The organism is Streptomyces sp. NBC_00289 (assembly GCF_041435115.1).
Taxonomy (GTDB): Bacteria; Actinomycetota; Actinomycetes; order Streptomycetales; family Streptomycetaceae; genus Streptomyces.
The window spans coordinates 6262556-6316587 of record NZ_CP108046.1 but is presented as its reverse complement, the minus strand read 5'-3'; the positions used below and the strand labels follow the sequence as shown (position 1 = coordinate 6316587).

Genomic DNA, 54032 nt, shown 5'->3' with positions numbered 1-54032 from the left:
TCCAACACCCACAGCACAAATCTCCGGGACGACTTGGACCGCGTGATCGCGGGACTCGATCGCGTCCTCGAAGGCCAGGCCGAGCACAGCCGGGACATTCGCGGGCTCCGCGCTGACCTGTCCCATGAGCGCATCGAGCGCCTGGCGGTGTCCGAGCGTCTCGACTCGCACATCTCCTCTGTCTCTGCCGCCTAAATCTCCCCGCTTCCCCCGAGGCCCTGTCCCCACGGACGGGGCTTTTTGCATGTCCCGAAGGAGGACGCCCCTTTGAGCAAGCAGGCTCAGAAGATCGTCGGTATCGCCCGTGCCGAGAAGGGCTACCACGAAGGCCGCTCGGGCGGTCACTGGAACAACGACCAGAAGTACAGCGACCAGACGCCGGGCCTTGAGTGGTCCGACCGGATGGCGTGGTGTGCCGTCTTCGTCTCGTGGTGCGCGATGAAGGCTGGGCTCGCCGCCCTGTACCCGCGTACCGCTTCCTGTGCGTACGGCGTCGACTGGTTCAAGGACCGGAAGCAGTTCGGCTTCACGCCGAGGGTCGGCGCTCAGGTGTTCTTCGGCAAGAACGGCGGCTCGCACACCGGCCTGGTAGTGGCCTTCGACGACGAGTGGATCACCACCGTGGAAGGCAATAGCAACGCCACCGGCTCGGCCGAGGGCGACGGGGTGTACGAGCAGAGGCACCGCCGTAAGGACGCCTGGGTCTACGGCTACGGCTACCCGGCCTTCAAGGCGGACGCCCCGAAGCCTCCCGCGCACGTCCCGGCGAAGCCCGCCCCGAACCGGATCGTCCCTCTCGCTGCCGGCGTACATCCGGGCGCCCACCACAAGCAGGTCAAGGAGCTTCAGCAGCTCCTCGTCAAGGCGGGCTACGGCCCGATCCCTGGCGCCCCGTCCGACTTCTACGGCCCCGAGACGCAGCGGGCCGTAGCTCGATTCCACGACCGCAACCCCAAGTACCGCGCTGTCCTCCATGACCCGCGGATAGGACCGAAGGGCTTCGCTGCCCTTCAGAAGCAGGCAGGCCGCCGATGAAGAACAAGCTGACCGGGCCTCTGGCCCTGATCGTCTCGTCCCTCCCCGTCCGCTACCGCTCGCGCGTGGGGGCCGTCCTGGCGGCCCTCGGCGTCCTGGTGAGCGTCCTCGCTGTCACCTACGCCGACCGGCCCGAGGTGGCTCTCATCGTCCAGATCGTGACCGCCCTCGGCCTCGTCGAGGGTTCTGACTCTGAGGACTCGCCCTGATCCTCGGGTAAGTCCGACGCCCCTCCTCACTCCCTTGTCTCGGGGGTGGGGAGGGGCGTTTTTGTCGCCTTCAGGACTCGGACGAGCCTGCCTTCATCTTCTCGATCTGTTCCATGGTCATCACGGGGGTGCGGCTCGCCCGGCGCCTGGGGACAGTTCCCGAGGCAACCTTCTTTGCTGTCGCCGCCTTCTTGACCGGCTTCGCCTTCGAGCTGGGCGAGTCGTCGGCCTCGGCCTCTTCCAGGGGCCCGAACAGCTTCTCAACCGGGGCCACATCGACGGCGCACAGGTCCCGCGTCTTCGCCGTCCCGTTCTCCGGGGTGAGGGTGTATCGGATCGCGGGCCTGTCCCGCCGTTCGCACACATCACATACGCGCACGGTGATCGTTACGTCCATTCCTCCGCGTCTTTCCTCGTCTGGCGGGACTCTCTGTACACATTGTCCCGCCAGACAGGGTGCGGATCAAAGTTGACTGGTCAGTCAGGCGTTCTGGAGACGCGCGAGGTAGCGGCTTCCGGTCCGCCGGTCGCGGCCCATGAGCTTCGCGAGGGCGGGGCCGGTCACCTGCTCGCCCTTGGCGGTCAGAGCCTCGGCCGCCTTGCGGATCTCCTCGTCGCTGGGGGTGGGGCGGCCGGGACGGCGGCGAGAGCGGGCCTTCGCCACCTCGTCGACCGGCGGCTCGGTGCCGTCGAGGGTCGGCTGAACGGGCTCGCCGTCCTGGTCCTGGTCCTGGTCCTCGTCGACCTCGAGTTCCGCCGGCACCTTGATGGGGGCGGGGCGGGCAGCACGGATGACCATGTGCGCGACGTGTCCGGCGACGAAGGCGGGGACAGCGGAGACGGCGGCGACCAGCTCCTTCGAGGAGGTCATGTAACCGGCGGCGATCCAGTGCGCGACGACCTGTCCCGTCAGGGTCATGGCCAGGGCGCCTATCGCGCCGACGATGGCGCTTCCCCGGCCCTTCTCGCCCTTCTCGCGGGACTCGACGAACCAGACGGCGACGACCGCGTAAACGGACATGCAGACCGGCATACCGGCGGCCACGATCTCGCTCCATCCGGCGAGGCGGGCGAGCTGGTACTCGCCAGGGGCACCCATGGCCAGGGCGACGGACAGGACCACAGCGCCGATGGCGTAGGCGTACCAGGGCAGGCGGGCGTGCGTGGGCATAGCTGTGCCTTTCAGGAGTGGTGAGGAAGGAAGTGCGAGGGGGCTGTCAGGCGCGCAGGGCGGCGCGGACGGCGAGGTACTCGGCGCTGGGGCCGATGACGGGCTCGGTGATCTCGCCCGTGGTGCAGTCGATCTCGAAGGCGGTCGTCATCCCGAGGGCGCACTCGGTGCAGATGCCGGAGTCCTGGCCAGCGGGCAGGAGGTTGCCGCAGCGGTCGGCGCACTCGGCGTACTGCTTCCACTGGCGCTTGCGCTCGGGGCGCTTGCGGTCGAGGCGGTCAGCGATGACGGAGGCGGCCGAGTACATCTTCTGCGGGAGGCCCTGCGTCACGGCGTCGGTGATCTCGGCGATGGTGGCGCCACGGTCGAGCCAGTCAGCGACGGCCGGGGTCAGCTTGGCGACCTGCCGGTCAGACAGGCGGAGGCGGGAGTCGACCGCAGCGAGGCGGCGCAGGATGCGGGCTGCCTCGGCGGCCTGCTTGTCGTCCTGGTTCTTCTCGCTGGAGCCCTCCCTCTCCCTGGCCACGGGCTCGGCCGCCTGGTCCTCGACGGGCTCAGCCGCAGGGGGGAAGGGGGGGTTCTTTTCCCCGTCCTTAGAGAGATCCTTTTCCCCGTAAGGGGACGTGCCCGTGTTCCGGGTGGCCGCAGGAGCGGTGACCGGACGGGTGGGAACCGGAGCAGAAGCAGTTGCCGGCGTCTCGTACACGTCCACGGTCGAGACGATCTGGTTCGACTCCTCGTCGCGGCCGGTCTTCGTCACCCAGTACCCGAGGTCGCGCAGCTCCTTGACGGCCTTGGCCACCGCGGATCGGCCCTGCGGGTAGTTGTCGGAGAGGGTGCGAACGTTCTCCTTGACCCCGTTGGGCAGGGAGAGGACGAGGGCGAGGATGCCGCGCGCCGTGTGGGACATGCGCGGGTCCTGTATCGCGCGGTTCGCGATGATCACGAAGTCGCGGTCATGCCTGGGGTTACGATGAATCTGCATGGGAGGGTCACATCTCCTGTGCCAACCCGGTCGGAGATTGCCGTCTCGCGGCCGGGAACCAGACCCCCGGAGATTGCCGTCTACCGGGGGTCACCTTTACCTGTGTGTTGCTGCGACAGCTTCGCTGTCTGGCGTCAGCTTGACACCAAGGTCATCTGGGTGTCAACTTAAAGTCCTGACAGAGCGACAGAGTTGTAGTCCTGAAGGACGAGATCGGCAGAGACCACAGGGGGACACATGCCACCGAGGAAGATCCAAGACGAGGCGGAGGTCATCCGCTGGTTCGAGGAGGGCAAGACCTATGAGTGGATGCAGGCTGAGTATCTACGGAAGTACAACATCGAGACTTCCGTCCCCATGTGGTCCGCGTTCCGTCGCCGCAAGGGCCTTGACCGGCGCAATCTCCGTGACGACAGCCTGATCCCGTGGAAGATCAAGGCCGAGCACCGGCACATGTATCCCGCAATCATGCTGCGGGTCGAGGGCCGTGTGCGGGCTGACCGGAACAACTCCGAGCGGGACCTGAACCGCGTGACCTCCTGGAAGGAGATGCTCGCCGAGGGGAACCTCGTCGTGCACTACGACCCAGACACCGAGGACGGTTTCTTCTATGTGCCGCGCGAGGATGGCGATACCGACCTGATCCGCAGGCCGAAAGATGCCACAGGCAACAAGGCTCAGGACTAGGGGTAGCACTCCACAGCATTCCCTCAGACCCCCGTCGTACTCCGGCGGGGGTCTTTCTCATCCCAGAGGAGCATGACCTTCCTCACCTGCGGGTTTTACAGTTTCTTCGCGATTCAACCACCGGGCCCGTACGGGTGACGTAGGTCACCGGGCGCCTTTCAGGGTCAAAGTTGACATCGCCATCCGCGCGGACGTAGAACGGTCTCGCAAGGTTCCATTTTTACAGGAAGGGGGGCAGACGTGGGCTGCTCGAATGTGTTCCAGGCTGGCCCGAAGGTCCGCCTCGACGGCGTTCCTCCTTGGCACTGCTCGTTGGTAGCGGAGCCTGACGCGTCCGGCCGCGAGATGCGCGTCGCCCTCGACCAGGCGGAGGCGCTCGGCCTGGAGCCCGTTCCCGACGAGGAGCACGAAGCCGAACTTCTCGAAGACGGCCGGGTCCGGATCTGGCTCCGGCCGAACGACCTCGACGCCGACCCGTTCGGCAACTCCGTCCCGTCCGTCTACCTCGCCATGGAGGCCGCGTGAACATCGTCGACCTGACGCCCGAGGCGACCGTCCCCCGTGACGGCTGGGACCGGCCGCTCGTCATCCCGAAGGAGGGTGGCAAGCCGAAGGCCCTGACCCGCACGACGACCTTCATCGACTGCATCGAAGACAAGAGCGCGATCTCCGATTGGAAGTCGCGCATGACCCTGGTCGGGGCCGCGAAGCGCCCGTCCATGCTGGAAGTTGTGCGGCAGCTCGACCCCGAGGACGCCGACGACAAGCGCAAGCTGAACGCCCTGGCCGAGCAGGCACAGGACATCTCCGGCGCCAACCTGAAGCGGGAGAAGGGCACGCACCTTCACACGCTCTCGGAGTACGTCGACCGCGGGGAGGCTCTGCCCGCCGGCACCGCTTCCCGCGACCTGCGGGACATGGCCGCGTACATGGGCTCGACGGTCGAGTTCACCGTGAAGGCCGTGGAGAAGTTCGTCGTCGTGCCCGAGCTGGGCACGGGAGGCACGTTCGACCGCGCCCTCGAATACGCCGGGCCGGGCCCGGACGGGGATCGCGTCGAGGGCTTGTTCATCGGCGACCTGAAGACGGGCTCCGTCCAGTACGGCGGCCTGAAGATGGCGGCCCAGCTCGCCACCTACAGCCGGGGCGAGTTCTACGACTACACCCGCTTCCCCGTGGACACGGCGGACAAGAAGGCGTTCGCCGCCTGGAAGAAGCGAGTGGTGCCGGCGGATGAAGCCGCGACGGCCTACCGCCCCATGCCCGAGGTCTCCCAGAAGTGGGGGATCATCATCAACCTGCCCTCCGGCTCCGGCGAGTGCACCCTTCACTGGGTGGACCTGGAGATCGGCTGGGCTGCGGCCAGGCTCGCCCGCGAGATCCGCGCCATGCGGAGCGTGAAGGGCGCCATGCGCCCGTGGGTGAGCGGTGTCACAGAAGAGAACGTCGCTTAACTGCGACTCCCGTGTTAAGTTTGACCCCAGAGCAAGGAGCGAAGGAGCGAAGTGCGAGCGGATCAGGAAGGCGCGGTCACCCCCCAGGGTGACGGCACGATCGGCGTGACCATCAAGTACGGCAAGTCCTACGAGGACACGTGGGCGGTCTTCCGTGGCACTGTCCCGGAGGTTCGTTCCCTCATCTGTGACTACTTCGGGTTCGAGTGTAAAGATGTAACCGGCCTCTCGCTGAGCAGCCTCGTCGTCAACGCGACGAACCTCGCTCACGGGAAGGGCAACATCGCCGCGATGCTCGACGCCCGAGTCATCGCCGAGGACACGACCCCCGACTCTGCCCCGGCGTCCGCTCCGGCGAACGACCCGTGGGCGACCGCTTCGGCGGCCAAGCCCGAGACTCCGAAGGACAACGGCTCGGCCTGGATTCTCGGCGAGATCGAGAAGCAGACCAGCATCGCTGACCTTCAGAAGCTCTGGGCTTCCAACCAGGCGATGTTCGCCGACCCGGCCGTGATGACCGCCTACAAGGCGCGCGGCCGAGCCCTGAAGACCGCGTGAAGACGTTCGGCGCCGTAGTCGCCGCGGCCTTCATCGCGACTCTCATCGCCGGGGCCGCGTGGGTGTGGACCTCCGCTCCCTGCGGTCTCTGGACCTTCTCGAAGGCGGGCGACATGCCCGCCCGCTGCCTCCCCCATCACTGAGACAAGACACCTAGGAGATACATCCGTGCAGATCGTTGACATCCCCACCGTTGGCGGCGGCTGGTTCAAGCCGGGCGACGTGAAGGACGCCCTCGCCTTCCTGATCGAGGTCCACGAGTACGAGGACCAGCGACCCACCCCGAACGGCCCGAAGGACTCCGCCCTGTGCGACGTGTCCGTGTTCGGGAACATGGCCGCGCTGGACGCCGGCACCCCCGAGGTCACGAAGGGACAGCGGATCGAACAGACCCTCCTCGCCCGCGACCTGAAGCGGGTCGTCGGCAACGGGACCATCGTGCGCCTGGAGCAGGTGCCCCCGAAGCGCCCCGGTCAGCACCCCGCCTGGGTGTGGCGTCCGGTCAGCGACCCCGGCGTCCGCGACAAGATCCTCGGGTACGTGAAGGCGCGCGAGGCCGCTGTCGAGGCCGCCGTCTCTGCGGCCCCCGACTTCGACTGATGCTCCGATTCTTCGCGGGGCCGATGGGCGCGGGCAAGTCCACGCTCGCGCTTCAGATGGCCTTCAACTACCGCAGCGCGGGCCGCGAAGGAGTCCTCCTCACTGGGCCGAGCCGGGATGGCCGCATGTCGTCCCGGCTCGGCGTAGCCGAGGAAGCGTTCCAGGTGTCGGAGTCCTCCGATCTGGTCGCGCTCCTCTCGGGGGCGAGCTTCGCCGTCGTGGACGAGGCGCAGTTCCTCAGTCCCCGGCAGGTCGAGCAGCTCGCAGCCGTGGTGGACCGGGAAGGGGTGGCGGTCGACTGCTTCGGTCTCCTGACCGACTTCCGGTCGCACCTCTTCCCCGGCTCCGGCCGCCTGGTCGAACTGGCCGACGCAGTGATCCGCCTACAGGCGGATGTCTTCTGCTGGTGCCGCAGGCCGGGCCTGATCAACGCCCGCATCGAAGGGGGCCGGGTGGCCCGCTCGGGCGCTCAGTTCCAGGTGGGCGATATCGGGTCCACGTACCGCGTCCTGTGCCGACTGCACTGGGCGCAAGGAATCGCAGAGAAAGGAAGCTAGGTGCTGACTCCCGCACGGTCGCTCGCGCTGCATGCCGAGTCCGGCAAGGAGCTGCCCCGCGTCGAGGCGTTCGAGGCGCTGTATCAGATGGGGTGCCGTCCCCGGCACGGCGAAGTCGTGATGATCGCGGGCCGCTCGGGTACGCAGAAGTCGGGCTTCGCGCTGTTCTGGACGGCGATGATGGCTCTCCCGACGCTGTACTTCTCGGCGGACATGTCGGCCTTCACCGCATCGTCTCGGCTCGCGTCGATGATGACCGGCGACACCACGGAGATGGTCGAGGCCGGGATGGCTGCCGGCGGACGCCATCGCGAGGTGTACCTGAACTCGCTGTCCGGTCTGCCGTTCACGTTCTCGTTCGGTTCGCCGATCACGTGGAAGGCCATCGACGAGGAACTCGGCGCCTGGGTCGAGCTGTGGGACGACTATCCGCAGGTCATCGTGTTCGACAACCTCATGGATTTCGACGGGGCCGAGTCGGACTACACGGAACAGATGGCCGTGATGAGCGGGCTCACTGAGCTTGCCCGTGCGACCGGCGCGACCGTGATCGTCCTGCACCACGCCTCCGACAAGTCGTGGGAGGCGAAGTCGGACCCGTGGGCCCCGCCGTCCCGTGATCAGGTGAAGGGCGGCTTGTCGGAGAAGCCCGAGCTGAGCCTCTCCGTGGCGCTGGACCCGAACTCGCACGAGTACCGGGTCGCGGTGATCAAGCAACGCATGGGGCCCTGCGATCCGACCGCCCGGCGGTACGCGTCGATGCGCTGCCACCCGGAGGTGACCCGCTTCTCGAAGCTCGAACGGGTCTTCCCTACGACTCCCCCCTCTCAGCCCTGGTCTCCGACTGACGCTCTTACGAAGGCGGTGTAAAGATTGACCTCGATCAGTGATCGCAACCGAGCCAACAAGCGCAAGGGCGCTTCCTGGGAGACCGAACTCCTCGCGGGCCTGCGGTCGGTCGGCGAGGACGCCGAGCGGCTCCGTCTGACCGGGGCCGAGGACGAGGGCGACCTCGTGATCCGGGAGACCGGCGGCACCTATCTGGTGATCGAGGCGAAGAACGCCGCGCTCACGCCGGGCCCGTTCCTCGACGAGGCCGAGGTTGAGCGCCTGAACTTCGCCCGGCACCGCGACCTCGACCCGTTCGACGTGGACTCGATCGTCATCGTGAAGCGCCGGGGGAAGAACTGGCGGAAGGCGTTCGTCCTGACCACGGTCGAGGACTACTTCGATCTGCGGGGCGTCGAGTGAGCGCCCTCACCTTCGAGGAGGCCGCCGAGCTGGAGCGGCTCACGATCGAGCTGGGCCGCTTCGATCTGGACTCGGCGGCCGAGCAGGGCTTCGAGTCCCTCGGTTACGACGACGAGCGGGGCGCCTTCCTCGGGAGGCGGCTCGCGTGAGAATCCAGCGGCTCGAAACGAGCGAGGACGGCGAGCACGAGAAGCCGACGCTCGAAGCGGTCCTCGATCACTACGAGGTGGAGTACGACTCCCACCGCGCCTCGGGCATGGCTCCGTGCCCGTTCCACGACGACAACACCCCCTCCTTCTCCTGGAACACGGACCGGCAGCTCTGGAAGTGCCACTCGTGCGGGAAGGGCGGCGACGCATTCACTCTGATCATGGAAAAGGAGGGCACTGACTTTGTCGGAGCACGAGCCCTTGCAGCCTCTCTCGCCTTCGCAACGAGAGATGCTGGAGGAGGCGGTGAGCGCCTATCAGGCAGCTCTTACGCCGGGCGCCGCAAGGTATCTCCTCGACCGGGGGATCGGTCGCGAGGAGGCGGCTACACACCGGCTTGGCGTCGTCGGTGACCTGCCCTTCCCCGGTCATGAGCGGTTCCGCGGAATGCTCGCGATCCCGTATCTCGACCGGAACGGCTCGCCCCTGACGGTCCGCTTCCGCTGCCTGGAAGACCACGACCACCGGGCCCACTTCCACGGGAAGTACAACTCGATCAAGGACGATCCCCCGCGCATGTACGGGATCGACTCGATTCATCAGGCGGGGGACACCCTCGACGTGACCGAGGGCGAACTCGACCGCGTGATCCTGCGGAAGCTCGGGCTGTTCGCGGTCGCCATCCCCGGCGCCTCGATCTTCCAGGGCAGGCACAGGCGGATGCTCGCGGGCTTCAACCGCATCCGCGTGTGGGGCGATCCCGACGATGCCGGCGCCGAGTTCACCGCGAAGCTCTGCCGGGCCCTGCGGCAGGCGCGAGGGATGCGCCTGCGGGACGGCGACGTGACCGAGACGTACATGCAGGGGGGCGCTCAGGCCCTCCTCGGCGTGATTCAGGAGGAGGGCCAGTGACGGAGACGACGGCAAAGAAGACGGCGGCCAAGAGGCCCGCGCGAGCGGCTGACCCCCTCGCCTCCGTGGTGGCCGAGGTGCACGGCGCGGCCAAGGTGATAGCCGACCTGCCTTCGCATCTCGTCGGCGGCGTACACCCGAAGCGGGGCACCGATGCCTACCGCAGGCGCGGTGAGGAGTGGGCCATCATCAACGCCGACCGGGGAGAGGTCGGAGTCCTGGGTGTCGATGGCCTGGCGATCGAGGTCGCCTTCGCGGCCTTCGGCGGGCGCACGCCGGAGGAGATCCGCAAGGGCCTCGTACGGCTCGCCTCCCTCGCGGTCGCGGCCATCGGCCAGATCGACCGGGGCTCGAAGTGACGGACCTGCCGGGCAGTCCCGGCCCGACCCTGAAGCGCATCTACGAGGAGCTGGAGCCGGACGCGCGGGAGACCGTCGTTCTCCGTCTCCTCGACGGCTCCTCGGCCGAGCGCCTGGCCCTCGTCCTCCGCCGGCACGGGCACACCGTGTCCGCTTCCACGATCCGTACGTACCGACGCTCTCTCCGGGATGGTGTGTAAAGTTTGAACCGCTCTGAGCTGCTGACCGACCTTCTCTCGACCCCGACCGCCCCGCCCGTCCGCCAGGACCCGGAGCGGGACTTCACCCGTCAGATCGAGGTCTCGGGCGACGCGGCCGAGGTGACCGTTCGCGGCCCCGAGGGCATGGACCCGGAGGGTTCGGCGGCCGACGTGCTCCGCACTCACCAGCTCGACCCTGCCGAGTGGGAGGTGACCGGCTTCCGGTCGAGCGAGTGGACGATGGCGAACGGGGAGCCGGGCGTCTCGGCCCGCTTCTCCTTCGGCCGCCGCAAGGTGCCGGCGGTTGTCGAGCGGCTCGACATCGACGAGCTTCTCGACGTATTCGACAAGGGCGCCGGGTTCGTGCCGGTCCAGGAGGACGGGGAGTTCACGTACGTTGTCGCCCTGGGCGACATGCAGTTCGGGAAGATCGACGGCGACGGGTACGAGGGCACGATCAAGCGGGCGATGGACTGCATCGACCGTGCGGTCGAGCTGCTGGAGACGTACCGGGAGCGGTTCAGCATCGAGCACGTTCACCTCGCGTGGCTCGGCGACCACATCGAAGGTTTCGTCTCGCAGGGCGGGGCGAACACGTGGCGGACTCAGCTCACCCTCACCGAGCAGATCCGCTTGACCCGCCGACTGATGGCTTACGCGATCATCCGCTTCGCTTCGATGGTCTCCCGGCTGACGGTCGTTGCCGTCCCCGGCAACCACGGCGAGGCTGTCCGGCCGGGCGGCAAGGGCGTGACCCGCTACGACGACAGCCACGACACCGAGGCCCTGATCTCCGTGAGCGAGGCCCTGACCCTGGCGGGCGAGGAGTACGCCCACGTCGAGGTGTTCGTCCCGGACACGGACGAGCTGACGGTCGTCGTCGAGTGCTCGGGGACCGTCGTCGCCCACGCTCACGGTCACCAGTGGCGGAGCGGCAAACATTTCGAGTGGTGGCGGGGCCAGGCGTTCGACAAAGCGTCCGCGATGCACTCCGCGGATCTCCTCCTCGCCGGTCACCTGCATCACGAGCTGATCGACACGGACGGCCCGCGCACCTTCGTGCAGGTGCCGGCGATGGAGTCCGAGTCGACATGGTGGCGGCACCGCACCGGCACCCGAGGGGCTCCGGGCCTGATGGTCCTGGTCACCCGTGACGGTCAGGTGCCGGTGAAGGAAGTGGTCAGGTGACGGCCGAGGCCGCTGACTGGCGCGTGCTCGACCTGCCCGAGGTGGTTGCCCTGGCAGGTCGGGCCGCCCGCCGTATCGCGGACGGCTACGAGGACTCGCTGACTATCGAGTACGAGGACGCCCGGCAAGAGGCCCTGATCGTCCTGGCGACGAAGCCGGGGATGGTGAACGAGTGCCTCGCCGATGACTCGCTCGGCCTGGGCGTCCTCTATCACCGCCTCGTCCGCGACCTGATCGACCACGTGAAGACCGAGGCGAAGTACCGCGTCCGGCACACCTCCTACGAGGCGGCCTGCGATGCGGCCGAGAAGGGGCGTGTGTGAGCGGGTACGACCGACGACTCGTCGAGCACCTGTTGCCGGCGGTATGGGACATGGAAGCCGCGTACGGCATCCGCAACCCCACCGCCCCGGACGCGGACATGCCGAAGGGGACCGTCGACAAGAAGTCCGCAGGAGTGCTGTTCGCCCACCTCGCCGATATCCGGCGGGGCTGGGCGGCGGCCCCTCTCTCCCTGCACGAGAAGCGGGCGGTGTTCATGCGCTTCGCCCTCGACTGGGACGACCGGCGGATTGCGGCCCGCGAGGCAGTGACCGACCGGGCCATCCGCTACCGCCTTGAGCGCGGGGTCGGCAAGATCGCCGCCCACCTCAACGGCACTGACTACATCGACAGTTACGACGAGTTGGAGAACGCAGCGTGAGCGAGACCCCACCCGAGGGCCCGGCCCCGGTTCAGCCCCCGCCCGGCATGACGGATCTGATGTTCGAGTACTGGGACGACGCGACCCGGACCTACTACGAGCGCCAGGCGGACGGGTCGATCACCTCCCGTCCGTACAACGCGGCCGAGCTAGCGAAGTACGAGGCGGAGGTCGCGCTCGACGCCCTTCAGGCCGAGGCCAAGGCCGCAATCGCCTACCTGGATGAGCGGATCGACCTCTGCCTCGCCTTCATGTTGGCGCCCGAGCCGACCGCCGAGGACACGGCGGCACAGATCAAGGTGCTGTCCGACCTCTCGGCGTACGACGCCGGAGCCATGAAGCGAATCATCAAGGTTCTGTCCGTCATGTTGAACCGCCCGATCGGCTGACCGGCCCCTCTCCCAATCCACCAGCACTACCTAGGAGTTCATCATCAGCACCATCTCTGTCCCCTTCGGGCCCACCGGCCAGACCGTGTATGAGAGGACGTACAGCCGGACGAAGGCGGACGGTTCCCGCGAGGTCTGGCCCGAGACCGTCCGGCGTGTAGCCGCCGGCAACCTCGGTCTCGTCTACGGTCCGGCCGAGGGCTGGAGCGCGGACGTGCGGGCCGAGTACGACGAGCTGGTCTCCCTGATGGACCGCTTCGCTGTCATCCCGGCAGGCCGCCACCTGTGGGCGAGCGGGGTCAAGGGCAGGCAGTACCTCTTCAACTGCCACGTGTCCGGCTGGGGCGAGCGCCTGTCCCGCCACTTCGAGTTCAGCTTCCTTCGCCTCATGGAAGGCGGGGGCGTCGGAGCGAACTACAGCTCGCGCTTCCTGGCGCCGTACGGGGCCCCTCGCCGGGCCCTGACCGTGCACATCGTGTGCGACCCCGCCCACCCGGACTACGAGGACATGAAGGCCGCGGGCGTCCTGTCCGACGCCTACGACTCCGACTGGGACGGAGCCTTCGAGGTCGAGGACTCCCGCGAGGGCTGGGCCGCCGCGCTGGTCGACCTGATCGACACCTTCATGACCGACGACGAGGTGAAGCACAGCCACCGCGTGTACGACGTGTCGCGCGTGCGCGGCAAGGGTGCCCGCCTGAAGACGTTCGGCGGTGTCGCCTCGGGCCCGGCCCCCTTCGGCCGGATGATGCAGGAGATCGGCCGCGTCCTGTCCACCTCGTCGGGCAAGGAGTTCTGCGGCTTCACCGAGTGCTCGAAGACCCTGTGCTTCGACTGCAAGCGGGCCCGCCACCTGACCCCCGTCGAGGCGATGGAGATCGACCACGCCATTGCCGAGTGCGTGGTCTCTGGCGGCAACCGCCGGTCGGCCCGCATGGCGATCTGCCATTGGGCGGACCCGTACATCGAGCAGTTCCTCTCGGCCAAGGAGGACACCTCGAAGCACTGGACTACCAATGTGTCGGTCGAGATCGACAGCGACTTCATCGAGTACCTGGCCGGTGGGCGCATCGACGACTTCGGCCCCGGCGGCGAGGAGCTGGCCCGCATGGTCCACCGCAGGGTGGTCGAGGGCATGCTCCGGAACGGTGAGCCCGGCTACTGGAACTCGACCCTCTCCAACGTGGGCGAGGTTGGTACAGTCGTTGCTACAAACCCCTGTGGCGAAATTGCGCTCGAAAGCTGGGAAAACTGTAATCTCGGGCATATCAACCTGGATGCCTTCGTAGTGGACGGCCACGAGGCGTACGACGAGGGCGGCCTCACGCGGGCGCACGAGCTGATGACCCGCTTCCTGATACGCGCAACGTACGGCGACGTGAACGACGCCGAGCAGGCCGAGCGCCTGGCCGCCAACCGGAGGATCGGCGTCGGCCACCTGGGCGTTCAGGGGTTCCTCGCCAAGCAGGGCATCCGCTACAGCGAAGCGCCGGCACACACCCGCTTCCGGATGCTCCTGCGCAGCCTGGCCCGCACGGTCCGCAAGGCCGCCCGCGAGTACGCCTTCGAGCTGCGTATCCCGGAGCCGGTCAAGACGACCACGGTTGCGCCCACGGGCACCGTGGCCAAGCTCCCCGGCGTGACCGAGGGCATCCACCCGATCTACGCGAGGACGTTCCTGCGGCGCGTGCGGTTCTCCGTGACCGACCCGCACCAGGCCGCGAAGGTCGAGGAGTTTCGTGCGGAGGGGTACGACGTGGAGCCGTGCGTCTACGACGCCTCGGGTAACACGATGGTCGTCACGTTCCCGACGCTGGACAAGCTCGTCGAGGAGGTGGAGTCCCTCGGCTACCCGGCCGATCTGGTCGAGTCTGCCGACGAGCTGAGCCTTGACCAGCTCCTCGCCTTCCAGGCGATGTATCAGGCCGAGTGGGCGGACAACGCCGTCTCGTTCACGGCCAACGTGCCCGAGGGCCTCGACATCGACGCGACCATGGACGTGATCGAGAAGTGGCTCCCCCACCTGAAGGGGACGACGGTCATGGTCGACGGCACCCGACCGCAGGCGCCCTACGAGCGGATCAGCCGGGCCGAGTTCGACGGGTACGCGCTGTTCCGGATCGAGGACTCGACCGACGAGGACTGCGCGTCTGGGGCTTGCCCTGTTCGCTAGCCCTGTGTAAAGTTTGACCCCCTCTTCGGAGGGGGTCTTCTTTGCGTTGACCCGTTAAGCTGTAGCCATGTCTTTCACGATGAGTTGGGCCCTCGCCGCACAGCATGCCGACCAGTGGACCGGGGACGACTTCGCCGAGGCCGCAGCCGTCTTCCGGACACGGTGCATCGCAACGATGCTGGCCGCTGGCATGAAGCCCGAGCAACGCGGCACGTTCTACGAGGAGTTCATCGGCCCCATCGGGGAGCGCATCGCCAACCAGGGCCGCACGGCGATCGAGGCCGGGCGGGAGTGGGACACGGCGCGTGGCCCGATCCTCCTCGCCCTGGCCCCCGCCGCTTGATCCAACTCGAAGGCCCCTGCACTGTGTTCACGCGCAAGGCAGGGGCCTTTGTCCTGCCTGGCGTCCTTGACGGGCGCCCACGCAGGGGTGAAGTTATTGCAAGCTCATGCAACCCGCTCGACAGGTGAGGTCTCCATGGCTCTACGGTTCATCGGTATCGACCCCAACACGGGAGGCGGGAACTGCCCTGCCGTCTGGGTCGACGACGAGACGGACGAGATCGTTCTTCAGGGATGGAAGGCTGACGAGGCGACGACGGATCGGACTCGGCAGGACAGTCCCCTGCCCGACACCGAGGCGGTGATCCGTCTCCCTGCCCGCATGGCCCCGATTCTGAGGAAGGCCCTAGATGACGCCGAAGGCTCAGGTTCCTAGCTTCGACGACCTCCTCTCTTCCGCGACGCGTTCCGCTCTCCACCTGGAGATGCGGGACGTGTACGCGGTGGCCGAGGAAGAGGACGAGATGCGCCTCTGGCGCTCGGGCGCATGGACGCTCGACGACGGGCGGAAAGCCCTCGCCGAGTGGATGGATCTCGTCGAGAGCATCACGAAGCGCGGGGTCTCCGTGCGCCGGGCCCGCATCGTCTCCGTGCCGGTGACGGACTACGTCAGGTACGAGCACGCACTGACGCCCCTGAACCTCTCGGCGGGCGAAGAGGTGCGATGGCTGCCCCGCCGCGAGGCCCTCGGCATCCCGTTGCCGGCGGCTGACTTCTGGCTGATCGACGAGCGGCTCGTCCGCTTCAACCACTTCTCCGGCGAGGGTCAGGCGGTCGAGCCGGAGATGAGCGAGGACCCGGCGGTCGCCGCCCTGTGCGCGTCGGCCTTCGCCGCCGTCTGGGACAGGGCCGCACCGCACGGAGAGTTCCAGGTCTGACCAGCACGCGCACCGGATAGCCGAGCCATGTCGTCACCATCGTCCAGTGTCCAAGAGGCACGCAAGGCCATCGCTGACCGCCTGCGGCACATCCGCCAGGACGCCGGGCTGACCGGCCGAGACCTGGCTATCCGGTGCGGCTGGAACCCCTCGAAGGCGTCGCGGATCGAGAACGCGAAGACTCGCCCGTCCGACCAGGACATCCGCGAGTGGTGCCGGGCTTGCGGGGGCGACGACCAGGCGGACGACCTGATCTCAGCAACCCGCACCGCGGATTCCATGTACCGCGAGTGGCGCCACCTTCAGCGCACGGGCATGGTCCGTAACCAGACTTCGGACATGCCGCTGTACCAGCGGACCCGCCACATGCGGGTGTACTGCTCGAACGTCGTGCCCGGCCTGTTGCAGACGCAGGGCTACGCCGAGGCCCTCCTTGGGACCATCGCGGACGTGTTCGAGACGCCCAACGACGCAGCCGAGGCGGCGACTGCCCGCGTCGAGCGATCGAAGGTGCTGTACGACGGCTCGAAGCGGTTCGCCCTGCTCGTCGAGGAAGACGTGCTGTACTTCCCCTTCGGGGACGCCGAGACGATGGCTGGTCAACTCGGCTACCTGCTTACCGTGATGGCCCTGCCGAGCGTGTCCCTCGGCGTCATCCCCCGCACGGCCGCCCGGCGCATGTGGACGCTGGAGGGCTTCCTCGCGTTCGACACCGCTCAGGTGCAGGTCGAGACTCTCTCCGCGAACATCATCGTCACCCGGCCGAGCGAGGTCACGCTCTACCTGCGGGCCTTCGAACGCTTCTCGAAGATGGCCGTCTACGGGGCGAAGGCCCGTGCGCTGATCCTGGAAGCCATGACCGCGCTCGGGTGAAAATCTGCAATCTCGTGCAATCTCCTGGCCCCTCAACTCTCCCCGTCTCTAGCGTCATTGGTGAAGCAGACACAGCGGGAGCGGAGGTGGCGGCATGGCTGACGGGCTTGCGGTCGGCGAACTCGGCCACGATACGAAGCGGGACAGCGTGGGCGAGATCATGGCCTTCCAGGGTGGCAGGTACCTCCTCCGTCCGATCGGCGGCGGAAGGGAGTGGGAGGTCGACCCGGACAACCTCGCGGAGCCGGACGCCTCCGCCCGCCTGCGGGCTCGCGTGGCCGAGCGGAACAGGAGCGCGCTCTGATGCGATCGGTCTTCCGCTTCGTGGACTACACGATCAACCACGTGCCCGAGGGCGGCGTGATCTGGGAAGCGCACTGCGGGCCGGGAGGCTGCGACTGGTCAGCCCAGAGCGACTCGGACGAGGAGACATCCAAGGCCGCCATCCGGCACACCGCAGAGACCGGGCACAACCTCTTCCGCCGCACGGTCAGCGACCACGCCTCCGTCATGCCCGTTGAATCCGCCGGCACCGTTCTGCCCCACCGGCTCTCCGCCCTTGAGGTTCCTAGGCTCCCCCGTGCCTAACGCGCAGACTCGGGGGCGGAGACTAACGCCGCCCCGGCCGCCATCCCCCGAAGAAGGACAGGTCCGGCCGGGGCGGTTCCATCCCTACGCGCCTGCGGAACTCTCTGACGGGGTCATGGGCGCCTCCGGATCAGCCGGGGGTGTCTCGGTGTCCGCTGGGGGCTCCTCGGCCTGTACGGGCGCGTCCGTGGGGGTCTCGCCGTCCGCCCAACCCGGAGGAGCGGGAAGGTCGTCAGGCAAGTCGGGGCGCGGGGTGTCGTCGTTCGTCGGGTTGTTGCTCTGCTGAACCGCGCCGATCACGGCCTCGACCACCTGACCGATAGCGACCCCGGTTGCGGAGTCGGTGTCGTGAACCTCTTGAGAGTCCGACCGGCCGAGCACTTCCCCTGTGCCCGCGTCGCTGACGGTGGTCTGCACGACAATCCCGTCCGACTGCCGGTTCGGGTCTGCCGGCGCTTGAATCGTGGTCGTGATCGTGATGTCCGAGTTGATCGTCGCGGCGACGGCGATCGTCACCGTGTCCCTGTCCCGCGTGATCGAGGTGTCGACGTTCGCGGTGTCTCCCGACACCTGCCCGAGCCACTGCCGGAAGCCGGGGAGCAGGTCGATCACGTCGCCCACGACAGGCGGCAAGGCGTCCTTGAGGCCGGGCGGCTTCTGGTACGGGTTCTTCCCGCTGTTGTCGTAGTAGTGGCCGCCCTCGCCGAGACTCTTCGGCGCAGCGATGCCGGGCAGGGTCAAGCGCCCCTTTACCGGCTTGTCGGCCTTCGAGCCGCGCCCTGGCTTGTGATGCTTGCCCTCGCCGCCCGTCTGGGGAATGCCGACTCGGGGCACCTTGGGGGCGGGGCCCGCGGCAAGGTACAGGGAGTCGTCAGGCCCCGCTTTCGGCGTCGGCATCGTCATGCCGGGCGCGAGCAGCGCGTAGACGGGCCCGTTGGGGACGGTGACACCGCTCGTGTCGACATCGACTGTCCCGTCCGGCCTGACCGTGATCTTCGCCTGATCCCCGTAGGCGAGCGCGTACGCATCCACGACCGATAGCCCACGGCGCTGCGCCTCGTGGATCAGGGCCTCGCGCTGTTCGCCCGTGAAGGGGACGCCTGCGACGCCGCCCGCACCATCGAAGTAGGTCGGCCGGTAGCCGGGAGCCTGTTCGGTCTCGAACGCCGCGTTGTCCGCTCGCGCGATCCCTGGGCCGGTCGTGGCGGCCGACTTCGCCTCCACGCCTCCGTGTACGAGGGCGTACCCGCCCGCACTGGCTGAGGTGGCCAAGAGGCCCACGTACGCCGTGATGGCGGTCTTGCGCCCGGCACTCCCCTTCGCAGGAAGCGCAAGTAGCTTGCCTATGGGGTGGGTGCTGATCTCGTCCTGTACATGCTTCGCGTGCTGCGACATCTTCGGCGCTCTCTCAAACGGAATGTCGGGTTCCGCGCATCAGCCAATCAGGACAACTAGATCATTTGTAGTATGGAAACGCTGTTTATTTACTCTTCAACCGGTGACGTGCGTCACCTTTGTCCACTGCGGCTTGACGATTTGCCCCCGAGGTAAAGGATCTCGCAATCCGGAAGGGCTCCACCAGTCCGCTTGACGCACTAATGGGTGTGGGATCATCGCCGCATGACAGCGCGCAAGCCCATCGACTCGTGGCTCACCGACATGGACGGGGTGCTGATCCACGAAGGCACACCCATCCCCGGCGCTGACGCCTTCCTGAAGAGGCTGCGCGAGTCCGGCAAGCCGTTCCTCGTACTCACGAACAACTCGATCTACACGCCCCGCGACTTGGCTGCCCGGCTCTCCCGCATGGGCCTGCAAGTGCCGGCGGAGAACATCTGGACCTCCGCCCTCGCAACGGCGAAGTTCATGGACGACCAGCGCCCCAGCGGCACGGCGTACGTGATCGGCGAGGCGGGCCTGACCACGGCCCTGCATGACGTCGGGTACGTCCTGACCGACCAGGACCCCGATTTCGTCGTACTCGGCGAAACGAGGCAGTACAGCTTCGAGGCGCTCACGAAGGCCATCCGCCTGATCGACGCCGGGGCGCGGTTCATCGCCACCAACCCCGACAACACCGGACCCTCGCCCGAGGGCGCGCTTCCGGCTACCGGCTCGGTTGCCGCCTTGATCACGAAGGCCACGGGGAAGGACCCGTACTTCGTAGGGAAGCCGAACCCGCTGATGATGCGGGCCGGGCTGAACGCGATCGGGGCTCACTCGGAGACCTCGGCCATGATCGGCGACCGGATGGACACGGACGTACTCGCGGGCCTTGAGGCTGGCATGACGACGTTCCTCGTCCGCACCGGCCTGACGACCGACGCCGACATTCAGCGGTACCCGTTTCGGCCCTCACACGTCGTGGACTCGATCGCGGATCTCGTCGACCAGGTGTGACGATCTTTCACCAGACACAGAGAAGGCCCTCCCGGTATGTTGGGAGGGCCTTCTCTGATTCGTAGCAGACTGTAGGTCTGCCTCTCACGGAGGGCGACAAACCGCAGGTCAGGGCAAAATACGTTTTGGGTGTGCGGGTCTCGCCGAGGACGACGTAGTCCGGTTCGTGGTCGGTGAGGATGTAGCCGATGTCGTGCAGCGCGGTGGTCAGGCCGGCCTCGCCGATGACGTACGCCGAGCCGTTGGGCCGCTGGTCGTCCAGGAACTGGGCGGTGGCCAGCGCAGAGGTCCAGATGGACTCGACGGGCACGTCCAGGCCCATGCGCCGCAGCCGGGCGTGCAGGTCGCGCGGGGTGTAGATGGAGTTGTTGGTGAGCACCAGGAACGGCTTCCCGGACTCACGCAGTTTCTTGAGGAAGGCGTCGGCGCCGGGGATCGGTACGCCCTCGTGGATGAGCACACCGTCCATGTCGGTGAGCCACGACTCGATGGGCCTGCGGTCTGACATCTGCTGGATCTCCTGCCGTACGCGTGTGCGCGGTGCCGCGTCGCCCCAGCCTAAGCATGGCCGGATCTTGAGGGAATGCCCCGCTACGGCGAAGTCCCGGCGCGCGTCCGACTCAACGGCGTCTGCGGACCAGCACCAGGGCGCCGCCGCCCGCGGCGAGCAGCAGGACCGTGGCCGCGGTGGCGCCGGCCGCCGGGCCGAGTCCGGTGCGGGCGAGTTCCTCGGCGAAGGGGAGACGGGCCACCGGGGCGGTGGCGGTGGGTGTGGCGGTGCCGGGCGGTGTGGCGGTGGGTGCGGCAGGGGCGGTGACGGTGGCTTCGGGGCGCGGCACCTCGTCCCGGTGCGGGTCCGGTGCGGGTCCGGTGGCCGAGGCGGACGCGGAGTCGGTGGGGGTGGCCGGCGCGGGGTCGGAGTCGATGCCGAAGCGGTAGTCGTTCGACTGGCCGACCCAGTCGCCGTCGTCGTCGTGCCGTTGTACGACGGCCGCGTTGACGGTGACCTGGTTGGGTACGGCGTCCGAGGTGATCGCGAGCCGGACCTTCACGGTGACGGTACGGCGGGGCCCGACGGTGAAGCCGCGGAAGCCGTCGTCGAAGGCTCCGACCAGTTCGGCCTCGTCGGTCGCCTCGAAGCGGACGGGATGGGGACGGGTGCCCTCGTAGAACTCGAGGTGAGGCTGCGCCGGCCTGAGGGCGCGCTCCTTGTCGACGAGGACGACGACCGGGTGGACGCCGGCGCAGGACCGGGCGGTGGTGTTGGTGAGGTCGAGGTACCAGGTGCCGTAGCCGCCACCGGCCTCGTAGGCGTCCGGGCCGCCGTGAATGCGGGTGACGAGCGGGAAGGCCGGCTCAGGGGAAGCGGTGACACAGCCCGGGTCGGACCCCGCGTACGCGGGGTCGGCCTGCGCGGGCGCCGAGGCGGCCGGGGTGGCTGCGGAGAGGAGGGCGGCTGCTGCCAGGCAGAGGGAGGTGGGCGTAGACAGTCGCATGAACACATGACCATGCCGGGCGGAAGCGGGTGAGACGTGGCGCCGCTCCGTACGGGCGGGGAAGTCCCCTCGATCAGCGGATGCGGACGCGGATACCGGCGGCCGGGACGGACCACGCCCCGGCGCCCGTCAAGGAGCCGTCCGCCACGACCTCACGCGCCGCCAGGACCTCACGCGCCGGCGCGTCCGAACAGCGGTGCGAGCAGCAGCTGGGCCGCACCCTCCGCCACCCCGCGCGCGCCACCGGGGGCGATCCGTACCGGTACCGCTTGGTCGCGGCGGCCCGCGCGGCGGGCGCGGGCGTCCAGGACGGCGCCGACTCCGCGCACGAACGTCTGCGGGTCGGCGGCGACGGTGCGACCGCCGAGCAGGACCAGGTCGATGTCCAGCAGCGCGACGAGGTTCGCGGCGCCCTCGCCGAGCACCTCCGCCGCCTCCGCGGTCTCGCCCCGGGCCACGGCACGCAGGCACAGGGCCTCGATGCAGCCGCGGTTCCCGCAGCCGCAGAGTGGCCCGTCCAGCTGGATGACCTGGTGTCCGAACTCGCCCGCGCCGGTCCTGGCGCCCCGGTGCAGGGCCCCGCCGATCACCAGCCCGGCGCCGAGCCCCGTACCGAGATGCAGATAGGCGAAGGAGCCACCGCCCGCGCCCCCGTGGCCTTCCCCACCACCACGTTCCGCGATCCCAGGATCTCCGCCACCGCACACCTCCCCGTCGCGAGCCTCACCACGACGAGCCTCGGCCGCGCGGGCCTCACCCCCGCGCCACTCGCCACCGCAAGGCTCCCCGCCCCGCGCCGCATCACCCCGCACCTCTCCGCCGACCGCCAGCCGCAGTGCCGCCGCGTTGGTGTCCTTGTCGATCACGACCGGCGTTCCCAGTCGTCGGGCGAGCGCGTCCCGCAGCGGGTAGCCGTCCCACCCGGGGAAGCCGGTGACCCGGTGCAGGACGCCGTGGGTGTGGTCCAGGGGGCCGGGAATGGCGACGCCGAGGCCCAGGACGGAGGGCGACCGGCCGTCCGGCAGTGTCTCGACCTCCCGGGCCGCCTGCTCGATCACCGCGTCGGCGCCCGCTCCGAAGTCGAGGGGCGACCGGCGTTCGGCCACCACCGCGCCGGTCAGGTCGCACAACACGACCGTCGACTCGTCCCGGTCCAGGTGCAGCCCGATCGCGTGTCCGGCCTCCGGCACCAGCCGCAGCACCGTACGCGGCTTGCCGCCCGTGGACGCGCGGCGCCCGGCCTCTGCGGCGAGGCCGTCCTCCCGCAGCCGGGCGGTGATCTTGCTGACGGCCTGCGGGGTGAGCCCCGTCCGCTCGGCGAGTTCGAGCCGGCTGATGCCCTCGGCGCCCGCCGTGCGCAGCAGGTCGAGCACCAGCGCGGTGTTGTGACTGCGCATGGCGCCCAGGTTCGCGCCGGCCGGGCCACCCCTTGTGCTGTTCACCCCTCCATTCTCTCTCCTGCTTGCACTTTGGCAACAGCGTTGCGAAAGTGGACTCCATGACAGGTACGACAGACACGACGGGTGCAGCGGGAACGACCGGCCCGGACCGCACGACCGGCACCCTCCGCGTGGGCCTCGTCGGCTACGGCCTCGCGGGCTCCGTCTTCCACGCCCCGCTGATCGCCGCCACCGAGGGCCTCGCCCTGGACACGGTGGTCACCTCGAACCCCGAGCGGCAGGCCCAGGCCCGCGCCGAGTTCCCGGACGTGCGCGTCGCCGCCACCCCGGACGAGCTGTTCGGCCGCGCCGACGAGCTGGACCTGATCGTCATCGCCTCCCCGAACAGGACCCACGTCCCGCTCGCGACCGCCGCGCTGAAGGCCGGCGTGCCCGTGGTCGTGGACAAGCCGATCGCCGGCACGGCGGCCGAGGCGCGCGACCTCGCGGCCCTCGCCGAGGAGCGCGGACTGCTGCTCTCCGTCTTCCAGAACCGCCGCTGGGACAACGACTTCCTGACCCTGCGCAAGCTCCTCGAGGACGGCGAGCTGGGCGACGTACTGCGCTTCGAGTCCCGCTTCGAGCGGTGGCGGCCGGAGCCGAAGGGCGGCTGGCGGGAGTCCGGCGACCCCGCGGAGATCGGAGGTCTGCTGTACGACCTCGGCAGCCACCTCGTCGACCAGGCCCTCGTCCTGTTCGGTCCCGCCACCGCCGTGTACGCCGAGTCGGACATCCGCCGACCGGGCGCGCGGGCGGACGACGACACGTTCATCGCGATCACGCACGCGAGCGGGGTGCGGTCGCATCTGTACGCCTCCGCGACCACCGCCCAACTCGGGCCGCGCTTCCGGGCGCTGGGCTCGCGGGCGGGGTACGTCAAGTACGGCCTCGACCCGCAGGAAGCGGCCCTGCGCGAGGGTGAGCGCCCGGGTGACGCGGCGGCCTGGGGCCTGGAGCCCGAGTCCCTGTGGGGCCGCGTCGGCGCCGGGGAGTCCCCGCTGACCGGCGGCGGCCGGCCCGTGCCGACCCTCCCCGGCGACTACCCCGCGTACTACGCGGCGGTGTCGGCCGCTCTTCGCGGCACCGGCGAGAACCCCGTGACCGCGCTGGAGGCGGCCGCCGCTCTCGACGTACTGGAGGCGGCCCGCCGCTCGGCCCACGACAAGGTGACGGTGACACTGTGACGCACCACCAGGGCATCACCCCGAGGTTCCAGCCCGAGATCACGCCGAGTGTCGAGGAGCTGGAGGCACAGGAACGCCGCCTGGTGTTCCGCCAGTTCACCCACGACGACGCCTGGGCGCTGGGCTCCCTGCTGGTCGAACTGGCCCGCGAGCGGCAGGCTCCGGTCGCCATCGACATCCACCGCGCCGGCCAGCAGCTGTTCCACGCGGCGCTGCCGGGCTCGACCCCGGACAACGACGACTGGATCGCCCGTAAGCGCCGGGTGGTCGAACGGTACGGCTCGGCCTCGTACCTGGTGGGCACCCGCTTCCGCGCCAAGGGCACGACGTTCGAGGAGGCCGCCCGCCTCGACCCCGGCACGTACGCGGCCCACGGCGGCTCCTTCCCGATCACCGTGGAGGGCGTGGGCGTCATCGGCGCGGTGACGGTGAGCGGCCTGCCCCAACTCCAGGACCACCGTTTCGTGGTGGAGGTTCTGGAGCAGTTCCTGGACCGGTAGGACGGATCTCGGGGAACGCGTCGGTCGCCCCACCCCGAAAGCCACGCGCACCCACCGGGGGCGCGGGGAACCAGGATCGGCCACCGAAGCCGGCCCACAACCGATTCCCCGCCCCCGGCGGAGCGCCTACGCGTCCTTGAACGCCTGCCGCTGCCGCCCCAGCCCCTCGATCTCCAGCTCGACCACATCCCCGGCCCGAAGGAACGGCTTCGGCTCGGGCTGCCCCAGCGCGACCCCCGCCGGTGTCCCGGTGTTGATGACGTCGCCCGGGTACAGGGTCATGAACTGGCTGACGTAGCGCACGACTTCGCCCACCGGGAAGATCTGCTCGGCGGTCGTGCCGTCCTGCTTCAGCTCGCCGTTCACCCAGAGCCTGAGCCGTAGGTTCTGCGGGTCGGGCACCTCGTCCGAGGTCACCAGCCACGGCCCCAGCGGGTTGAACGTCTCGCAGTTCTTCCCCTTGTCCCAGGTCCCGCCGCGCTCGATCTGGAACTCACGCTCGGACACGTCGTGCGCCACCGCGTACCCGGCGACATGTCCGAGGGCCTCCTCCGCCGACCCGACGTAGCGGGCCGTACGTCCGATGACCACCGCGAGTTCGACCTCCCAGTCGGTCTTCACCGAGCCGCGGGGCACGAGCACCGTGTCGTGCGGTCCGACCACCGTGTCGGCGGCCTTGAAGAAGATCACCGGCTCGCCGGGCGGCTCGGCCCCCGTCTCGCGGGCGTGGTCGTGGTAGTTCAGCCCGATGCACACGATCTTGCCGATCCGGGCCAGCGGCGGCCCGACGCGCAGTCCTCCCGCGTCCAGCGCGGGCAGGTCCCCGGCGTCGGCGGCGGCCCGGATCCGGCCGAGCGCGGCATCGTCGGCGAGCAGCGGTCCGTCGATGTCCGGGACGACACCGGACAGGTCCCGCGGGGTCCCGTCGGCGTCGAGCAGCGCGGGCCGCTCCGCTCCCGCCGTACCGACACGCAGCAGCTTCATGATCACAATCTCCCTCGATCGCGGACGCCCCGCCGACGGGTGCAGCCATCGGAGGTCTGGTCGATCCTCCAAGGCGGCTGTCCGGTCCGCAAGACCCTGTTCGCGTACTGGACCGTAACCGGGTGCTCAGCGGTAGAGCACCGCTCGCTCCACGGCGCTCCACGTCGTACTGGTGACGACGTACAGCGCGGCCGCCAGCGGCATCACCGCGACGGTGAAGAGGGTGAGGAAGGACATGAACGGCATGACCTTGGTGACGGCCCCGAGTCCGGGAACGCGCTCCCCCTCGCTCGCCGGCTCCGCGACCGGCAGCACCAGGTTCGCGGCCGCCACCCGCTTCGTACGGCGGTAGTTGAAGGTGGCGACGGCCGCGACGACAGCGAAGATGCCGAGGTACACGAGCCCCGCGGCCCCGAACGGTCCGCCGCTGCTCAGCGCGTCCGCCCAGCGGTCGCCGAGGGGCGCGGCGAACAGTTGGTGGCCGAGGAGTTCGTTGGCCCGCCCGCCGATCGTGGTGCTGGAGAACAGGTGGTACAGCAGGAAGAACGCGGGCAGTTGGAGCAGGCCGGGCAGGATGCCGGACAGCGGCGACACCTTCTCGGCGGCGTGCAGTTCGAGTACCGCGTCCCGCAGCTTCTCGGGGTTCCTGCGGTGCTTCTTCCGCAGTTCGGCGATCTTCGGCTGGAGTGCGGTACGGGCCTTCTGCCCGCGCGCGGCCGCCCGGGACAGGGGGTGCACGAGCAGTCGTACGAGCGCGGTGAACAGGACGATCGCGGCGGCGGCCGCGCCCGCGCCGAAGAGGGGCTGGAGCAGGTCGGCCAGGTGGTCGACCAGATCGGCGAAAACGGACATGGATGAGCCCTCCGAGGGTCTCGTCGTGCCGGAGAAAAAGGGATGGCGGCATGACGACCCACCCGCGCGGGTCACGGATCACGTACTCAGGTGGTGGCGTGCCCTACGCGACGGTCGTCGGGAGGGCGTGTCCGGGCGCTCGGGGCCTTCGGCGGCCGGCGGCGTCGGGATCGCGTTGCGGCAGGAACGCCGTACGGCGGGCGCGGTCGCGGATCGCCGTACGCACCCGGGTGGGCGGCACGGCGGGCGCGCTGCGCGCGGCGAGGAGGGAGCAGACGGCGAGCGCGGAGCCGGCCGCGGCGGTCGCGGCCAGCGCGACGGTGGCGGAGAGGCTGCCGGTGTCGAGCAGCGCGAGCTGAAGCAGCAGGAACAGGAGCGGCGGCACGGCGGCCGGGCGCAGCACGACGGCGGAAGCCACGCGGGAGGAACGCACGACGGCCCGGCTGCGGATCATCGACCACTCCCCCTCTCGCACCTCTCACCCGTACGCCCGTTATACAGGAGGCCGTTCCACGGCGGCTGGTTCCGGGAGCGGCCGCCGCGTCCCCTACATCCCCTGTAATGGGAGCAGTTGATATGGCGGCCCGCTACACCCGGGCCCGTTCCGACGCCTCCGTCTCGATCGGCTGCAGCAGCCGCCTCGGCTTGAGCAGCGCGCGGCTGACCGGGTCCGCCGGGTCCGGGTCGAGTCCGGGGCCCGGTTCCAGGAGGACATCCCCGACGGGTACGACGATTCCGCAGGCCGGGCATTCGCCGTACGGCCCGAGTTCGGTACCGCAGTCGGCGTGCCGGAAGTAGCGCAGCCGGGGGGTCCCGGTGAAGTGCTCGCGGCCCCACAGGCCGAGGGACCGGATCGTCGGCCACAGCTCGATGCCCCGGTCGGTCAGCACGTACTCGTCGCGGGGCGGCGACTCCTGATAGCGGCGCTTCTCGAGGATCCCGTCGGCGGTGAGCGCCTGAAGCCGGGCGGCCAGGACGGCGCGCGGGATGCCGAGGTGAACGAGGAAGTCGTTGTAGCGCCGGACGCCGTAGAGGGCGTCACGGATCACGAGGAGGGTCCACCGTTCACCGATGACCTCCAGCGCCCGCGCGATCGAGCACTCCTGCGTCGCGTAGTCCTTGCCCAGTGCCATGCCGTCCACTGTAACCACTTTCCGAGAACTTGGTTCAATGACCGAACCGACAGTGGTACGGTTCGACTGTCAGTAGGTTCAATGACCGAACCTAGAGCGCCGTAGGTCCCCCGGAAGGCCAGACCATGACCCGGCTCGACTCCGCAGCCACCACCGCGGCAACGACAGGCACCGCGCCCACCTCGGCCGCCGTCACAACGGCCCCCGCTCCGGCACGCGCCCAGGACCCGGCGGCGCACCCTCGCGCCACCCTGGCCCTGACCAGCGCGGCGACCGCCGTGACGCTGATGACGTACACCGCGCCGATCGTCACGCTCCCCGACACCGCCGCCGCCCTGCACACCCCGCTCTCCGCGCAGGCCTGGCTCCTGAACGGCACCCCGCTCGGCCTCGCCGCCCTCCTCCTCGTCGCCGGCAGCCTCGCCGACGACTACGGCCGCCGCCGGATCTTCCTGTCCGGCACGCTCGCCCTCGGCATCACCACGGCGCTGGGCGCGCTCACCTCCTCGACCTGGACGTTCACGCTGGCCCGTATCGCCCAGGGCGCGGCGAGCGCGGCGATCCTCGCCAGCAGCCTCGGCCTGATCGTCCACGCGTTCCCGACCCCGCGCGGCCGGCTGCACGCGACGGGCGTGTGGGGCGCGTTCGTGAGCGGCGGCATCGCGGTCGGCCCGGTCGTGGCGGGCTCACTGCCCGACTGGCGCGTGGCATACGGCGTGCTGGGCGCGGCCGCGCTGATCGTGGCGGCCCTGAGTCTGCGAACGCTGACCGAGTCGCGGGCACCGAGGGGCGGACGCCCCGACGTGGCCGGCGCCCTCGCCTTCGGACTCGCGCTGACCGCGCTGGTCGCGGCCGTGACGCTGGGCCGGGACGGCTGGCTGCGGGCGCCGGTGGGGCTGTTGCTGCTGGCGTCCCTCGTGCTGGTGGGCGCGTTCGTGTGGGTGGAGCGCCGGGTGGCGACCCCGATGATCGACCTGGCCCTGCTCCGCCGCCCCCGCTTCCTGGCCTCGTCCGCGGGCGGCCTCTTCACGGGGCTGTCGGTGATCGGCCTCTTCAGCTTCATGTCCGCGCTGATCCAGCAGACGATCGGCCTGTCCGCGATGAACACGGCGTGGCTGATCCTGCTCTGGTCGGGACTGTCCTTCGCGGTCGCCCTCCAGGCCAAGCGCCTCGCGGGCCGCATCCCGCCCCGGCGCCAACTGGCCCTCGGTTTCGTCCTGCACGCGGCCGGCGTCCTGACCATGCTCGGCGCGCTCGACGCGGGCTCCTGGCCGCGGCTGCTCCCCGGCCTGATCGTGAGCGGCGTGGGCAGCGGCCTGCTCAACGCGGCACTCCCGCTGCTCTCGGTGGAGTCGGTGCCGGCGGACCGTGCCGCGATGGGCTCGGGCGCCCAGCAGACGCTCCGCTACATCGGCTCGGCGGTCGGCGTGGCCCTGACGATCGCCATCACCACCTCGACCGACGACGGCCTCGCCCAGGGCGCGGACCTGGCGATGGTCGTCTCGGCGGGCCTGGCGCTGCTGGGAGCGGTGGGGGTCGTGGCGGTGCGGGAGCGGTCCTGAGCGCGCGGCCCACGGCTCCCGCCCAGTGACCGAGCGCGCGGCCGACAGCTCCTGCCCAGCGCCCGAGCGCGCGGCCGACAGCTCCCGCCCCGAAACCGTACGACTGTCACGGTCGCCGTGACCGTACGACTGTCACGGTCGCTGTGCCCGTACTACAGTCGCGGTCGCTGTGCCCGTACGACGGTCGCGGCCGATGACCGTACGACTATCGCGGCCGCATGGAGACGAGCTTCCCCCAGACCACCAGCCGGTAGCGGGAGGTGTACTCCGGAGTGCAGGTGGTGAGGGTCACGTAGTAGCCGGGTTCGCGGTAGCCGTAGGCGGGTCTGACGGTGGAGCGGGGTACGGGGCGAAGGACGCCCGAGTCACGGGCCGAGGTCTGCGGCAGGGTCCGGTCGACGGCGTACGTGTAGGTCGCGCTCTCGGTCTCGACCCGGACGGTGTCCCCGGCCGTCAGCCGGTTGAGGTACCGAAAGGGCTCGCCGTGGGTGTTCCGGTGCCCGGCGAGCGCGAAGTTCCCGGCGCGGCCCGGCTGTTGGGTGCCGGGGTAGTGGCCGACGTACCCCTTGTTGAGGACGGACTGCTTGCCGATGCCCTCGGCGATCGGGACGCGGAGCCCCAGGCGGGGGATGGTGAGGATGGCGTAGGCCTGGGACCAGCGGGGCGGGGAGGCCGGGCCGGTGGCGGCCGCGGGCGTACGGCCGCTGCCGGCCCGCGTGTCCCGCGGCGACGGGGCGGACCCGCCGGCACCGCCCCCCGGTTCTGCCGGGCCGGGGCCCCACTCCCGCTCCAGCGCCTCCACTTTCCGCTCGGCGCCCTCCCTGGCCTCCCGGTTGGTCCACCACAGTTGGTGGACGACGAGGAGCAGGAGCACGACCCCGACGGTGACCAGGAGTTCCCCGCCGGTCCACAGGACGCGTCGCCGGCGTGCGCGGCGCCGCCGGATGCCGTGGTGCAGGACGTGAAGCCGCACGCGGACGCCTCCTTCCCAGAGCCGCCCGCACGATAAGGCGAGGGACGTGAAGTCACCAGACCCGCGACCGCCGCGCCCACCCAGCGCGCGCGACGGGGCGCGCGCCTCCTCCTCCGTCCGACATACCGAACCCTTTCTCCATAGGTTTTAGAAAGGGCTGTCGGAACCCTCGACAACCTCACCGCGGCGCCCCGATGCTTCCTGATGGCATGAACGGGACAGCCACGACGCAGGCTCGACGCCGGTTCAGGGACCGGCCGTCGAACGCGTCGAGAGCTCGTCAGGAGCTCACGGAGAGCTCGTTGAGCGAAGCGGAGACGTCATGATCCGACGCAGAACCCTGCTGGCCGCGGCAGGTGGAACGGTCCTGGGCAGCGCACTGGCGACGGGCACCGCACACGCGGACGCCACCATCGCCGTCACCCCCGGAACGTCGTACGGCACCTGGGAGGGCTGGGGCACCTCGCTGGCCTGGTGGGCCAACGTGTTCGGCGCCCGGGACGACTTCGCCGACATCTTCTTCACCACCAAGTCGGTGACGTACAACGGCACGACGCTCCCCGGCCTCGGCCTCAACATCGCCCGCTACAACCTGGGCGCGTGCAGCACCAACAGCGTCGGCGGCACCACGATGACCGCCTCGCCCAACATCCCGGCCTTCAAGCAGATCGAGGGCTACTGGCAGGACTGGAACAACGAGGACCCGGCCTCCTCGGCCTGGGACTGGTCGGCGGACGCGGCGCAGCGGGCGATGCTGGTGAAGGCGACGTCGCGGGGCGCCACGACCGAACTGTTCGCGAACTCCCCGATGTGGTGGATGTGTCTGAACCACAACCCGTCGGGCGCCTCGGACGGCGGCAACAACTGCCAGTCCTGGAACTACCGCCAGCACGCCTCCCACCTGGCGGCCGTCGCCCTCTACGCCAAGAACAACTGGGGCGTGAACTTCGCGACGGTCGACCCGTTCAACGAGCCCAGCTCCAGCTGGTGGACGGCGACGGGCACGCAGGAGGGCTGCCACATGGACGCGACGGTCCAGTCGGCCGTACTCCCCTACATGCGCAGCGAGTTGGACAAGCGCGGCCTGACGGGCACGAAGATCTCGGCGTCGGACGAGACGAGCTACGACCTGGCGCGCACGACGTGGAACTCCTTCAGCTCGACGACGAAGGGGTACGTGAACCGGGTCAACGTCCACGGCTACCAGGGCTCGGGCGGCCGCCGCGACCTGCTCTACACCGACGTGGTGACGACCTCCGGCAAGGCCCTGTGGAACTCGGAGACCGGCGACAACGACGGCACCGGCATGACGATGGCGAGCAACCTGCTCTACGACTTCCGCTGGCTGCACCCGACGGCCTGGGTGTACTGGCAGGTCATGGACCCGTCGACGAACTGGGCGATGATCGCGTACGACGCGAACACGCTGGCGGCGGGCGCCGTGACGACGAAGTACTACGTGATGGCCCAGTTCAGCCGCCACATCCGCCCCGGCATGAAGATCCTCGACACGGGCGTCAGCTACGCGGTGGCCGGCTACGACGCGAGCGCCAAGCGCCTGGTGATCGTGGCCGCGAACACGTCCACCTCGGCCCAGACCCTGACCTTCGACCTCTCCCGGTTCACCACGGTCACGGGCGGCTCGGGCGGCGTCGTCCCCCGCTGGAACACCCTCACGACGGGCGGCGGGGACCTGTACAAGTCGTACTCCAACACCACCCTCAGCGGAAAGACGGTGGCGGTGCCGTTCGCGGCGAAGGCGGTGCAGACACTACAGATCGACGGCGTGACGATCTGATTGAGAAGTTGTTCACCAGGCCCTGGCCTGCGCATACCTCTTCTTTGTCATTGGTCGGCAGTACGGTGTCACCCATGCGCCCCGACACGCCTGCCGAGAACGTCGACCACACCGCCGAAGCGGCACGCCTGGAGCGGACCGCCGGCCTGTATCCCGAGGACGCGGAAGCCCTGCTGCTGCAGGCCGCGGCCCACCTGGAACTGGCCGGCGACCGCCCCGCCGCGACCGCGCTCTACGACCGCCTGCTGTCCTCGCCGGACGGCCTGGAGAACCCTCATCTGGTACGGGCCCTCAAGGCCTCGAACCTCTGGGAGTACGGCCACGAGGCCGAGGCCAGGGCGATCATCGAGGGCGTCCGGGCGGCGTCCCCCCGGGACCCGGCACCCTGGGTGATCGTGGCGGAGTCCCTGGAGTCGCACGACGAGCTCGAGGCGGCGCAACAGACGTTCACGGAGGCCGTACGGCTGCTGCTTGCGGACCCCTCGGAACCCCCGTACGCGACGCATCCGCTGCTGTTCGGCCGCCATCGGGTACGGCGGATGCTGGGCGTCGGCCACGACGACTGGGACGTACTGGCCGACACCCTGCACTCCTCCCCCGTGTCCCTGGACGAACTCCACGACCCCAAGCGCGTCTGGTCCCTGGGCTCGGACAACCCGGCGGAACTGGAGGCGGAGATCTCCCGCCTGCGCGCGGAGCTGGGCACCTACCGCGAGGCCCTCTCCCGCCCCTTCCCGGTGGCGGTCCTGCACTGGCCGAAGGAGGAGCTGGCGGAACTGCTGACCGCCTATCCGTCCCTGGCCACGGAGTACCCCTCCCATGAGGAACACCTCACGACGATAGAACGCTCCCTCCGCGAACTGGCCACCTCCGGCACCCCCAACCTCGGCATCGTCACCGGCACGGTCCCCTCCTACGAAGCCTTCGCAGCCTCAGAGGGAACCTCCCCCGGCGACGTCTCCCTCCTTCCCCAGTACGCGACGACACTGGCGGCGCGGGGGCGCGCGGTTGTGTGGCCGCCGCAGCGGGGGGCGGTTTGCTGGTGTGGGTCGGGGCGGGGGTATGGGGGGTGTCATGGGGGCTGAGGCGTAGCCGCGCCTGGCTCCGAAATGGCACACGAGGGGGCGGATAGGCTCCAACCTCGGCTGCCGTTCGCCCTCCTCTTCGTCTGCGGACCCCGCGACGAGAGTTCGTGCGCCCTACGGTTGGGGTTAGGGCTGAGGGTGTCGGCCGATCACGAGGGTAACCAACCTCCGACCACGACCAGGTTTCACAAGAACGCCTCGCTTTGTCAGTGGCCGCTGTTAGAACTGAGTCATCTCGACACAGGTGATCAAGGGGGCAGTCGTGGCAGAGCGGGGGGATCCGAGGCAGCCTGCCGCGGGTATCTACGAGAAGCTCATCACCCACGGCGTGCACGAGGAGCTCGAGCAGCTCGAAGCCGCGGGCTGGAAGGCGATCGATGCCGAGGTCAGCGCCGAGTCCACCCCGCATGTGCTGGCTCGGCACATTGGTCAGGTCGTGGGACGCCGACTGAGTCAGTTGCCCCAGGACAAGCAGGTCGCAGTCGCCAACCGCATTCTGCAATCCCTTGCTGCCGCCACGCCTGATGAGGACGACGCCGAGGCGGCGAGCGCCGTCATAGACGGCCCACGACAGCTCCTGGCGCTCGCTGAGCAGGAGGCCCCGGGTGTCTATGCGGTGCGGCCCCTCACACCTCTCTCCGAGACCTCGCTGATCACGAACGCTCCCGAAGACCCGAGTCTGGGTGCGGAGTTGCGTGCCGAACTGGCCACCGCAGACCGCATCGACCTGCTCTGCGCCTTCGTGAAGTGGTATGGCATTCGGGTCCTGGAGGACTCCCTACGCGCCGCCAAGAAACGCGGCGTACCGATCCGTGTCATCACGACGACGTACATCGGCGCTACTGATCGCCATGCCCTCGATCGTCTCGTCCGCGACTTCGGCGCCGAGGTCAAGGTCAACTACGAGCTGCGGTCTACGCGGCTGCATGCGAAGGCATGGCTGTTCCGTCGGAAGAGCGGCTACGACACCGCGTATGTCGGCAGCTCCAACCTGTCGAAGGCCGCGCTACTCGACGGACTGGAGTGGAACGTACGGCTGTCATCGATCGCCACTCCCGCGGTGCTCAACAAGTTCGAGGCAACCTTCGACGCGTACTGGAACGACACCGCCTTCGAGTCGTACGACCCCGACAACCACGGCGAACGTCTCGATCAAGCCCTGGCTCAGGCAGGCGGCAGCACCTCCGCAACTGACCTGCGAATCAATCTTTCGGGCCTTGAAGTACGTGCGTTCCCGCACCAACAGGACATGCTCGATCGCCTTCGTGTCGAGCGAGAGATCCGCGGGCGAAACCACAACCTCCTTGTCGCGGCCACCGGTACCGGCAAGACCGTGATGGCGGCCCTGGACTACCGACACCTGTCCAGGAAGCCGGGTAGCGGGCACCCCCGGTTGCTGTTCGTGGCCCACCGCAAGGAGATCCTCAAGCAGTCCCTGCGCATGTACCAGGAGGTCCTCGATGACGCCTCCTTCGGGGAACTTCTTCACGGCGGCCAGGAGCCGCAGGCTTGGAATCACGTGTTCGCCAGCGTCCAGTCGCTCAACGTACGGCGACTGGAGCAACTAGCCCCCGACCACTTCGACATCATCGTCATCGACGAGTTTCATCACGCCACCGCGGCGACCTATCGGCGGGTCATCGACCACTTCGATCCGAAGCAGCTTCTGGGGCTTACGGCCACTCCTGAGCGGATGGACGGCCTCAATGTGCAGGACGAGTTCTTCGACGGTCGCATCGCGGCGGAGCTGCGGCTCTGGGAGGCACTCGAGAACGACCTGCTGTGTCCTTTCCACTACTTCGGGCTCCCAGACGGCACGGATCTGACGAACCTTGGGTGGAGCAGGGGCACCTACACCGACAGCGAACTCGGCAACCTCTACACGGGCGACCATGCCCGCGCCCGAATCGTCGTCAAGCAGATTCGAGACAAGATCTCCAACCCTGGAGCCATGCGGGCTCTGGGCTTCTGTGTGACCAAGGCCCACGCTCACTTCATGGCCGGCTTCTTCCGTGAGGCTGGATTTGGTGCCTTGGCGCTGGACAGTGACTCGCCGGTTGGGGTGCGCGCTCAAGCACTCGCTGACCTGGGCAATGGGAAGCTCCAAGTGATCTTCTCCGTAGACCTGTTCAATGAGGGCCTCGACATTCCCGACGTCGATACGCTACTGCTCCTGCGCCCCACTAACAGCGCTACCGTCTTTCTACAGCAGTTGGGCCGAGGCCTTCGCCGCACGGAGACGAAGCCGGTGCTCACCGTCCTTGACTTCATCGGCCAGCACAGAGCGGAGTTCCGGTTCGAGGAGCAGTTCCGGGCGCTGACGAATCTCTCAAGAAACCGGCTCGTCGAACACATCGAGCATGATTTCCCGCAGCTTCCCTCCGGGTGTCAGATCATTTTGGAAGGCAAGTCAAAGGACCTCGTACTCGACAACATTCGCACCCAACTGGGCGCCACCATCAAGACGTTGGTCAGCGAGGTCAAGGCCTACAGCACGCCGCGTCTCGCTGACTACCTCCGTGAGAGTCAGCGTGAGATCAAGGAGCTCTACAAGAGCGACAACTCGTGGACGACCGTGCTCCGGAGGGCAGGGGCCCTGAAGGACATGGCGCCACCGGAAGAGGCCAGCCTCCTCAAGCGCGTCCATGCTTTCCTCCACGTAGACGACCCAGCCCGAGCCGATGCGTACCTCCGCCTCCTCGCCGACGACGCTCCGCCCTACGAGGCTCTGAGTCCAACCGACCAGACGTACGCACGCATGCTCTTCTTCAACCTGTGGGACAACGCGGGCGGGTTCACGGGCTACCAGCAGGGCCTTGCATCACTACGCGATCAAGTGGCGCTCCGTGACGAGCTGCGGCAGGTGCTCTCGCACGTCATGGAGCGCGCCGACCACTTCCCCATCCCCCTGACGGGGACCCACGGCTATATCCCTTTGATGGTCCACAGTTCGTACAACCGTTCCGAGATTCTGGCCGCTCTCGGGGTGGCGCGCTTGGGCGGTCAGATGCCTCGGTCCTTCGCTCAGGGCGTCCAGTGGGTCGAGGAGATCAAAACCGATGCCCTCCTGGTCACCTTGGAAAAGAACGAGAAGGACTTCTCCCCCACCATCCGCTACAAGGACTACGCCCTGAGCCCGACGCTCTTCCACTGGGAATCGCAGAACGCGACCGCCAGCAACTCGCCGACGGGTCTGCGCTACCAGGATCACAAGCAACAGGGCAGCCAGGTCCTCCTGTTCATGCGTCGCTACAAGAGCACCGACATCGGCAAGTCCCAGCCGTGGATGCTCCTTGGACCTGCGACCTACGAGGGGCACACGGGTAGCAAACCGATGGCGATCACGTGGCGATTGCGGCACGAGCTTCCGGCCGATGTATGGACATACGCGGCTATCGCTGCGGGGTGATCTCGAGGCGAACGCTCCAGGGCACCGCCCCTGCGCCGACCTGGCAGCGGCTACTCCGCACCCTGGATCTGGTCGACCACGCCTGCGATCTCCTTGACGATCCCGCTGCCAGCCTGAATGGATTCTTGAAGTACGGGAGCCCCGAAGTTAAAAGCCAGGCAGACCGCGACGAACGCGTACCACCCCTTCTGCCAACGGCTAGCGTGAGCCGGATTCGCATCCATGGTGGCTGTTGCTTGAACTAGCGAGCCCATGACCCTGCTCGCTTCATCCGCAACTCTAGCTCCACCGAACAGTTCGACGTTTTCGATCAGCCAAATCAGATGCTCAATCTGAGAGATGATCCGTTCTTTAATCGGACCACCAAGTTCGGCATCCTCCATGTCTCGCAGCAATTCAATCCACTCGCGACACTGGTCCGACACACTTTGAAGCTCGCTGCTACGGGGCGCCGCAGTCGACCCCGCGAGGCTTCCCGAGATGAGATCGGCTGCCGCCTCAAGGTGATCCAAAATATCTTGCGTGATAATAGCGCCAGCTGCGCGACCAGGGTCCGTCCAATTAGCCTGCGGCTGCACAATTGCGGTCCACCAATGCGGAACGTACCTCAGAGCCCTCTCCCGTGAGCGCCCAGGTAGTGCATTCAATTGCTCGATTGTACTGAGGAGGAGATTCACCACCTCCGAGTGACGTCTAACAAAATCGACGGATCCCCATTCGGCTTCAAGAACCTGGACCCAACCGTTCGCGTAGTGGCTCGCTGATGACTCGCGAACCCTCGACAAGATTAGGTGGAGGTGATGGGAGGCGGTGTTCTCGCTGGAAAAGCTCATCTTGTTCCAAAGCTCTGCTGGCGGCGGTCAGATCCCACGATGCCCTGAAGGTACCAGCTTGGCCGCGGCTCGGGACCGCGCCTGTCTGGTGCTGCCTCTCGAGGCGCCGAGATGACACCAATCGGCGGCGATACCCCCCGCCTGACCGTTCAAACTCCGTGAGGCAGAGGCCAGTTGAGTGCCAACCAGCTACGATCTGTTCCCGTCGCGATCGAAACTAGCGGAGCTCATCATGGCGATCATCAAGCATGCAGCACGACAGACTCTCGGGCAGTTGATCGGAGCCAATAACCCAGTAGTCACCGTTCCAGACGACAGCCAGCGGCAATATTCCTGGACAAAAAAGGAAGTTGACACCTATTGGGCTGACATTCAAAAATTCCGAAATACCCGCGAAACAGGAAAAGAGTCGGCGTCAGAATATTTCATAGGCCCTATTGTCACCATCACGGACGAGCATGTGAAGAGCAGGTCACTTCTAGATGGCCAACAACGCCTAACCACGTCGACTATCTTGATTGCTACGTCAGATGGACCGTGATCGGGCGACGGGAATCGACACTCCTCGAGGAAAATATCTTTGAAGCAGCCAAGGAATTTTCGGGAGGCGCCGGCCTAGAATCTATTCTACGCCGCATGTACACATGGATTCCTGACAATGAAATCTTCAAGGCAGACTTCGAAGAAGCAGAAATCCCGAAGGCATCGCAGGCTCGCTATCTTCTTCAGAAAATTGAAGGCGCGCTGCGTTTGAGCGCTGGTGTGGATGAGCTCGAAGTATCAGGTAACGCCAAGGTGCACGTTGACCAGATCTACCCGCAACAGCCGGGCCAGGAACTGCGCCTCGAAGAACATGACTCCTGGATTCATCGTTTGGGAAATCTCACGCTGCTGAGCGGGCGAAAGAATCAAGCCTTCTCAAATCGCCCGTATCCAGAGAAAGCGGCCAGCTACGCGGAATCGGCTCTCTTGATATCCTCGCAGACGAATGTTTCCAACCTTTGGGATTCCGAGAAATCCCAATGGCGGCCGGAGGGAATCAGCGAACGTCAGGCACGGCTGGCCAAGGTCGCGCTCAGCGTCTGGCCTGGAGCAAGTCAGTGGTCTGGAGGCCGAACATGAATCCGGCCGATCTGTGAACAGTGGAAGCGTGGCTGTCTGGGGGCTCAGCATCTTCGTGCCGGGCCCCGCTCCTCGCCCTGGTGGTTCGCCGATATCGCGTTCCCGCCGCGCTCAGTCCACAGGCTCGGCGCCATGTGCCTGGGCGATTCCGTCGATGCGCTTCGCCAAGTCAAAATCCGAGGTCGTGAGCCTGTGCCCGGCGTCATGCGTGGTGATCGCGAATCGCACCGTTCCCCAACGCAGGTCGATGTCCGCGTGGTGGCTGATGAGCCGTTCGATGTCGGCGACGTGCACGATCATCGCGACCCCGCCGTGGTAGCGGATGCCGTAGGTCCGGGTGATTTCGTCGCCTTCACGGCGCCAGCCGGGCGTCTCCGAGAGGGCTACGTGGATTGCTTCCTCGGTCAGCGGTACCGGTGTGTGCGACACGCTCAGCCCCTCTCGATCACAGGTGCCAGAACTCCGTCCAGGTCCCGGCCGACCAGCGAATCCTGCCATGGACGCATCATCCGCTGCAGGGTCACCAACTCCTTTGTCGTGCGGGCGGATCGTGTCTCGATGGCGATGTCGGCGGCCGCCTGAGCGATCTCCAGTGCTTCATCTGGGTTGCCTGCTCCAGCCGCCGCTGTCGCGTGCCGGGCCAGGTAGACGCCGCGGTCACGGCGTGCCGACGTAGGAACGATCTGAAGAACTTGGTTCCACAGGGAGGCCGCTTGTGAACCTAGGCCGAGCCTTCCGTAGCAAGTGGCGCGCTGCACCTCGAGGTAACCGGGCGTGCGGCGGCACGCGTTGCCCCACGGGAGGTCGTCATCGACTCGCGAGAGCAATCCGTCCGCTTCGTCGAGGAGCCGATCGACCGCACGGCGATCACCTGTGAGACCGGCGCCATGGGCTTGCTGCTGCATCGCCATGATGCGCACCTTTGGGACGAGTCTCCGCGAATCCTCAAGGGCCGCCTCGCATAGGTCGATCACGGCCGCTCCGTCGCCCAGATCCGTGCGGACTTGGGCCTGGTTCACGAGCGAGTATCCGATCAAGTGCGGGTCACGGGAACGCACCGCTATTTCCTGTGTCACACCGCGCCAGAAAGCGGCTCCGTGCATGTCTCCGGCGTCCTGGTACAGCCAGCCGACGAGCGCGGCGTACGCGGCTCCGACGCGGAGTAGACCCTGTCGGGTCTCGCCCTTGGCTGAGCGGACCAGCTTGTCGATGAGCTGGTACTGAGCGGAGACGGTGCCGATCAGGTCGTGCGGGCCCAGGAGCATGTCCGCCCGGTAGTGCCCCTCCAACTGCTGCTGGAAGTAGTCGATCAGGGCCGGATCGACGTACTGCGACGCAACGGGCCCCGCGACGAGCGCCGCAGCGGTGACCGAGACGAACGTACGGCGATTCACCTGCTCCTCTTCCTTGTGGTGCTCGGGACGAATCCAGCCCGGCGGCGTCGTGAACCCAAGGTCCTCCGGCCACCGGCCGAGAGCGTCGTGAATCACGAGCGCCGTCTCCTCCGACGGCCAGCCGGGCAGTGCGCCCTCCCAGCGGCGCCATGTGCGCGCCGAGACGTTGAACTGCCGATCGTCGAGTAACTGGCGGCCGTGATCCGTCAGTTTCTCGGCGGCTTTCTCCATCGTTCGCCAGCCCACTCGAAGCCGTGCAGCTCTCAGTGCGTCGTTGCGACCCATGAGCCCAGTCTGAGGTGTCCTCGCGCAGGTCTGGGGCCATGGCCGCTACGTGGCCACGCATGGCCACGGGACGACCTGGTTCCGTCACTCACTGCAATTCCATCATCCTTGTGTGACTACAGAACGTACGCAGAACCAAACAACGGACAGAGCGATCACCGATTGGCTCGCCCAGGCGCACCCGGTGCCCGAGCAAGCCCGAGCGGAATGGTCCAACCAGGGCGTGGCCCTGTTACCTCTTGGTCGACGCTTCGCCGCGGTGCGGCTGGCCGGGACGCTCGTGTACGCCGCTCTCCGCTCGGATCACCCGGAGGTGGTTGCCGAGGTCCTGTCCGGTCGGCTGCGAGGTCCCGTCATTCACGACCACCGGGCCACCGGCCCGACGTACTACGCGCTCATCCAGTGGCACGCCGGTCTCGTCTGGGACTACAACCGCAGTGCTCCGTGTCTTCGGGACGACACCTATCTCGGTGTCCCGCGGATCGATCGGCGTGAACCGCCCGGGACCTACTGGGTCGTTCCGCCGCGCTACGACGGTGACCTGTGCCGGCCGCAGGCCGTGCGGGACCTGATCGACGCCGGGCATCGGCAGCTCATCGAGCACGCGTCCGCCTGATCCCGCCGCCCACCGCTTCCCGGTGCGTGAGGTGCCGCGCCGTGCGTCATGCGGCGGGCCGCACGTCTCCCTCTCCCCGGCGCACGACCCCGTACGCGACCCAGCACCCGCCCGGCATTCGGTGCTCCGGGGGCGGGCCAACCGAAATTCCCCCCACATGTGAGGTGTCTCCGTGTTCCACACGACCCCACCCCAACGGCCACCCGGCCCGACACCACCCAAGAGCCGTACGCGTTCTCAGGAGGCCCCGCGATGACGTCCACCCTCGCGACCGGTTCAGTACCCGGTCCCACGCCCGGTACGGATACCCGTACCGGCCGATCCCTCGTCGCCGACGCCGAGTTCGACGCGCTCGCCGCGTTCTGCGCGGACGAGTACGGCCTGGAGCGCTGCGTCGCCGATCGTGTCGTCGACCAGGCCCTCGCGCTGGTGCATGTGATGGGGACGTCCCGGTCCGGGGCCACCATGGCGCCCTCCCGGCTGGTGGATCCCGGATGGCACACGCTCGTGCTGCACACCGACTGGTACGCCAACTGGTGTCAGGAGCAGTTCGGTTACTTCCTGCATCACCGGCCGAACAGCAGGATCCGTACGCGCGGTCTGATGACCTCGGTCGTCGAGAGGATCCGCTCGGCCGGCTTCGAGGTGGACGAGCGGCTGTGGGAGACAGCCGCCGACTGCAATCCGCCCGCCTGCTGCGGCGACGGTCCCTGCTGCTGACTCCTCTGCCTACGCGCGGGCGGGTCGGCCGCACCCGGGCCGGCCCGCCCAGCGCCCTCCACCTCCCAGAACGGACCCATCCCGTGTCCTCAACCGAGCTGACCGCGACCAGTCGCGTGACCGTCTTCCCCCTTGACGGTCTCACCGTCGCCTACACCACCCGGTCCGGTGACGAGCGTGGGCTGGGCGACGTCGGGCTCGTCGCCGTCGTCGACGACGTCCGTGACGGCGAGGAGTTGTGGCGGCTGGCCCGGGATCTGGGCGGCCGAGTGCACGGCGGTGACCAGGCCAGATGGATTCTCACCCAGGCCAGCCGGGCGCGGATGGTGAGGTCCGGCGATCTGCCCTGCGCGACCTGGACCGCGTACATCCGTCGGCGCTTCGACCTCGACGGCCTGTTCGTGAATCACGACGTCCTGCTGACCGGCCGTATCGCGTTGTCGGATCGCTGAGGCGTGGATCGAGCACCCCAGCCGGCATCGGACGCCAACTCGAGCGCGCTCAGTCCGTGCGGCAACAGCTCGCGCCTCTCATGACTGACCTCAGTAACTCCAGCAGTAGAGACCCTCGTTCGAGCTCACGGCAGTCGCCGCGAGTCCGGCCAAACCCTCCAGGATCCTCAGCGGATCGTCGTCGGTCATGTCGTCTCCATCGGTGTCCTTGAGCCTCGTGGTCCAGCGAGCGGCAAGCTCGCGCAGCTCGCTGGGACGGGCGTTGGCCAACGCCAGGGTCAACCGGCCCGGCAGGGCGAACACCTCGACGCCGTCGTTCAAGGGTGGCGTGACCCAACTCGGCCATTCCCACGCATGAAGCTGCTCAAGGGGTGGCGGCTCGGCGGACGGCGCTTCGAAGTACATGTCCCACTCGACGACAGCACTGTCCGGCTCGATGGAGTGGCAGGTCACCGACTCGAAGGCTCGACCGGGACCCGTCAGACGCGTCGCGGCGGCAGTCCGGTGATCAGGAGCGCGGAAGAACGCTATGTCGGCGGGCACGCCAGCATGATGGCAGTTCACCGGCGCGCTCCCCACCTCCCGCGACCTGGTGTTCGGTTCGAGCGTCTGCGATCAGTGTCCGGTGAACGTCCTGTCGGCGGTCGTCCGCTGCCGGTACGCGTCGAGCGCCGCGAAGGTCGCTTCCGGTTGTTCGATGTGCGGCAGGTGGCCGGCCTGCGGGATGACCTCGAGGTGGGCGTCGGGGAAGGCGTTCGCGTACGTCTTGGCGTAGGCGGGGGTGACGACGCGGTCGCTCTCGCCCCAGAGGAGAAGGGTCGGTACGTCGACGTGGCGCAGGCGGTGCAGCAGCTTCGGGTCGTGCATGTTCGGGTCGCCGCCGAGGGTGCGCAGGGTGGCCATGTTGGCCTGCATGGCGGCGAGTTGCTCGGGCGGGAGGAGGGTGGGGTCCTGGAAGTAGCGGGCCGAGTCGTGCCAGGCGTGGTCGGCGATGCCTCGGGCATCCAGGGCGAAGAAGTCGACGATCGGTTCGCCGGGGACGTCCACGCCGACGGCGTCGATCAGGACGAGGCCGGTGATGATGCCCGCCGTGTCGCGTACGGCCATCTCCGCGGCCGTCCAGCCGCCGAGTGAGGAGCCCACGACGAGGACGTCGCGCAGTCCGAGGGCGTGCAGGTGGTGGAGGTAGGCCAGGGCGAGGTCGTCGACGCCGGTCAGCCAGTCGGGGCGTTCGGTGCCGTTCCAGCCGGGGTGAGTCGGGGTGATGGTGTGGGCGGTCCGTGAGAGGTGGGCGGCGAGTCCGGCGACCGTGGCCGGTCCGCCGCCGCCGTGCAGGACGAGGGTGGGTCGGCCGGTCCCGGCCGTGGAGAGGGTGAGGGTCAGGTCGGGGTACAGGTCGAACCTGTGGTCGGTAGGCATGCGAACATCCTAACTAAAGATGTTTAGATAAGCTAGCTTAGTCATGCTCTAGACTGAGCCCATGCCCGATGAACTGCAGAGTCTGGGAAGAGCCGTCAAGCAAGCGCAGCACCGGCAGCACCGGGCGCTCGACAGCCGGCTCGCCGGCGTCGGCACGACACTCGCCCAGTGGGACGCCCTCCGGGCGATCAGCAGGTCACCCGGGTCGTCGGCTCGCGCGCTGGCCTCGGCGACGTTCCAGAGCGAGCAGGCCTTCGGCACCCTCGCCGGGCGACTCGTGGTCCTGGGGCTCATCGAGCGGCGTCCGGGCAACGGCCGGCGGATCGAGCACTACCTCACCCCCGCCGGCGAGCAGACCCTGACAGCCGGACACCGGATCGCCGACGAGGTCCTCGCCACCTGCTTCGCCCCCTTGAGCGATACCGAGCGCGCCACCTTGCTGAGTCTGCTGCGCCGCGTCACCGCGGACGGAGACGCGGATGCGGGCCCGGACCCGGGCACGGACCCGGGGGCGGGCGCGGACCCGGGCACGGGCACGGGCACGGGCCCGGATGCCGGCGTGGGTGCAGACGCGGGAAGAACTTGACAACCTCCGACTCAGGTTCGGTTCGCGGGCCCGGGCGCGAGTTAGCCTCGGCCCATCGGATCGCACGACGACAACCGCCACCGCGTCAACAGCGAGAGCCGTAGCCACAGCTGTAACGACAGCTGGGGCGACAGCAGCAGTCACGGCAGTAGCGGCAGAGGCGGCGGCGCAGGAGGCAGACATGGCGAAGGTTCCCAGCTCGGTGGTGGCCGCGGGCGGGCTCGTCGGTGGGTACGGCGTGGCCCGCTGGACCCGGAAGCGGCAGCTCGGCGGGGCCGTACTCGCCGTGGCCGGGGCAGCGGCCGCGCAGCAGTGGCGGCAGCAGGCCGGCGGGAAGGCCGCGGGAGCGCTGACCGCCGCCTACGTCGCCGCCTTCGCCGGGTCCCATCCGCTGGCCAAGAAGGTCGGCGCGTGGCCCGCCGTGTTCGGGGTCGCGGGAGCCGTGGCCCTCGCGTCGTGGGCGGTCGCCGACCGACGCGGCTGAGCGACCCGCCTCAGCGACGGTCGTCGCGACGACAGCCGCGGCACTGTCAGCGCCTCGGCGGTCGTCGCCGGCTACGACGCCCCAGCCGACCGGAATGTCCGCCGGTACCCCTGCGGGCTCGTCCCGACCACCTTCCGGAACCGTTCCCGGAAGGCCGTCGGGGAGCCGAAGCCGGTCTGGGCCGCGATGCGCTCCACCGGGTACGGGGTCGTCTCCAGCAGATACTGCGCGCGCCGCACCCGCGCCCGGTGCAGCCACTGGAGCGGGGTCGTGCCGGTCTGTTCGCGGAAGCGGCGGTTGAGCGTACGGGTGCTCATGCCCGCCCGGGCCGCGATCTCGTCCAGGGTGACGTCCCGGTCGCAGTTGTCCTCCAGCCAGTGCAGCACCGGTTCGAGCGTCGCGCCCACCGGGGCCGGTGGCTGGGCGTGGACGATGAACTGGGCCTGGCCGCCCTCCCGTTCGAGCGGCATGACGGACATGCGGGCGGCGTGGGCGGCGACCGCCGAGCCGTGGTCCCTGCGGATCATGTGCAGGCACATGTCCATGGCCGCGGCCGCCCCCGCCGAGGTCAGGAACTGGCCGTTGTCGACGTACAGCACGTTCGGGTCGACGTTCAGCCTCGGGTACATCTCCGCGAGGTCGCGCGCCGCGATCCAGTGGGTCGTCACTCGCAGGCCGTCCAGCAGGCCCGTGGCCGCGAAGACGAAGGCGCCGACGCAGACGGAGGCGATCCGCGTGCCGTTCGCCGCCGCCGCGCACAGCGCCTCGGCCACGCCCGGCGGCAGCGGGACGGTGGGATCGGCGAGGCCGGGCAGGATGATCGTGTCGGCCTCGGCGAGCGCCTCCAGCCCGTACGGCGCCCGGACGGTGAACGGCCCCGCACTCACCTCCTCCGCCGGCGAGCAGACCCGCACCCGGTACGCCTCACGGCCGTCCGGCAGCCGGGCCCAGCCGAAGGTGTCGATCGGGGCGGAGAGATCGAAGGGGATGACCTGGTCCAGCGCCAGTACGGCCACGGTGTGCATGGCGAGAGCGTAGGCGTACGACGGATTACGGCCAACCGCGACGGCGGAACCGCCCGCCGACGGGGGTGGACGTGGCGAGAATCCGTCGACCCCTGGCAGTACCGCCACTTCTGCGCGCTCCGGCACTCGCCTAGCGTCACCCCGTGACCAAGTTCCTCCTGGCCGTCCACGTCCTGGCCGCCATCGTCGCGATCGGTCCCGTCACCGTCGCCGCCAGCATGTTCCCGCCGAGCGCCCGCCGCGCCCTGGCCGCACCCGACGATTCCGGGGCGGTGGAGACCGTACGGCTGCTGCTCCGCATCTGCCGGGTGTACGCCGTCGTCGGCGTCGTCGTCCCCGTGTTCGGGTTCGCCACCGCGAGCGGGATGGGCGTGCTCGGGGACGCCTGGCTGATCGTGTCGATCGCCCTCACCGCGCTCGCCGCGCTCGTCCTGGCCGCACTGGTGCTGCCCAGGCAGCAGACGATCGCGGACCGACTCGACCAGGTGGGCGGAGAGAGTGGCGGCGGCACCACCACCGCGGTGACCGCCCGGCAGGCCACGGTCCAACTCGCCATGTTCACCGGACTGTTCAACATTCTGTGGGCGACCGTCACGGTGCTGATGATCGTCCGGCCCGGTTCGACGACGGGCGCGTGACCGGCACTCCATCTGACGGAACACCGCCGGTTTTCGTTATCCCCGCCGCCTCCGCGCGTCTCCTCACCGTCCCCCACCCCGACGTTGAGGTACGAGGCACGTGACACGACAGATCAGTCGCCGGACCATGCTGAAGGCCACGGGCGCCGCGGCCGGAGCCGCGGGTATCGGCACCGCCCTCGGCACCACGACCGCCGCCGCGGCCACCCCTTACGCCCACCCCGGCCTTCTCCACACCCGCGCCGACCTGGCCCGGATGGCCGCGAAGGTGAAGGCGGGCGCCGCGCCGTACACCGCCGGCTTCGCCAGGCTGACCGCCAACCGGCATGCGCGGAGCGGCTGGACGGCCAACCCGCAGACCACCGTGTACCGGGGCGCGGGCAGCCCGCAGAACTACACGATCCTCTACAACGACATCCACGCGGCGTACCAGAACGCCCTGCGCTGGCACGTCACCGGCGACGGCGCGCACGCCGACACCGCCGTCGCGATCCTCAACGCCTGGTCGGCGAAGCTGACCGGTGTGGAGGGCAGCGCGGATCGGTTCCTCGCCGCCGGTCTGTACGGCTACCAGTTCGCCAACGCCGCCGAACTCGTGCGCGACCGCGAGGACTTCGACCTCGCCCGCTTCCAGAAGATGTTGACCACCGTCTTCGCCCCGCTCAGCGAGAGCTTCCTCACCCACCACAACGGCGCGGTCGACTCCAACTACTGGGCGAACTGGGACCTGACCGCCCTCGCCTGCGTCCTCGCCACCGGCATCCTGTGCGACGACCGCTCCCAGGTCGCCCGCGCGGTCGACTACTTCAAGCACGGCGCCGGAATGGGCTCGGTCAGGAACGCCATACCCGTCGTGTACGGCGACGGACTCGCCGAATGGGTCGAGGCGGGCCGCGACCAGGGACACGCGCTGCTCGGCGTCGGACTGATGGGCACCGTCTGCGAGATGGCGTGGAACCAGGGCATCGACCTGTACGGCTACGACGACAGCCGGTTCCTCAAGGGCGCCCAGTACGTGGCCAAGTGGAGCATGGGCGGCGAGGTGCCGTACACCGCCAACACCCGCCGGAAGGGCGCCATCGGCGGCTGGTCGGGCACCGAGACCGCGTCGGCCGCGGCCGGCGTGGATCCGGCCATGCAGCGGCCTGTCTGGGCCATGATCGCCAATCACTACACCAAGCGCCGCGGACTGTCCGCCACCTACCTCACCCGGATCGCCGCCCAGGCCGCCCCCGAGGGTGGCGGCGGTGACTACGGCCCCAACAGCGGCGGCTACGACCAATTGGGGTTCGGCACGCTGGCGTTCACCCGCGACCGGGCCTCGGCGGCGGACGGCGGGAACGCCGACAGCGCGACGGGCGGCGTGGATGGTGCCGGCGCTTCGGACAGTGCGGGCGGTACTGCCGGCACCAGCGGTAGGGGCGGTACGGCGGCCTCGCCGGGGGCCTCGTCGGTCGGATCCGCCTCTCCCCTCGCCGGATCGGCGTCCCCCGCCGGTGGCGGTGACCTCGCGGCCACCGGTTCCGAGGAGATCGTCGGCTGGTCCGCCGCCGCGGGCGTCACCGCGATCGCCGGCGGCCTCCTCTTGCTGCGCCGCCGCGACAAGGGACGGCACGAGGCACCGTAGGACCGCGGACGCGAACTGTGGGCCTGGGCCTGATGACCTCGCAGGTCACGGGCCACGCACAGGGGCAGGGACCCGGCGAAGCCGGACCCCTGCTCCTTGACCAGCCGACATGCGGTGCGGCTACGAACCGCTCACTACGCGCTGCTCGACTCGGCCCGTCCGCCGGTCGCGCCCGTCGCCCCGGCGGCATCCGCAGTTCCGGTCGCTCCCGCGGCTCCCGCCGTCCCCGGCGAGCGCCCGGCGGACTTCCTCGTCACCCTCGCCTTGGCTTTGGCCGAGGCCGACGCGACCGCCGTCAGCGGCTTGGCGATGTCCTCCAGCGAGCGGCGTTCGGCGTTGACCGCGAGGAACGCGGCGACGATCCCGGCCGCGCACATCAGGCCCGCGCCGATCTGGAAGGCGAGGACCGTGTCGCCGACCACGCCGGACTCGGTGAGGTCGGCGAAGACCAGCGGGCCGGTGATACCACCGGCGGCGGTGCCGATGGCGTAGAAGAAGGCGATGGACATGGCCCGCGTCTCCATCGGGAAGATCTCGGAGACGGTGAGGTAGGCGCTGGAGGCGCCCGCCGAGGCGAAGAACAGCACCGCGCACCAGCAGGCCGTGAGCGTGGTCGCGGTCAGTGAGCCACGGTCGAACAGCCAGGCCGTGCCGAAGAGCAGCAGTCCCGACAGCAGGTAGGTCGAGGAGATCATGACCCGCCGGCCGACCGTGTCGAACAGCTTGCCGAGCAGCAGCGGGCCGAAGAAGTTGCCGACCGCGATGACCGCGAAGTAGTAGCCGGTGTTGCCGGTCGGGACGTCGAAGAACGTCGTCAGGATCGCGCCGAAGCCGAAGGTGATCGCGTTGTAGAGGAACGCCTGCCCGATGAACAGCGAGAAGCCGAGGACGCTGCGCTTGCGGTAGGTCGCGAAGATCGTGCGGGCGATCTCGCCGAAGCCGACGTTCTTGCGCTGCTGGATGCTGATCTCGCCCTCGGGCTCCGGGAGCGGCTCGCCCTTCTCGGCCTCGACCCGGCGCTCGATCGAGGAGACGATGTCCTCCGCCTCCCGTTCCCTGCCGTGGATCAGCAGCCAGCGTGGACTCTCGGGGACGTGCCGTCGTACGACGAGGATGACCAGGCCGAGCACCACGCCCAGCGCGAACGTGAGCCGCCAGCCGACGTTCTTCGCGAAGATGTCGGTGTTCAGCGCGACGATCGACAGCAGCGAGCCGCCTACGGCGCCGATCCAGAAGCTGCCGTTGATGATGAGGTCGACGCGGCCGCGGTAGAACGCGGGGATGAGCTCGTCGATCGCGGAGTTGATCGCCGCGTACTCACCGCCGATACCGAAGCCGGTGAGGAAGCGGAACAGGAAGAACCACCAGGGCGAGAACGACACCGCGGTCAGGGCGGTGGCCGCGAGATACACCGCCAGGGTGATCATGAACAGTTTCTTGCGGCCGAAGCGGTCGGTCATCCTGCCCCAGAAGAGGGCGCCGACGCAGGCACCGGCCACGTACAGGGCGGCCGCGATACCGGTGATCTGCGCGGAGGTGATCGACAGACCGCTGCCCGGCTCCGAGAGCCGGGACGAGATGTTGCCGACGACCGTGACTTCCAGACCGTCGAGGATCCACACGGTGCCGAGACCGATGACGATCGTCCAGTGCCAGCGCGACCACGGGAGGCGGTCGAGGCGGGCAGGTATGGCGGTGGTGATGGTACGGCCGGGTCCGGCCGTGGCAGTGGCGCTGGACATGGGCTCCCTCCTCGTCGAGCGAACCACCTCCGGGTGCCCGTGTCCTGGCGCTTCACGCCCGCCCCGCCCCACAGCGGCCTCAACGCCGCCTCACCGCCCGGCGACCGCCGTACAGCCCACCCGTCACCGCCACTTCGGCTGCCCTACGGCCGACTCACCGCCCCGCGACCGCCGCGCAGCCCACCCTTCGCCGCCCCGCGACCGCCGTACAGCCCACCCCTCACCGCCACTTCGGCTGCCCTACGGCCGACTCACCACCGTCTAACGCCGTCTCACCGCCGCGCAGCCCACCCTCCGCCGCCCCGCGACCGCCGTACAGCCCACCCGTCACCGCCACTTCGGCTGCCCTACGGCCGACTCACCGCCGTCTCACCGCCGCCTCACGCCCCCAGTACCCGCGACAACGTGTAGATGGCCAGGCCGGCGAGCGACCCCACGACCGTGCCGTTGATGCGGATGAACTGCAGGTCGCGGCCGATGTTCGCCTCGATCTTCTTCGTGGTGTGCTCGGCGTCCCAGCCGGCCACCGTGTCCGTGATCAGAGAGGTGATCTCCTTGCGGTAGGTGGTCACCACGTACACCGCGGCGCCCTCCACCCACCGGTCGACCTTGCCCTGGACCTTCGGGTCGGCCGCCATCCGGGCTCCCAGCGACAGCAGCGAGGCCCGCACGCGCAGCCGCAGCTCGCTGCGCTCGTCCTCGGCCGCCGAGACGATCATGGAGCGTACGGCGGTCCAGGCGGACGCGATCAGGTCCTGGACCTCGCCGCGCCCCAGCACCTCGCCCTTCAGCCGCTCCACCCGCGCCCGCGTGTCGGTGTCGGACTGGAGGTCGGAGGCGAAGTCGGTGAGGAAGCGGTCCAGGGCGCCGCGTGCCGGGTGGGAGGGCATGTCCCGCATCTCGGCGCAGAAACGCAGCAGTTCCTTGTAGATCCGCTCGCCGACCTTCTTGTCGACGAACCTGGGGGTCCAGCCGGGCGCCCCGCCCTGCACGGCGTCCATCACGGAGTCGCCGTGCAGGACCAGCCAGTCGTGCGCACGGGTGACGACCAGGTCGACGACCCGGTTGTGGCCGCCGTCGGCGACGACCTTCTCCAGCATCTTGCCGATGCCGGGCGCGATCTCCTGGGCGTCGGCCCGCCGGGTGATGGCCTCGCCGACCACCGCCTGGACGTCGGAGTCGCGGAGCACGGTCAGGGCGCCCCGCAGTGCCGCGGACAGCTCCGCCGTCACCCGGTCGGCGTGGTCCGGGTCGGCGAGCCAGACGCCGAGCCGGCTGCCTATGCCGACGGCGCGCAGCCGCTGCCGTACGACGTCCTCGGAGAGGAAGTTCTCGCCGACGAACTCACCGAGCGAGACGCCGAGCTGGTCCTTCTTGGTGGGGATGATCGCGGTGTGCGGGATGGGCAGGCCCAGGGGGTGGCGGAAGAGCGCGGTGACCGCGAACCAGTCGGCCAGCGCACCGACCATGCCGGCCTCGGCGGCCGCGCCGACGTAGCCCGCCCAGGCGCCGGCGCCCGAGTGGGACGCCCACTCGGTGAGGACGTACACGACCGCCACGAACAGCAGCAGGCCGGTCGCCGTGAGCTTCATGCGGCGCACGCCGCGCTGCTTCTCCTCGTCGGCGGCACTGAACGTCGTCATCGTGCGGGCGGCGGCCGGACTGCCGGTGGGGCCCGGGCGGGCATGCCGGTCTACGGCATCCGGTCCCGTGTCGCCCGGTCCGCGCATGCCGTCCGCCCCACCGGACGCACCGGACACACCCGATGCACCGGACGTATCCGATGCGCCCGACCTGTCTGGATCATCCGTTTTTTCAGGCTTCGTACGGTCCATTCACTCCACCCGTTCGTGATCCCCTGCACATATTGTCCCTTCCTGACCGACTCCTGGAACGGACCAGGAGTTCCCGGCGTCTCATCGGACGGGCAGGGGCGTCGTTCAACTCCCGCCTGCTCCATGACGCATCATGGGGTGATCACATCGGAGCCTGGGGCTCCCCTTCGCTCGAGGAGACACGCACCCGCATGACCAGGCATCACGGTTATGCCCTGCTGTCCGCGATCGTCGCCGCGATCGTGGCCCTGTCCGCCGCCATATACGTCTCGGTCGCCGCCGACGACGGCACCGGCGGCAACACTCACACCCTCGCCGGGGCCCGGGCCCCGCACAACTCCGCCGCCCCCGTCTCCACCGGCGTCTGGGTCGGCGCCTGGTCCGCCTCCCCCGTCGGCGCCGAGCCGGGCACCGAGACGGACGGCATGGCGGGCCGTTCGGTGCGCAACGTCGTGCACGCGAGCGTCGGCGGTACGAGTGCCCGCATCACGCTGTCCAATCTCTACGGCCGGTCGCGGCTCACGATCAGCCACGCCTCGATCGCCGTGGCCGCCGGTACCGGCACCGCGGCCGCCACGACGGACACCATGCGGCGTCTCACCTTCGGCGGCAGCCCGACCGTCGTCGTCCCGGCGGGCCGGCAGGTGCTGAGCGACGTCGTCACCGTGCGCATCCCGAGCGGCACCGACGTGCTGGTCACCACGTACTCGCCGGTCCCGTCCGGCCCGGTCACCTACCACCCGCACGCCCGCCAGACCTCCTACGTCGCCGCCGGCGACCGTACGGAGGACGTGACCGCGACCGCGTACACCGAGCAGAGCGAGTACTGGCGCTATCTGACCGCCCTCGACGTGCTCAGCGACGAGTCGGACGGCACGGTCGTCGTCCTCGGCGACTCGCTCACCGACGGCATCACCTCCACCGAGAACGCCAACCGCCGCTGGACCGACGTCCTTTCCCAGCGGGTGCGCACTGCCGTGGAGTCCGGCCGGGACGTGCCCCGCTACAGCGTCGTCAACCAGGGCATCAGCGGCAACCAGGTCCTCGCCGACAGCTCCGGCCTCGCCTATGCCGGGGTCCGCCCGGCCACGGACTCCCCCGTCGCCGTCAACGAGAGCGGCCTGGGCCGCTTCTCCCGGGACGTCCTCGGCCGTACCAACGTCAGGGCCGTCGTCATCGACCTGGGCGTCAACGACATCCTGCGCAACCCGCGGCTCGCCGACCCCGACAAAATCCTCGCCGGCCTGCGCACCCTGGTCGGCCAGGCCCACGCCCGCGGCCTCAGGGTCGTCGGCGCCACCCTGATGCCCTTCCACGGCCACCGCGGCTACACCCCGGCCCGCGAATCCGTACGGCAGCGGATCAACGCCGAGATCCGCGCGGGCCGGGTCTACGACGCCGTCGTCGACTTCGACCAGGCCCTCCGCGACCCCTACGACCCGCGCCGGCTCCGCTCCGACTACGACTCGGGCGACCACCTCCACCCGAGCGACAAGGGCTACCGTCGGATGGCCGAGGAGTTCGACCTCGACGACCTCAAGGGAACGGCCCCGGCCAAGCTGTAGGGGTGTACGCAGCGGCGCCCGGCACGGCTTCCCTCCGGTGGAGGACGGGAAGCCGGTCCCGAAGCCGGTCGGGATGCCGGTCCGGATGCCGGTCTCAGGAGGCCGGTCAGGGGGCCGGTCCGAAGGTCAGCGCAGTTCTCCGCGGGAGTCCCGGCCCCCCAGCCGTTCCCGCCGCCGCTCCTCCTTGAGCCGCTGCCGCTCGGCCCGTGTGACCTTGCGTTCGATCCCGACCCCGCCCCAGAACGCGAACCCGGTCACCACCACGCGGGGCGCCCCCGGATCGCCCGGAGTGCCCACCTCGCGCTGGTCGAAGCCGCCCATGATCCCGATCCCGCGGACGACGACCTCGACCCCCGGCGGCACGACGATCTGCATCCCGCCCATGATCGCGACGCAGTTGATCACGACCTCCCGGTCCGCGAAGTTCGCCTCCCGCAGATCGATCTCACCGCCGCCCCAGAACGCGAACGAGGTGAAGCGCCTGGGCACCGTCCAGCGCCCCCGCCGCTGGAACCCCGACATCACGGCCACGGCCCACGTCGAGGAACCCTCGCCCCCGACGATCCGCTGCGCCCAACTCCCCTGCCCCGCCACGTCCTTGATCATCGACACCGAGGAGGAGAGGGCGGCCGGAAGATCCCGTGTGATCGGCGTCAGCTCCCCGTAGGTGCGCGCCTTGTACGTCGCGTCGAGCCGTTCCTCGAACTCCGTCATGTCGAGCCGGCCCTCCGCGAGGGCGTCCCGCAGGACCTCGGCGACTCGTTCACGATCGGCGTCGGACGCGCGAAGCTCCGGAAGGTCGTCGGTCATGGACAGCAGCGTACGAGTTCCCCCGGCCCGCGGCTACGAGACCGCTTCCTCCGACGCCGACGAGTCCGACGACTCCGCCGATGCCAGTGCCGACGTCTCCGAGGCGTGCGCCGACTCCGCCGACTCCGCGTACATCTTCGCGATCACGGCCTCGATGTCGGGCTCCCGTACCGAGAGGTCCAGCAGCGGGTACTCGGCGGCGATCCTCGCCACCAGCGCCGCGGCCGACTCCGCCGCCGGGAACGCCAGCCACTGCCGCGGCCCCTCCACCCGCACCACCCGCGCGGGCGGGGCCTCGATCGGCGGCAGCTCCCGCTCCAGGTCCACCACCAGGGTCCGTTCACTGTCCCCCGCCTCGTGCAGCCCGGCGAGCGGACCGTCGTACATGAGCCGCCCGTGGTCGATCACCATCACCCGCGAGCACAACTGCTCGATGTCCTGCAGGTCGTGCGTGGTCAGCAGCACCGTCGTGCCCCGCTCGGTGTTCAACTCCCGCAGGAAGTCCCGCACTCTGACCTTGGAGATCACGTCGAGGCCGATCGTCGGCTCGTCGAGGTACAGCACCTCCGGGTCGTGCAGCAGGGCGGCCGCGATGTCGCCGCGCATCCGCTGCCCCAGCGACAGCTGACGCACCGGCACGTCCAACAGGCTCTTCAGCTCCAGGAGTTCGACACACCTGTCGAGGTTCTCCCGGTACCGGGCGTCGGGAATCCGGTACATGCGGTGCATCAGCTTGTACGAGTCGATCAGCGGCAGGTCCCACCACAACGTCGTCCGCTGCCCGAACACGACCCCGATCCGGT

General features: G+C 68.9%; 64 protein-coding genes and 2 pseudogenes (2 of these 66 running past the window's edge). 44 read left to right on the top strand and 22 right to left on the bottom strand.

Annotated features, from left to right (window positions below; genetic code table 11):
- From OG985_RS28650 to OG985_RS28640, 3 genes are all read left to right on the top strand, one after another.
- Positions 1-195 carry the 3' portion of a DUF2746 domain-containing protein gene (locus tag OG985_RS28650; protein ID WP_371671219.1) on the top strand. 153 nt of this gene lie to the left of the window's left edge, so 195 of the gene's 348 nt are visible here — the last part of the coding sequence; the start codon falls outside the window, past its left edge; it ends in the stop codon at positions 193-195.
- Between the two features lie 72 nt (positions 196-267).
- Positions 268-1035: a CHAP domain-containing protein gene (locus OG985_RS28645; RefSeq protein ID WP_371671218.1), complete on the top strand. Its 768-nt coding sequence runs from the start codon at positions 268-270 to the stop codon at positions 1033-1035.
- Positions 1032-1244 (top strand): hypothetical protein, encoded by a 213-nt coding sequence (locus OG985_RS28640; protein WP_371671217.1) that lies wholly within the window; start codon positions 1032-1034, stop codon positions 1242-1244. The genes OG985_RS28645 and OG985_RS28640 overlap by 4 nt, the downstream gene beginning before the upstream one ends.
- Before the next feature lie 70 nt (positions 1245-1314).
- Here OG985_RS28640 and OG985_RS28635 read toward each other — a convergent pair whose 3' ends face one another.
- From OG985_RS28635 to OG985_RS28625, 3 genes are all read right to left on the bottom strand, one after another.
- Positions 1315-1641 carry a hypothetical protein gene (locus OG985_RS28635; RefSeq protein WP_371671216.1) on the bottom strand — a complete coding sequence of 109 codons (327 nt, stop codon included), beginning with the start codon at positions 1639-1641 and terminating at the stop codon, positions 1315-1317.
- A gap of 84 nt (positions 1642-1725) precedes the next feature.
- On the bottom strand, positions 1726-2415 hold the full coding sequence (locus tag OG985_RS28630) for a hypothetical protein (protein ID WP_371671215.1): 690 nt from the start codon (positions 2413-2415) through the stop codon (positions 1726-1728).
- A gap of 46 nt (positions 2416-2461) precedes the next feature.
- Positions 2462-3400, bottom strand: coding sequence for a hypothetical protein (locus tag OG985_RS28625; protein ID WP_371671214.1), 939 nt, complete (start codon positions 3398-3400; stop codon positions 2462-2464).
- Between the two features lie 237 nt (positions 3401-3637).
- Here OG985_RS28625 and OG985_RS28620 point away from each other — a divergent pair, with 237 nt between their 5' ends.
- From OG985_RS28620 to OG985_RS28505, 24 genes are all read left to right on the top strand, one after another.
- Positions 3638-4087 (top strand): hypothetical protein, encoded by a 450-nt coding sequence (locus tag OG985_RS28620; RefSeq protein ID WP_371671213.1) that lies wholly within the window; start codon positions 3638-3640, stop codon positions 4085-4087.
- 345 nt (positions 4088-4432) lie between these two features.
- A complete protein-coding gene (locus OG985_RS28615; RefSeq protein WP_371671212.1) occupies positions 4433-4612 on the top strand; it encodes a hypothetical protein in 180 nt (59 codons plus the stop codon).
- Entirely contained in the window at positions 4609-5541 is a 933-nt protein-coding gene (locus OG985_RS28610; protein WP_371671211.1) for a hypothetical protein, read from the top strand. Before OG985_RS28615 ends, OG985_RS28610 begins: the two co-directional genes overlap by 4 nt.
- A gap of 51 nt (positions 5542-5592) precedes the next feature.
- Entirely contained in the window at positions 5593-6099 is a 507-nt protein-coding gene (locus OG985_RS28605; RefSeq protein WP_371671210.1) for a hypothetical protein, read from the top strand.
- A complete protein-coding gene (locus tag OG985_RS28600; protein WP_371671209.1) occupies positions 6096-6242 on the top strand; it encodes a hypothetical protein in 147 nt (48 codons plus the stop codon). The genes OG985_RS28605 and OG985_RS28600 overlap by 4 nt, the downstream gene beginning before the upstream one ends.
- Positions 6243-6267: 25 nt before the next feature.
- Positions 6268-6699 carry a hypothetical protein gene (locus OG985_RS28595; RefSeq protein WP_371671208.1) on the top strand — a complete coding sequence of 144 codons (432 nt, stop codon included), beginning with the start codon at positions 6268-6270 and terminating at the stop codon, positions 6697-6699.
- The gene (locus OG985_RS28590; protein ID WP_371671207.1) at positions 6699-7256 is read left to right on the top strand and encodes a thymidine kinase; all 558 of its coding nucleotides are present in this window, start codon (positions 6699-6701) and stop codon (positions 7254-7256) included. The genes OG985_RS28595 and OG985_RS28590 overlap by 1 nt, the downstream gene beginning before the upstream one ends.
- Positions 7257-8126: an AAA family ATPase gene (locus tag OG985_RS28585; RefSeq protein WP_371671206.1), complete on the top strand. Its 870-nt coding sequence runs from the start codon at positions 7257-7259 to the stop codon at positions 8124-8126.
- A gap of 3 nt (positions 8127-8129) precedes the next feature.
- Positions 8130-8507, top strand: coding sequence for a hypothetical protein (locus tag OG985_RS28580; protein WP_371671205.1), 378 nt, complete (start codon positions 8130-8132; stop codon positions 8505-8507).
- Positions 8504-8656: a hypothetical protein gene (locus OG985_RS28575; protein ID WP_371671204.1), complete on the top strand. Its 153-nt coding sequence runs from the start codon at positions 8504-8506 to the stop codon at positions 8654-8656. The genes OG985_RS28580 and OG985_RS28575 overlap by 4 nt, the downstream gene beginning before the upstream one ends.
- 107 nt (positions 8657-8763) lie before the next feature.
- Positions 8764-9069, top strand: a complete 306-nt coding sequence (locus tag OG985_RS28570; RefSeq protein ID WP_371674520.1) for a CHC2 zinc finger domain-containing protein — start codon at positions 8764-8766, stop codon at positions 9067-9069.
- Positions 8963-9568, top strand: a complete 606-nt coding sequence (locus tag OG985_RS28565; protein WP_371671203.1) for a toprim domain-containing protein — start codon at positions 8963-8965, stop codon at positions 9566-9568. Before OG985_RS28570 ends, OG985_RS28565 begins: the two co-directional genes overlap by 107 nt.
- Positions 9565-9927, top strand: coding sequence for a hypothetical protein (locus tag OG985_RS28560; protein ID WP_371671202.1), 363 nt, complete (start codon positions 9565-9567; stop codon positions 9925-9927). The genes OG985_RS28565 and OG985_RS28560 overlap by 4 nt, the downstream gene beginning before the upstream one ends.
- Positions 9924-10127, top strand: coding sequence for a hypothetical protein (locus OG985_RS28555; protein WP_371671201.1), 204 nt, complete (start codon positions 9924-9926; stop codon positions 10125-10127). The genes OG985_RS28560 and OG985_RS28555 overlap by 4 nt, the downstream gene beginning before the upstream one ends.
- Positions 10128-10130: 3 nt before the next feature.
- On the top strand, positions 10131-11315 hold the full coding sequence (locus OG985_RS28550) for a hypothetical protein (RefSeq protein WP_371671200.1): 1185 nt from the start codon (positions 10131-10133) through the stop codon (positions 11313-11315).
- Positions 11312-11638 (top strand): hypothetical protein, encoded by a 327-nt coding sequence (locus OG985_RS28545; RefSeq protein WP_371671199.1) that lies wholly within the window; start codon positions 11312-11314, stop codon positions 11636-11638. Before OG985_RS28550 ends, OG985_RS28545 begins: the two co-directional genes overlap by 4 nt.
- Positions 11635-12018 carry a hypothetical protein gene (locus OG985_RS28540; protein ID WP_371671198.1) on the top strand — a complete coding sequence of 128 codons (384 nt, stop codon included), beginning with the start codon at positions 11635-11637 and terminating at the stop codon, positions 12016-12018. Before OG985_RS28545 ends, OG985_RS28540 begins: the two co-directional genes overlap by 4 nt.
- Positions 12015-12407, top strand: a complete 393-nt coding sequence (locus OG985_RS28535) for a hypothetical protein (protein WP_371671197.1) — start codon at positions 12015-12017, stop codon at positions 12405-12407. The genes OG985_RS28540 and OG985_RS28535 overlap by 4 nt, the downstream gene beginning before the upstream one ends.
- Positions 12408-12447: 40 nt before the next feature.
- Complete coding sequence (gene nrdJ / locus OG985_RS28530; RefSeq protein ID WP_371674519.1) at positions 12448-14580, top strand: ribonucleoside-triphosphate reductase, adenosylcobalamin-dependent; 2133 nt, start codon at positions 12448-12450, stop codon at positions 14578-14580.
- 67 nt (positions 14581-14647) lie between these two features.
- Complete coding sequence (locus tag OG985_RS28525; protein ID WP_371671196.1) at positions 14648-14923, top strand: hypothetical protein; 276 nt, start codon at positions 14648-14650, stop codon at positions 14921-14923.
- Between the two features lie 349 nt (positions 14924-15272).
- A complete protein-coding gene (locus tag OG985_RS28520; RefSeq protein ID WP_371671195.1) occupies positions 15273-15800 on the top strand; it encodes a DUF6879 family protein in 528 nt (175 codons plus the stop codon).
- A 27-nt stretch (positions 15801-15827) separates the two neighbouring features.
- Entirely contained in the window at positions 15828-16673 is an 846-nt protein-coding gene (locus OG985_RS28515) for a helix-turn-helix domain-containing protein (protein WP_371671194.1), read from the top strand.
- 94 nt (positions 16674-16767) lie between these two features.
- On the top strand, positions 16768-16977 hold the full coding sequence (locus tag OG985_RS28510) for a hypothetical protein (RefSeq protein WP_371671193.1): 210 nt from the start codon (positions 16768-16770) through the stop codon (positions 16975-16977).
- Positions 16977-17261, top strand: a complete 285-nt coding sequence (locus tag OG985_RS28505) for a hypothetical protein (protein ID WP_371671192.1) — start codon at positions 16977-16979, stop codon at positions 17259-17261. The genes OG985_RS28510 and OG985_RS28505 overlap by 1 nt, the downstream gene beginning before the upstream one ends.
- Positions 17262-17345: 84 nt before the next feature.
- Here the strand turns inward: OG985_RS28505 and OG985_RS28500 are convergent, their stop codons facing one another.
- Positions 17346-18656 (bottom strand): hypothetical protein, encoded by a 1311-nt coding sequence (locus OG985_RS28500; protein WP_371671191.1) that lies wholly within the window; start codon positions 18654-18656, stop codon positions 17346-17348.
- A 225-nt stretch (positions 18657-18881) separates the two neighbouring features.
- On the opposite strand from OG985_RS28500, the gene OG985_RS28495 reads away from it, so the two are divergent.
- Positions 18882-19661: an HAD-IIA family hydrolase gene (locus tag OG985_RS28495; protein ID WP_371671190.1), complete on the top strand. Its 780-nt coding sequence runs from the start codon at positions 18882-18884 to the stop codon at positions 19659-19661.
- Between the two features lie 126 nt (positions 19662-19787).
- Here the strand turns inward: OG985_RS28495 and OG985_RS28490 are convergent.
- The 3 genes and pseudogenes from OG985_RS28490 to OG985_RS28480 form a co-directional block, all read right to left on the bottom strand.
- Positions 19788-20169: pseudogene (locus OG985_RS28490) on the bottom strand (TIGR01457 family HAD-type hydrolase); the annotation flags it as partial.
- 112 nt (positions 20170-20281) lie between these two features.
- On the bottom strand, positions 20282-21157 hold the full coding sequence (locus OG985_RS28485) for a hypothetical protein (protein WP_371671189.1): 876 nt from the start codon (positions 21155-21157) through the stop codon (positions 20282-20284).
- A gap of 170 nt (positions 21158-21327) precedes the next feature.
- Entirely contained in the window at positions 21328-22554 is a 1227-nt protein-coding gene (locus OG985_RS28480) for an ROK family protein (RefSeq protein WP_371674518.1), read from the bottom strand.
- A 101-nt stretch (positions 22555-22655) separates the two neighbouring features.
- On the opposite strand from OG985_RS28480, the gene OG985_RS28475 reads away from it, so the two are divergent.
- Positions 22656-23780, top strand: a complete 1125-nt coding sequence (locus OG985_RS28475; RefSeq protein WP_371671188.1) for a Gfo/Idh/MocA family oxidoreductase — start codon at positions 22656-22658, stop codon at positions 23778-23780.
- Entirely contained in the window at positions 23777-24280 is a 504-nt protein-coding gene (locus OG985_RS28470; protein WP_371671187.1) for a heme-degrading domain-containing protein, read from the top strand. The genes OG985_RS28475 and OG985_RS28470 overlap by 4 nt, the downstream gene beginning before the upstream one ends.
- Positions 24281-24406: 126 nt before the next feature.
- On the opposite strand, the gene OG985_RS28465 is transcribed toward OG985_RS28470, so the two are convergent.
- The 4 genes from OG985_RS28465 to OG985_RS28450 all read right to left on the bottom strand — a co-directional run bounded on the left by OG985_RS28465 (position 24407) and on the right by OG985_RS28450 (position 27249).
- On the bottom strand, positions 24407-25264 hold the full coding sequence (locus OG985_RS28465) for a fumarylacetoacetate hydrolase family protein (RefSeq protein ID WP_371671186.1): 858 nt from the start codon (positions 25262-25264) through the stop codon (positions 24407-24409).
- A gap of 126 nt (positions 25265-25390) precedes the next feature.
- Positions 25391-26116, bottom strand: coding sequence for a YidC/Oxa1 family membrane protein insertase (locus OG985_RS28460; RefSeq protein ID WP_371671185.1), 726 nt, complete (start codon positions 26114-26116; stop codon positions 25391-25393).
- Between the two features lie 103 nt (positions 26117-26219).
- Positions 26220-26570, bottom strand: a complete 351-nt coding sequence (locus tag OG985_RS28455) for a DUF6412 domain-containing protein (RefSeq protein ID WP_371671184.1) — start codon at positions 26568-26570, stop codon at positions 26220-26222.
- Between the two features lie 133 nt (positions 26571-26703).
- The gene (locus tag OG985_RS28450; protein ID WP_371671183.1) at positions 26704-27249 is read right to left on the bottom strand and encodes a winged helix-turn-helix transcriptional regulator; all 546 of its coding nucleotides are present in this window, start codon (positions 27247-27249) and stop codon (positions 26704-26706) included.
- Positions 27250-27374: 125 nt separating this feature from the next.
- Between OG985_RS28450 and OG985_RS28445 the strand changes: the two genes are divergently transcribed.
- Entirely contained in the window at positions 27375-28811 is a 1437-nt protein-coding gene (locus tag OG985_RS28445; protein ID WP_371671182.1) for an MFS transporter, read from the top strand.
- A gap of 205 nt (positions 28812-29016) precedes the next feature.
- On the opposite strand, the gene OG985_RS28440 is transcribed toward OG985_RS28445, so the two are convergent.
- Positions 29017-29784, bottom strand: a complete 768-nt coding sequence (locus OG985_RS28440; RefSeq protein ID WP_371671181.1) for a class E sortase — start codon at positions 29782-29784, stop codon at positions 29017-29019.
- Between the two features lie 322 nt (positions 29785-30106).
- On the opposite strand from OG985_RS28440, the gene OG985_RS28435 reads away from it, so the two are divergent.
- From OG985_RS28435 to OG985_RS28425, 3 genes are all read left to right on the top strand, one after another.
- Positions 30107-31582, top strand: a complete 1476-nt coding sequence (locus OG985_RS28435; protein ID WP_371671180.1) for a beta-1,6-galactanase — start codon at positions 30107-30109, stop codon at positions 31580-31582.
- A 74-nt stretch (positions 31583-31656) separates the two neighbouring features.
- Positions 31657-32667: a hypothetical protein gene (locus OG985_RS28430; RefSeq protein WP_371671179.1), complete on the top strand. Its 1011-nt coding sequence runs from the start codon at positions 31657-31659 to the stop codon at positions 32665-32667.
- A 262-nt stretch (positions 32668-32929) separates the two neighbouring features.
- Positions 32930-36076, top strand: a complete 3147-nt coding sequence (locus tag OG985_RS28425; protein ID WP_371671178.1) for a DUF3427 domain-containing protein — start codon at positions 32930-32932, stop codon at positions 36074-36076.
- A gap of 50 nt (positions 36077-36126) precedes the next feature.
- Here OG985_RS28425 and OG985_RS28420 read toward each other — a convergent pair whose 3' ends face one another.
- Positions 36127-36459: a hypothetical protein gene (locus tag OG985_RS28420; protein ID WP_371671177.1), complete on the bottom strand. Its 333-nt coding sequence runs from the start codon at positions 36457-36459 to the stop codon at positions 36127-36129.
- Between the two features lie 682 nt (positions 36460-37141).
- Here OG985_RS28420 and OG985_RS28415 point away from each other — a divergent pair.
- Together OG985_RS28415 and OG985_RS28410 are read left to right on the top strand one after the other, a co-directional pair.
- Positions 37142-37450, top strand: coding sequence for a DUF262 domain-containing protein (locus OG985_RS28415; RefSeq protein WP_371671176.1), 309 nt, complete (start codon positions 37142-37144; stop codon positions 37448-37450).
- A 95-nt stretch (positions 37451-37545) separates the two neighbouring features.
- A complete protein-coding gene (locus OG985_RS28410) occupies positions 37546-38031 on the top strand; it encodes an HNH endonuclease family protein (protein ID WP_371671175.1) in 486 nt (161 codons plus the stop codon).
- A gap of 111 nt (positions 38032-38142) precedes the next feature.
- On the opposite strand, the gene OG985_RS28405 is transcribed toward OG985_RS28410, so the two are convergent.
- Together OG985_RS28405 and OG985_RS28400 are read right to left on the bottom strand one after the other, a co-directional pair.
- Entirely contained in the window at positions 38143-38460 is a 318-nt protein-coding gene (locus tag OG985_RS28405; protein WP_371671174.1) for a 4a-hydroxytetrahydrobiopterin dehydratase, read from the bottom strand.
- Positions 38461-38462: 2 nt separating this feature from the next.
- Positions 38463-39710: a Twin-arginine translocation pathway signal gene (locus OG985_RS28400; RefSeq protein ID WP_371671173.1), complete on the bottom strand. Its 1248-nt coding sequence runs from the start codon at positions 39708-39710 to the stop codon at positions 38463-38465.
- A 112-nt stretch (positions 39711-39822) separates the two neighbouring features.
- Here OG985_RS28400 and OG985_RS28395 point away from each other — a divergent pair, with 112 nt between their 5' ends.
- The 3 genes from OG985_RS28395 to OG985_RS28385 all read left to right on the top strand — a co-directional run bounded on the left by OG985_RS28395 (position 39823) and on the right by OG985_RS28385 (position 41498).
- A complete protein-coding gene (locus OG985_RS28395) occupies positions 39823-40326 on the top strand; it encodes a hypothetical protein (protein WP_371671172.1) in 504 nt (167 codons plus the stop codon).
- A gap of 252 nt (positions 40327-40578) precedes the next feature.
- Positions 40579-41046, top strand: a complete 468-nt coding sequence (locus OG985_RS28390) for a hypothetical protein (RefSeq protein ID WP_371671171.1) — start codon at positions 40579-40581, stop codon at positions 41044-41046.
- Between the two features lie 83 nt (positions 41047-41129).
- Positions 41130-41498, top strand: coding sequence for a hypothetical protein (locus OG985_RS28385; RefSeq protein WP_371671170.1), 369 nt, complete (start codon positions 41130-41132; stop codon positions 41496-41498).
- 90 nt (positions 41499-41588) lie between these two features.
- Here OG985_RS28385 and OG985_RS28380 read toward each other — a convergent pair whose 3' ends face one another.
- Positions 41589-42062 (bottom strand): hypothetical protein, encoded by a 474-nt coding sequence (locus OG985_RS28380; protein ID WP_371671169.1) that lies wholly within the window; start codon positions 42060-42062, stop codon positions 41589-41591.
- Positions 42063-42113: 51 nt separating this feature from the next.
- Positions 42114-42917: an alpha/beta fold hydrolase gene (locus OG985_RS28375; RefSeq protein ID WP_371671168.1), complete on the bottom strand. Its 804-nt coding sequence runs from the start codon at positions 42915-42917 to the stop codon at positions 42114-42116.
- A gap of 61 nt (positions 42918-42978) precedes the next feature.
- Here OG985_RS28375 and OG985_RS28370 point away from each other — a divergent pair.
- Together OG985_RS28370 and OG985_RS28365 are read left to right on the top strand one after the other, a co-directional pair.
- Positions 42979-43389: pseudogene (locus OG985_RS28370) on the top strand (MarR family winged helix-turn-helix transcriptional regulator); the annotation flags it as partial.
- Between the two features lie 295 nt (positions 43390-43684).
- Positions 43685-43987, top strand: a complete 303-nt coding sequence (locus tag OG985_RS28365) for a hypothetical protein (RefSeq protein ID WP_371671167.1) — start codon at positions 43685-43687, stop codon at positions 43985-43987.
- A gap of 71 nt (positions 43988-44058) precedes the next feature.
- Here the strand turns inward: OG985_RS28365 and OG985_RS28360 are convergent, their stop codons facing one another.
- Positions 44059-45012, bottom strand: coding sequence for a GlxA family transcriptional regulator (locus tag OG985_RS28360; RefSeq protein WP_371671166.1), 954 nt, complete (start codon positions 45010-45012; stop codon positions 44059-44061).
- A 143-nt stretch (positions 45013-45155) separates the two neighbouring features.
- Between OG985_RS28360 and OG985_RS28355 the strand changes: the two genes are divergently transcribed.
- Positions 45156-45650, top strand: coding sequence for a hypothetical protein (locus OG985_RS28355; RefSeq protein WP_371671165.1), 495 nt, complete (start codon positions 45156-45158; stop codon positions 45648-45650).
- 127 nt (positions 45651-45777) lie between these two features.
- Complete coding sequence (locus OG985_RS28350) at positions 45778-47277, top strand: alginate lyase family protein (protein WP_371674517.1); 1500 nt, start codon at positions 45778-45780, stop codon at positions 47275-47277.
- Positions 47278-47411: 134 nt separating this feature from the next.
- Here OG985_RS28350 and OG985_RS28345 read toward each other — a convergent pair whose 3' ends face one another.
- Positions 47412-49019, bottom strand: coding sequence for an MFS transporter (locus OG985_RS28345; RefSeq protein WP_371671164.1), 1608 nt, complete (start codon positions 49017-49019; stop codon positions 47412-47414).
- A 380-nt stretch (positions 49020-49399) separates the two neighbouring features.
- Positions 49400-50854 carry a DUF445 domain-containing protein gene (locus tag OG985_RS28340; RefSeq protein ID WP_371671163.1) on the bottom strand — a complete coding sequence of 485 codons (1455 nt, stop codon included), beginning with the start codon at positions 50852-50854 and terminating at the stop codon, positions 49400-49402.
- Between the two features lie 191 nt (positions 50855-51045).
- Between OG985_RS28340 and OG985_RS28335 the strand changes: the two genes are divergently transcribed.
- Positions 51046-52419, top strand: coding sequence for an SGNH/GDSL hydrolase family protein (locus OG985_RS28335; protein ID WP_371671162.1), 1374 nt, complete (start codon positions 51046-51048; stop codon positions 52417-52419).
- Positions 52420-52545: 126 nt separating this feature from the next.
- Here OG985_RS28335 and OG985_RS28330 read toward each other — a convergent pair whose 3' ends face one another.
- Together OG985_RS28330 and OG985_RS28325 are read right to left on the bottom strand one after the other, a co-directional pair.
- Positions 52546-53229, bottom strand: coding sequence for a DUF1707 domain-containing protein (locus OG985_RS28330; protein ID WP_371671161.1), 684 nt, complete (start codon positions 53227-53229; stop codon positions 52546-52548).
- A 33-nt stretch (positions 53230-53262) separates the two neighbouring features.
- Positions 53263-54032 carry the 3' portion of an ATP-binding cassette domain-containing protein gene (locus OG985_RS28325; protein WP_371671160.1) on the bottom strand. It continues 283 nt past the right edge of the window, so only the last 770 of its 1053 coding nucleotides appear in the window; its start codon lies beyond the right edge, outside the window; it ends in the stop codon at positions 53263-53265.

Excerpts from the sequence above, each read along its gene's own strand:
- OG985_RS28365 (WP_371671167.1), top strand. The coding sequence starts at position 43,685 with ATGGCGAAGGTTCCCAGCTCGGTGGTGGCCGCGGGCGGGCTCGTCGGT.
- OG985_RS28465 (WP_371671186.1), bottom strand. The coding sequence starts at position 25,264 with ATGAAGCTGCTGCGTGTCGGTACGGCGGGAGCGGAGCGGCCCGCGCTG.
- OG985_RS28350 (WP_371674517.1), top strand. The coding sequence starts at position 45,778 with ATGCTGAAGGCCACGGGCGCCGCGGCCGGAGCCGCGGGTATCGGCACC.
- OG985_RS28340 (WP_371671163.1), bottom strand. The coding sequence starts at position 50,854 with ATGGACCGTACGAAGCCTGAAAAAACGGATGATCCAGACAGGTCGGGC.
- OG985_RS28455 (WP_371671184.1), bottom strand. The coding sequence starts at position 26,570 with ATGATCCGCAGCCGGGCCGTCGTGCGTTCCTCCCGCGTGGCTTCCGCC.
- OG985_RS28505 (WP_371671192.1), top strand. The coding sequence starts at position 16,977 with ATGCGATCGGTCTTCCGCTTCGTGGACTACACGATCAACCACGTGCCC.
- OG985_RS28375 (WP_371671168.1), bottom strand. The coding sequence starts at position 42,917 with ATGCCTACCGACCACAGGTTCGACCTGTACCCCGACCTGACCCTCACC.
- OG985_RS28625 (WP_371671214.1), bottom strand. The coding sequence starts at position 3,400 with ATGCAGATTCATCGTAACCCCAGGCATGACCGCGACTTCGTGATCATC.
- OG985_RS28635 (WP_371671216.1), bottom strand. The coding sequence starts at position 1,641 with ATGGACGTAACGATCACCGTGCGCGTATGTGATGTGTGCGAACGGCGG.
- OG985_RS28570 (WP_371674520.1), top strand. The coding sequence starts at position 8,764 with ATGGCTCCGTGCCCGTTCCACGACGACAACACCCCCTCCTTCTCCTGG.
- OG985_RS28415 (WP_371671176.1), top strand. The coding sequence starts at position 37,142 with ATGGCGATCATCAAGCATGCAGCACGACAGACTCTCGGGCAGTTGATC.
- OG985_RS28450 (WP_371671183.1), bottom strand. The coding sequence starts at position 27,249 with ATGGCACTGGGCAAGGACTACGCGACGCAGGAGTGCTCGATCGCGCGG.
- OG985_RS28520 (WP_371671195.1), top strand. The coding sequence starts at position 15,273 with ATGACGCCGAAGGCTCAGGTTCCTAGCTTCGACGACCTCCTCTCTTCC.
- OG985_RS28640 (WP_371671217.1), top strand. The coding sequence starts at position 1,032 with ATGAAGAACAAGCTGACCGGGCCTCTGGCCCTGATCGTCTCGTCCCTC.
- OG985_RS28480 (WP_371674518.1), bottom strand. The coding sequence starts at position 22,554 with ATGCGCAGTCACAACACCGCGCTGGTGCTCGACCTGCTGCGCACGGCG.
- OG985_RS28335 (WP_371671162.1), top strand. The coding sequence starts at position 51,046 with ATGACCAGGCATCACGGTTATGCCCTGCTGTCCGCGATCGTCGCCGCG.
- OG985_RS28345 (WP_371671164.1), bottom strand. The coding sequence starts at position 49,019 with ATGTCCAGCGCCACTGCCACGGCCGGACCCGGCCGTACCATCACCACC.
- OG985_RS28590 (WP_371671207.1), top strand. The coding sequence starts at position 6,699 with ATGCTCCGATTCTTCGCGGGGCCGATGGGCGCGGGCAAGTCCACGCTC.
- OG985_RS28615 (WP_371671212.1), top strand. The coding sequence starts at position 4,433 with ATGCGCGTCGCCCTCGACCAGGCGGAGGCGCTCGGCCTGGAGCCCGTT.
- OG985_RS28510 (WP_371671193.1), top strand. The coding sequence starts at position 16,768 with ATGGCTGACGGGCTTGCGGTCGGCGAACTCGGCCACGATACGAAGCGG.
- OG985_RS28475 (WP_371671188.1), top strand. The coding sequence starts at position 22,656 with ATGACAGGTACGACAGACACGACGGGTGCAGCGGGAACGACCGGCCCG.
- OG985_RS28460 (WP_371671185.1), bottom strand. The coding sequence starts at position 26,116 with ATGTCCGTTTTCGCCGATCTGGTCGACCACCTGGCCGACCTGCTCCAG.
- OG985_RS28390 (WP_371671171.1), top strand. The coding sequence starts at position 40,579 with ATGACGTCCACCCTCGCGACCGGTTCAGTACCCGGTCCCACGCCCGGT.
- OG985_RS28330 (WP_371671161.1), bottom strand. The coding sequence starts at position 53,229 with ATGACCGACGACCTTCCGGAGCTTCGCGCGTCCGACGCCGATCGTGAA.
- OG985_RS28400 (WP_371671173.1), bottom strand. The coding sequence starts at position 39,710 with ATGGGTCGCAACGACGCACTGAGAGCTGCACGGCTTCGAGTGGGCTGG.
- OG985_RS28410 (WP_371671175.1), top strand. The coding sequence starts at position 37,546 with ATGTACACATGGATTCCTGACAATGAAATCTTCAAGGCAGACTTCGAA.
- OG985_RS28360 (WP_371671166.1), bottom strand. The coding sequence starts at position 45,012 with ATGCACACCGTGGCCGTACTGGCGCTGGACCAGGTCATCCCCTTCGAT.
- OG985_RS28445 (WP_371671182.1), top strand. The coding sequence starts at position 27,375 with ATGACCCGGCTCGACTCCGCAGCCACCACCGCGGCAACGACAGGCACC.
- OG985_RS28435 (WP_371671180.1), top strand. The coding sequence starts at position 30,107 with ATGATCCGACGCAGAACCCTGCTGGCCGCGGCAGGTGGAACGGTCCTG.
- OG985_RS28485 (WP_371671189.1), bottom strand. The coding sequence starts at position 21,157 with ATGCGACTGTCTACGCCCACCTCCCTCTGCCTGGCAGCAGCCGCCCTC.
- OG985_RS28630 (WP_371671215.1), bottom strand. The coding sequence starts at position 2,415 with ATGCCCACGCACGCCCGCCTGCCCTGGTACGCCTACGCCATCGGCGCT.
- OG985_RS28495 (WP_371671190.1), top strand. The coding sequence starts at position 18,882 with ATGACAGCGCGCAAGCCCATCGACTCGTGGCTCACCGACATGGACGGG.
- OG985_RS28515 (WP_371671194.1), top strand. The coding sequence starts at position 15,828 with ATGTCGTCACCATCGTCCAGTGTCCAAGAGGCACGCAAGGCCATCGCT.
- OG985_RS28525 (WP_371671196.1), top strand. The coding sequence starts at position 14,648 with ATGTCTTTCACGATGAGTTGGGCCCTCGCCGCACAGCATGCCGACCAG.
- OG985_RS28620 (WP_371671213.1), top strand. The coding sequence starts at position 3,638 with ATGCCACCGAGGAAGATCCAAGACGAGGCGGAGGTCATCCGCTGGTTC.
- OG985_RS28420 (WP_371671177.1), bottom strand. The coding sequence starts at position 36,459 with ATGGAGGATGCCGAACTTGGTGGTCCGATTAAAGAACGGATCATCTCT.
- OG985_RS28500 (WP_371671191.1), bottom strand. The coding sequence starts at position 18,656 with ATGTCGCAGCACGCGAAGCATGTACAGGACGAGATCAGCACCCACCCC.
- OG985_RS28430 (WP_371671179.1), top strand. The coding sequence starts at position 31,657 with ATGCGCCCCGACACGCCTGCCGAGAACGTCGACCACACCGCCGAAGCG.